Below are 56,425 nucleotides of genomic sequence, written 5' to 3' on the forward strand. Positions count from 1 at the left end.
CGCTCCTACGGAAAGCGGGACCGGCAACCGATACCGCAGGATATCCCGCCCGCCATCACGGTTTCATGCGCCATCGGTCACCGTGGCGACCGGTTCGTCGCGCGAGGCGCGCAGGAACCGGGCGCCCAGCAGGATCGCGGCGACCACCAGCCCGGCGATCAGCCCGATCCACATCCCGCGCGGCCCCCAGCCCAGCCACAGGCCGAGCCAGGCGCCCAGCGGCATGCCGATGCCCCAGTAGGCGCAGGCGGCCAGCAGCATCGGCACGCGGGTATCGCGCAGCCCGCGCAGGGCGCCGGCCGACAGCACCTGCACGCCGTCGGGGAACTGGAACGCCGCCGCGTACAGCAGCAGCGACGAGGCCAGCGCCGCCACCGCCGCGTCGCGGGTGTACAGCGCCACGATGTGGTCGTGCCCGAACAGCAGGATCGACCCGCCGGTGAGCTGCGTGGCCAGCACCAGCACGCCGCCGGCGAACGCCGCACGCCGCACGCCGCGGTTGCCGCGCCCCTGCCCCACCGCGTGGCCGACCCGCACCGTGGTCGCCTCGGCCAGCCCGAACGGCACCATGAAGCACAGGCCGGCGACGTTGATCGCGATCTGGTGCGCGGCCGCCGGCACGTCGCCCAGGCGCCCGATCAGCAGTGCGGTGACGATGAACAATCCGCCTTCCATCATCACCGTCACCCCGATCGGCAGGCCGGTGGCGAGCAGGTTGCCGATCGGCGCCCAGCGCGGCGGGTCCAGCCGCGCGAACGGCGCCAGCGGCGCGAACCGCTTCGACCGCGCCAGATACGCGGCGAACGCCAGCGCCTGCATCCACAGCATGATCGCCGAGGCGATGCCCAGCCCGCCCGCGCCCAGTTCCGGCAGGCCGAATTCGCCAAAGGTCAGCACCCAGCCCAGCGGCAGCAGCACCAGCAATCCGCCGAAGCCGAGCACCATCGTCGGCAGCGTCCAGTGCAGGCCGTCGCTCAGGTAGCGCATGCAGTAGTACAGCGTCAGCGCCGGCACGCCCCAGCGGATGCCGCGCAGGAAGTCGGCGGCGCCCGGCCGGATCTCCGGCGCGATGCCCATCGGTTCCAGCGCCAGCACCACCAGGCTCAGGAACACGAACAGCGCCGCGCCCAGGCCCGCGGCCAGCCACAGCGACTGCCGGAACAGCGGGCCGATCTCGTCCCGCCGCTGCGCGCCATCGAGCTGCGACACCGACGGCGGCAGCGCCATCAGCGTGCCCATCGGGATCATCATCGCCAGCCAGAACAGCGCGGTGCCCACCGACACCGAAGCCAGCGTGGTGGTGCCGTGGTGGCCGGCGAGCACGGCGTCGATGAAGCCGATCATGCCGGTGGACACATGCCCCACGACCAGCGGCGCGGCAAGCACCGCGGTGGTACGCACTTCGTCGCGCAGGCGTGCCGGCGGGGGAGGCATGACGGGCATGGGAACAGGGGCGGCGATGGCTGTGGCCGCGCATCGACACGGCGTCGGCGCTGGCGCCGGGCCACGGCGTGCGGCTATGGTACCGGCCCTCAGGGGACGCCCGCGCGCCGCCACCGGCGCCGGAGGACACGCCATGCCAGAACCAGAACAGGAAACGGGCGGCTCCGTGCCGCCTGCGCCACCGCCTTCCCGCCCACCGGCCGGCGGCCACTGCGGCAACTGCGGCTCGCCACTGCTGGGCGAATACTGCTACGCCTGCGGCCAATCGGTCTCCGGGCTGGTGCGCCACTTCTCCAGCATCGTCGGCGACTTCACCGATACCGTCCTCAACTGGGACTCGCGTCTGCCGCGCACGCTGTGGCCGCTGCTGGTGCGGCCGGGCTTCCTGACCCGCGAATACTTCTCCGGGCGCCGGGTGCGCTACGTCAGCCCGGTGCGGCTGTTCGTGACCCTGGCCGTCATCACCTTCTTCGTCGCCCAGCTGATGCTCAGCTTCGGCGACGGCATGGACTTCGACAAGGACAAGCCCACCGACGTCAGTTTCTCGCAGGTGCAGACGGTGGATGAGGTCGTCCGCCAGCGAGACGAGGCGCTGGCCGAACTGGCGCAGGCGCGCGGCGGCAGCAATGCCCAGGTCCCGGGACTGGGCGCCGGACTCGGCATCGCCGAGAAGGCAATCCGCAACAGCGCCGACGCCCGCATCCGGGTGCTGCAGCGGAAGGAGGCGAAGAAGGAAAAGAAGGCGGCCGCCTCCCCGTCTTCGCCGGGCCCGGCCGGAGCGGCCGCGGAAGCTGATGCGGCGGTGGATGCGGAGCGCGCCGGCGTCGCCACGCCCGACGACGGCAGTGCCATGCCCGGCGCGGGCAGCAGCGACGGGGCCGGCCGCGACGATTCGAATGCCGACAGCGGCGAAGACAACGCGTTGAGCTTCAACGGCAGGCCCTGGAACGCGAAGACCAACCCGCTGGTCGTGTCGTGGTGGCCGGACTTCGCCAACCGCTGGCTCAACGCGCAGGTCGGGCGCGGAAAGAAAAACATCGAGCGCATGCGCACCGACCAGGAGTTCTTCAAGGACGCTTATCTCGGCGCGATGCCCGCGACGCTGTTCGTGCTGTTGCCGCTGTTCGCGCTGATGCTGAAGATCGCCTACATCTTCAAGCGCCGGCTCTACATGGAGCACCTGCTGGTGGCGCTGCACAGCCACGCGTTCCTGTGCCTGACGCTGCTGCTGGTGTTCCTGGTGATGGCGCTGCAGCGCTGGCTGGCACCGGACCCGGGCGCGTTGCGCAGCCTGTTCATGTGGATCGAGATCCTGCTCTGGACGTGGATGCCGCTGTACCTGCTGCTGATGCAGAAGCGCGCCTACGGGCAGGGCTGGACGATGACGCTGCTCAAGTACTCCGTACTGGGCTTCTGCTACGTGATCCTGCTGAGCTTCGGCGCGGCGTTCGCCGCGATCTTCGCGCTGGTCAATGCGTAAAGGAGATCAGGGACGTCATCCCCGCCAGGGCGGCGATCCAGTCGGCATTGCGCAAGGGACTGGATTCCCGCCTGCGCGGGAATGACGATCAAGGGCCGGCTTTCGTAGCAGCGGCGGGAGCGGCGAACGCTTCCCTTCGTCCAGGGGACTGGGTCCCCGCCAGCGCGGGGATGGCGATCAAGATCGCGCTCACCCCATCACCGCCTCACCGATGCAGCTGCCCCCGCAACCACGCATCGCGCCCCTGCGCCGGTTGCGCCAGCAGCGCCTTGCGCAGGGCGTCGCGTTCGTGCGGCGGGGTGCGCTGGGCCAGGACCGCCAGGTCCGCGCGGCCTTCCGGTGACAGCCCTCGCAGGGCTTCGAGCAGTGCGTCGCGCTGCGCCGGCGGCACCTGCGAGACCAGCGCATGCAGCTTCGGGTAGTCGGCGCCCAGGGTCGGTCCGAGCAGCCAGCCGCGGCGCTCGCTGCCGTCGAGTGCGTCGTACTGCGCGCGCAGGTCCTGCTGCCGGTCCGGCGGCAATGCCGAGTAGGTCGCGGCGGCGGCGCGCAGGCGCTGGCGCTCAGCCTCCGGCAGCGCCTGCCAGGCCTGCCAGGCGTCGCGCTGTTCGCGCTGCAGCGCCGGGAGCTGTGCATCCCACTCGGCCACGCGCGCGGCCAAAGCCTCGCGCTGCGCCGGCGTCATTGCCGCCAGCGTCGCGGCGTGGCGCTGCAGTTCGGCGCGCGCCGGCGGCGGCAGTTGCTGCGCCTTCTCCAGCAGGCCCGGCGGCAGCGACTGCGCGCCGGCCGCCGCCGACAGCAGCAGTGCGAGTGCGGGGAAGAGCTGGCGGGCACGATCAGGGCGCATCTTCGGTCTCCGTCGGCTCGCTTTCATCCACGACGGCATCGGTCGCTGGCACGGTATCGGTATCGGGCGCGTCCTCCAGCTCCGGCACCTTGGCGCCGGCGGCGAGCCAGGCGTAGAAGCCGGGATCGCGCGCGGCGGGTTCGCGCGAGTCCCCGGCCGCGAGCAGTTCGAAGTCCGGGTGGGTGAGCAGCGCGGACTGCGGGTCGAGCGGCGCATCCGGCGCATCGGCGGGCGGCAGCGGGGCGACGTCGATTCCTTCCGGAAGATCGCCGCCGATGCCGGCCTTGAACCCCGGCAGGAAGGTGGCCGCGAACGCCAGCAGGCAGGCCGCGCCCACGGCGATCATCGCCGGTTGCCGCCAGCGCGCGGGCTCCTGCGCGTCGCCGGGACGCCCGCTGCGCGCGGCGGCCACCGGCGGGTCGAGCCGGCGCCCCTGCACCACCGCTTCGCGTATCCGGGCCAGCTGTCCCATGCGCTCGATCGACAGGTCGCGCACCGCATGGCGCGCGGCATCGCCCAGCATCCGCCAGCCCTGCATGTCGGGCTGGCCGTCCTCGCCGTGCGGCAGCGCGCGCTGCAGGGCCAGGCGATAGGTGGACCGCGACACGCCAAGCACCGCGGCGGCGTCCACCTCGGGCAGCCCGGCCACCAGGCGCAGCAGCAGCGCCGCGCGCGGCCCGCGCCCGATCCCGCCCAGGAAGCCGAACCCGCTGCCCCAGGACGGCGCGGCCGGCTGTTCGCGCAATTCGGGCGTGGCCAGCAGCAGGGTCCAGAACTGGCGCGGCCAGTCGGCAAAGGGGATTTTTGCCGCCGGCAGGCGGAACGCGCGCATGGCGGCGACCAGGGCCCGGTCGCCGGTGGCGGCGTCGCCTACCTGCAGCTGCGCGAACACCGCCCCGCGGCGTTCCACGCCACGCAGGAAAGCAGTCAGGGCAGCCGGCGCCGAAGCGGCTTCGTGGAGGGTGCGCGGCATCATCGGCTCTGTGTGATCGCCCCGCATGATAACGGCCGCACCCGGGCAGTTGCCCCTTGACTCCGGCGCAAAAATCGCTAGGCCCGCGGCCGCGGTCGAAATCGGTTGTGCACAGCGGTCATGGCGTCGTCACAAAGCTGCACCGTCTCCGATGCCCCTCCCCCGCGTGCACTTGGTTTCACGGGCAAGCCGTTGATTTCATTGAAGGAGTTGCGGTTGGCACTTTTTTGACCAAGTGGCCGATCGCAGCTGTTTTCCCGTGTACCCGCGCCCGAACGCGAGCGCGATGCACAGACTTATCCACATCTGGTGTGGATAAGGGGAAAACCCCAAGCGCCACGGCCACTTGCGGGCCATTGGTGGGAAATGACGGAACTGTTGCACGCAAACGCATGTGTTCCGTGACGGACTGCGCGATTGCGCGCCTCCGGCCCCGGACACCGGCGCGGGCCGCGGTCTCGCGACCCCGCACCGGCAGGCCCTAGACTTCCTCGATGCCCGCCGACACCCCCATCCTGCAGGTCGCCCTGCCCGTGCCGCTGCCGCGCCTGTTCGATTACCGCGCGCCGGCAGGCGTGGCGGCGCAGCCGGCGCACGTCGGCTGCCGGGTGCGGGTGCCGTTCGGGCCGCGCGAGCTGGTCGGCGTGGTGGCCGGCGTCGCCACCGCGGCCGCGGACGGACCGGAGTTGCGCGAGGCGCTGGCATTCCTGGATGACACACCGCTGCTGCGCGGCGAGCTGTTCGAGTCGCTGCGCTGGCTGGCGCGCTACACCCACGCGCCGCCGGGCGAAGCGCTGGCCACCGCCCTGCCCGCCGCGCTGCGCCGCGGCGAACCGCTGCCCGACACCCACGCCTGGGCCTGGCGGCTGACCGAAGCCGGCGCCACCGCCCTGCCCGGCCTGCGCAGCGGCAGCCGGCCGCGGCGGCTGGCCGGACTGCTGCATGAAGCCGCGCGCGACGAGGACGCGCTGGACGCGGCGATGGACGACTGGCGCACCGCGGCGCGCTCGCTGGCGAAGCGCGAACTGGCCGAACGCATCGCGATCCCCGCCTCGCAGCTGGCACCGACGCCGCAGCCCGGGCCGCAGCCGAACGACGAACAGGCCGCCGCGATCGAAACCGTCCACGCCGCCGATGGCTTCGCCGCCCTGCTGCTCGACGGCGTCACCGGCAGCGGCAAGACCGAGGTCTACCTGCAGGCGATCGCCGACTGCCTGGCGCGCGGCAGGCAGGTGCTGGTGCTGGTGCCCGAGATCGGCCTGACCCCGCAGCTGCTGTCGCGCTTCCGCGCGCGCCTGGGCGTGCCGGTGCACGCCACGCATTCGGGATTGAACGACGGCGAGCGCGCGCGTACCTGGGCCGCGGCGCTGCGCGGCGAGGCGCGGGTGGTCGTCGGCACGCGCTCGGCGGTGTTCACGCCGCTGCCCGAGGCCGGCCTGATCGTGGTCGACGAGGAACATGACGCCAGCTACAAACAGCACGACGGCATCCGCTACCACGCGCGCGACTTCGCGCTGGTGCGCGGCAAGGCGCTGGACGTGCCGGTGCTGCTGGGCAGCGCGACGCCGTCGCTGGAATCGCTGCACAACGCGCGCGCCGGCCGTTACGCGCACCTGCGCCTGAGCCGGCGCGCCGGCGAGGCGAAGCCGCCGCGGGTGCGGGTGCTGGACGTGCGCAAGCGGCCGCTCGATGCCGGGCTTTCGGCGGAACTGCTCGACGCGGCCGGCAAGGCGCTCGATGCCGGCGGCCAGGTGCTGGTGTTCAAGAACCGCCGCGGCTACGCGCCGGTGCTGCTGTGCCACGACTGCGGCTGGAGCGCGCAGTGCCAGCGCTGCGACGCACCGATGACCGTGCACGCCGGCGGTCGCCGCCTGCAGTGCCACCACTGCGGCGCGCGCCGCCCGGTACCGCTGGCCTGCCCCGACTGCGCGAGCCTGGCGCTGCAGCCGCAGGGCATCGGTACCGAGCGCATCGAGGAACTGCTGGCGCGGCGCTTCGACACCGTGCCGGTGCTGCGCATCGACCGCGGCAGCACCCGCGGCAAGGACGCGCTGGGCAAGCACCTGGACGCGTTCGGCGCGCAGGCCGGCGTGCTGATCGGCACCCAGATGCTGGCCAAGGGCCACGACCTGCCGAACCTCACGCTGGTCTGCGTGGTGGGGATCGACGAAGGCCTGTTCTCGGCCGACTTCCGCGCCGGCGAGAAGCTGGCGCAGCTGCTGATCCAGGTCGCCGGCCGCGCCGGCCGCGCCGACAAGCCCGGCGAGGTACTGCTGCAGACCCACCACCCGGAGCATCCGCTGCTGCAGACGCTGGTCCACGGCGGCTACCACGCGTTTGCCGACGGGGAGTTGATGCAGCGCGAGGCGGCCGGCTTTCCGCCGTTCGCGCACCTGGCGCTGCTGCGCGCGGAGGCGAAGCACGTCGATGCGCCCATGCAGTTCCTGCGCGCGGCGAAGGAACCGCTGCTGCCGTTCGCGGCAACGGGTTCGCAGGAAGAGGCCGCGGCAGGACTGGAATTGCACGGCCCGCTGCCCGCGCCAATGCCGCGGCGCGCAGGCATGCATCGCGCGCAGCTGCTGGTCTCGGCCGCGCAGCGGCGCACGCTGCACGGCGCGCTGGATGCGGTGGTGCCGGCGCTGCATGCGCTGCCCGAGGCGCGCAAGGTGCGCTGGTCGCTGGACGTGGATCCGGTGGATCTGTACTAGGGGCGTGATGTGCCACGCCACGCTTCGCCAGCCTGCGGTGGCAGGGAGGGGGTGGGAGGGGATGGTCACGGTTCGCGGTGATCCCGACAGCCCCCTCCCCTGCCTTCGCGGGGGGAGGGAGTGAAAAGCTCGCGGCTGAAGCCGCTCCTACAGGGACCGCGGGGGTTGGCCGGCTTGCGTCACTCCGCCGCCTTCTTTCGCGCCCGCTTCCGCGGCGCTGCCGTCTTCTTCGCGCGCACCGACAGCAGCTGTCCGTTCTTGCGCACTTCGAACAGCCCCGTCGCCTCGATCAGGTCGCTGAGCTTGCGATAGCCGTAGTTGCGCGAGTCGAACGAGCCCTGGTTGCTGATGTGGCTGCCCACCGCGCCCAGGTGCGACCAGCCGTCGTCGCCCTGCGCGGCATCGATCGCGTTGCGCAGGGTGCGGACCAGGGTGGCGTTGTCCTGCAGTTGCTGTTTGGTGCGCGCGCGGGTCGTGCTTGCGGCGGTGCCGGCCTGTTCCTGTTCGCCCAGCTTTTCCAGGTACAGGAACACCGAGCAGGCCTTGACGAAGGGTTCGGGCGTCTTCTCCTCGCCGAAGCCGTAGACCGCCACGCCGTCGTTGCGCAAGCGCATCACCAGCGGGGTGAAGTCGGCGTCGCTGGAAACGATCGCGAAGCCGTCGAGGTTGCGCGCGTACAGCAGGTCCATCGCGTCGATCACCATCGCCATGTCCGAGGCATTCTTGCCGGTGGAATAGGCGAACTGCTGGATCGGCCGGATCGCGTAGGTGTGCAGCACCTTCTCCCAGCCGTTGAGGTGCTGGCTCTTCCAGTTGCCGTAGGCGCGGCGCACGTTGGCCTCGCCGTGGCGCGCGACCTCGGCGAGGATCACGTCGATCTTCGATGCCGGCGCGTTGTCGGCGTCGATGAGCAGCGCGATGCGTTTTTCGTTGTCGGGCATGGACGGGTTCCGGGACGGGTTGCGGCAAAGCCTAGCGCACCCGGCACCCGGCCCGGCGCGAAGGCGGCGGCGACGCGGGAAATCCATGCGATCGCGGCACAACCCATGCACGTTTCTTACGCGGCAGCGGGCATCATGTACGCACTCCCCACGATCGCGAGGCGCCATGTACAGCGACAGGCATCCGGACGGAAACGCGCTCCCGCACGTGGTCGTCATCGGCGGCGGTTTCGCCGGCCTGTGGGCGACGCGCGCGCTGGCGAAGGCGCCGCTGCGCATCACCCTGGTCGACCGCGGCAACCACCACCTGTTCCAGCCGCTGCTGTACCAGGTCGCCACCGCGGGCCTGTCGGCGCCGGACATCGCCGCGCCGCTGCGCCACATCCTGCAGTGGCAGCGCAACGTGACCGTGCTGATGGAAACGGTCGCCGGCATCGACACCGCCGCGCACGAGGTGCGGCTCGAGCGCGGCGACGCCCTGCGCTACGACTACCTGCTGCTGGCCAGCGGCGCCACCCACGCCTACTTCGGCCACGACGAGTGGGCCGCGCACGCCCCGGGTCTGAAGACGCTCGACGATGCGCTGCACATCCGGCGCCGCATCCTGTCCGCGTTCGAACGGGCCGAGGCGGAAACCGATCCGGCCGCGAAGCGCGCACTGCTGACCTTCGCCATCGTCGGCGGCGGCCCGACCGGGGTGGAACTGGCCGGCACCCTGGCCGAGATCGCGCGGCACACGCTCAAGCGCGAGTTCCGCAACATCGAACCGCGCGATGCGCGCGTGCTGCTGCTCGAGGCCGGGCCGCGGGTGCTGTCGACGTTCCCTGAGTCGCTGTCGGAGAAGGCGCGGCGGCAGCTGCAGCGCCTTGGCGTGGAAGTGCGTACCGGCACGCCGGTCAATGCGATCGACGCCGACGGCGTGCTGCTCGGTGACGAACGCATCGCGGCCCGCACCGTACTGTGGGCCGCAGGCGTGGCGGCCTCCCCGCTGGCGCGCGCGCTGGGCGTGCCGCTGGACCGCGCCGGACGCGTGGCGGTGGAACCCGATCTTTCCGTTCCCGGCATGCCGGAGGTGTTCGTCGCCGGCGATCTGGCCTCGGTGCAGCAGGACGGCAAACCCGTGCCGGGCGTTGCGCCGGCGGCCAAGCAGATGGGCCGCCACGTCGCCGCCGCGATCCGCGCACGCATCGCCGGCAAGCCGGCAACGCCGTTCCGCTATCGCGACTACGGCAACCTGGCCACGATCGGCCGCATGGCCGCGGTGGTGCACCTGGGCAAGCTGAAACTGTCGGGCGCGCTGGCCTGGTGGTTCTGGCTCACCGCGCACATCTTCTTCCTGATCGGCTTCCGCAACCGGCTGGTGGTGATGCTCAACTGGACCTGGGCGTACTGGAGTTACCAGCGGGCGGCGCGGATCATTCTGGGCAGCCGTGATTCGTGATTGGAACAGCGCCTGAAACTGTCATCCCGAGCGCAGCGAGGGATCTGCTTGACCCACCGACAAGCAGATCCCTCGCTGCGCTCGGGATGACAGGATGACAAGTGACGCACATACGAGAACGGCCCGGTTTCCCGGGCCGCTTCGAATCACGAATCACCAATCACAGCCTTCAGGCCGCAAACAGCGCCTTCATCTTCTTCAGCGCGTTGGCCTCGACCTGGCGGATGCGTTCGGCGGAGACGCCGTATTCGTCGGCCAGCTCCTGCAGGGTGATCTTGTTGTCGTCGTCCAGCCAGCGGCGCTTGATGATGTCGCGCGAGCGGTCGTCCAGGCGGCTCATCCCCTCGCGCAGCAGGCGCAGCTGGTGGTCCTCGCTGTCCATGCGCTCGTAGGCCTCGGACGGATCCTCGTCACTGGTGCGCAGATAGGCGGCCGGCGACGGCGGAGCGTGGTCCTCGTCGTCGCTGGCGGGCGCGTCGAAGCCGATGTCGCGGCCCGACAGGCGCGACTCCATCTCCAGCACTTCGCGCTCGGACACGTTGAGGTCGGCGGCCACGGCGCGCACTTCCTCGGCGTTCAACCAGCCCAGGCGCTTCTTGCTCTTGCGCAGGTTGAAGAACAGCTTGCGCTGCGCTTTGGTCGTGGCGACCTTGACGATGCGCCAGTTCTTGAGGATGTACTCGTGCATCTCGGCGCGGATCCAGTGCACGGCGAAGCTGACCAGGCGCACGCCCACTTCCGGGTCGAAGCGCTTGACCGCCTTCATCAGGCCGATGTTGCCTTCCTGGATCAGGTCGCCGAGCGGCAGGCCGTAGCCGTTGTAGCCGCGCGCGACGTGCACCACGAAGCGCAGGTGCGAGTGCACCAGTTCGCGGGCGGCGTCGAGGTCCTCGTGGTCGCGGAAGCGGTGCGCGAGCGCCTGTTCGTCCTCGACGGAGAGCACCGGAATCTGGTGCACCGCGCCGATGTAGGCGTCCAGCGAGCCGAGCGCGCTGGGCACCGGCAGGTTGTTGGGGACGAGGGAATTGCTGAGCGTGATGGCGGTCATGGGCATTATTTTAGCAGTGTCCATATACGACTGCTAATGAAAGGAGAAGTTCCCAGCGTTCCATTCATGCAACGGTCGGCCGGATCTGGCGGGGGCTGCAGCCAGGGAAACGACGATCGCGGCGGCTGCGGGACAGAATGCCTGCCCGTCGGCGCCTCCCGGGCGCATGGGGTCCGGGTTCGACCGGCCCCCGGCGCCGGAGTTCCGGGCAAAAAAACCCCGGGCGGACCCGGGGCAAGGAAAAGAAGAAGCGCGGTCCGCGTCGCCGGTGGCCGCACCGGGAGAAGGCCCGGCCGGCCGGGGCGTGCGTCGCGCCGCCGGCGGGGCCGGCGACGCGGGCCACGCAGGCGCTACAGGTCGAAGCCGAAGCCGATGCCGGCCGAGCTGTCATCGCTGCTGAACGCACCGCCGATCGAGAACGACGCGCGATCGCCGATCTGCTTGGCGTAGCCCACCGACAGCGCGCTCTCGCCGTTCTGCCAGCCGGCACCCACCGCCACGCGGCCGCGCTCGCTGCGCCCGCCGGCGGCGTTCATCGCCATGTTCATCATCGCCGAGCTCATCGCCCCCATCCGGTCGATCCGCTTGTCCTGCTGGTTCAACCGGTTGCCGAGGTTGTCGCTGAGCTGCTGGAACTGGTCGTCCAGCGCGGTGAACTTCGTATCGGTGTAGGCGTTGGCCGAGGCCAGCGTCTTGGTCGCCGTGGTGTCGGTGTAGGCGTTGGCCGAGTCCAGCGTCTCCTGGTCGACCGCGGCCGGGGCCGGGGCCTGGGCCACCGGCACGGACTGGCCACTGGTGGACGGGCCGGTGGGCGACGACGTCCCGGTGGTGCCGGCATTGCGCGACGAACCCGATTGCGGCTCGGCGCCCGCCACGCGGTCGTCGACCTGGCTGGCGTTGCTGGCCGCGGTGGCGGGGGTCGCGCCCTCCGTGGCGTTCGAGGTACCGGCTTCCAGCGCTCCGAGGCGGCCGTCGATGCCGCTGATCGCGCCGTCCAGCGCACCCAGCGCGTCACCGACGTTGTAGTAGTTGCCACCCTGGATCAGGTAGGTCGGGCCGCTGAAGCCGTTCGCACCCATCGATGCACCGCCGCCGAGGAACTGCGCCATCGAATCGCCCATGCCGAACAGCTGCGCGCCGTTGACCGCCTCGGTGCTGGTCGCCGACAGCAGGCCGGGCGCGACGTTGGCGATGGTGGTGCCGCCTTCGCCAGCCAGGGTGAGCCTGGCCTTGTCCTCGTCGTCGTACTTCACCGCGCCGGCCAGGTCGGCGTCGACGTCCTCGAGCGCGGCGTTGAACTGGCCGAGGTTGACCGCGTCGGTGTCCTGCGTGCCGGCGGCGACGTTGGCGAGCTGGCGTTCGCCACCAACGCTGCCGATCGAAACGCTGTCCGCGCGGTCGGCAACCGACCCGGCGCCGAGCGCAACCGCATTGGCAGCGGTGGCCTGCGCGCGGGCGCCGAGCGCCGTGCCGTCCGTGGCGGCTTCCAGCACGCGGGCGTCATAGCCCGCGGCCGTCGCGCCCATCGAGCGTGCCTGTGCGTTGGACCCCATCGCCGAAGCCGTGGCCGCGAGCGCCTGTGCGTTGGCACCCAGCGCGCTGGCGTTGGCCGCGGTCGCCTTCGCGTTGCTGCCGAAGGCCGAGGCGCTGACCTTGGTCGCCTGGCTGCCGGCGCCGACGGCAGTGCTGCCGTTGGCATCGGCCAGCGCGTTGCTGCCCGCGGCCAGCGTGCCGTCGCCGTTGGCCACGGCGTCGTCGCTGCCGTCCTGCGCGCCGCTGGCGGCGAAGTAGTGGTTGGTCTCGCCCACCTCTCCGGCCAGTTCGTCCAGCTGCGCCTTGTTCACCGCGTCGTTCGCCTCGGTGCCCGCGGCGACGTTGGTGATCTGGCGCGTGCGCGGAAAGCCGCCCAGGTTGAGGCTGTCGCCGGCACCGACGGAAATCGCGAAATCCCGGTCCGCAACGGAACCGGCACCGAGCGCCACGCTGTGCTTGCCCTCTGCGACTGCCACCTGCCCCAGCGCCAGCGAGCCTTCGCCGCTGGCGGTGCTCCTGCCTCCGATGGCGGTGGCGCGGTCGGCCGAGGCCACCGCGGCATGGCCGATCGCGAGCGAGTACACGCCGAGCGCACGGGAGTTGCCGCCAATCGCGGTGCTCCAGTCCTCGCGTGCGAAGCTCGCCACGCCGATCGCCGTGGCCAGGTCACCCCAGGCTTGCCCGGAGGAGCCGATTGCGGTGCTGCCCGCGCCGGTCGCTTGCGCGGCGGCGCCGATGGCGCTGCTCTGGTCACCCGAAGCGACGGCGTAGCGCACCTCGAACTCGCCCGTTTCCATGTCGAAGGTTTCGACGCCGCTGCCCAGCGCCGTGCTGCCGATGCCGCTGGCCTGCGCGCCACCGCCGAACGCGGAACTGTAGTCGGCCGATGCGGTGCTGCCGTAACCGCTCGCCGTCGCGACCTGCCCCAGCGACAGCGCACCGCTGCCGAAGGACGAGGCACCCTGCCCGATGGCGTTGGCGCCATCGCCCGCGGCGGTGGCGTATTCGCCTTCCACGTAGGCACCGGCACTGCTCTCGTCGCCGTCGGTGGCCTTGAAGAAGTAGTCGGTGTTGTCCGCGGTCTTGGCCACCTCCTGCAGCTGGGCGAGGTTCACCGCATCGGTGTCCTCGGTGCCCGCGGCAACGTGGGTGATCTGCCGCTCCTCGGCGAAGCCGTCGATGTTGGGACCGGCGCCGACCGAGACCGAGTTCGCCCGGTCGGCAACGGCGCCCGCACCGAGGGCGACGCTGTTGTCGCCCATGGCCTTGGCGTAGAAGCCCACCGCCAGCGAGTTCTCGCCGTCGGCAAAGGACGAACCGCCGAGCGCCGTCGACCAGCGCGCGTTGGCGAACGCCGACTCGCCCACCGCGGTGGCGTTGGCTTCGGTCGCGAAGCTGTTCCAGCCCAGTGCCGTGGACTGGATGCCGGTGGCCTGCGACGCCGACCCGAAGGCCGACGCACGCACGCCCGAGGCGACCGTCGCGACGTGGCCCAGGTTCGGACCGGCCGGGCGGCTGCCGCCGACCGCGGTGCTCTGGTCGCCGGTGGCCTGGGCGCTGTCGCCAACGGCCACCGCGCTTTCGCCTTCGGCGTTGGCGCGCGAGCCGAGCCCGGTCGCCCACAGGCCACTGGCGCTGGCGTTGGCGCCGAGCGCGGTGGTCAGGTCGCCGGTGGCCTGCGCACCCGCGCCGAACGCGGCCGCGCCGACGCCGGTCGCGGCGGTGGTACCTTCGATGGTGACGTCGCGCAGCAGCTCGGGGTCGTAATAGGTGTAATGCAGCTCGCCGCCCGCGGCGATGGACGAATCGCCGGCCGCCAGCGCGTTGAAGCCCAGCGCGGTGGCGTTGTCGGCCACTGCGTTGGCGCCGCCGCCGAACGCCGAGGCGCCGTTGCCGGTGGCGTTGGAGGCCTCGCCCGCCGCGACCGCGTTGTCGCCTTCGACGTACGCGCCGGCATCGCTGTCGTCGCTGCCGCTGGCCTGGAAGTACTTGCTGGTTTCACCGGCCGTGTCGGCCACTTCGTTGAGCTGGGCGAGGTTGACCGCGTCGGTGTCCTGCGTACCCGCCGCCACGTTGGTGACCTGCCGCTCCTCGCCGGCGCTACCCACCGACACGGTGTTCTCGCGGTCGGCGAGCGAGTAGGCGCCCAGCGCCACCGAGTTGGTCGCGGTGACGTCGGCCTGCGCGCCCAGCGCGGTGCTGCGCTCCACCCGCGCCTTGGCCCAACGGCCGAAGGCGCTGGCGTTCTCGCCCTGGGTGCCGGCGAACTGGCCGACGGCGGTGTTGGATTCGTCGTAGGCGGTGGCGTTGGCGCCGATCGCCACGCTGCGCGGCCCCATCGCCTTGGCGTCGCCGCCGATCGCGACCGACAGCGTCTCGTAGGCGCGCGCCTGGCTGCCGATGGCGATGGCCTTGTTGTCGCGCGCGGTGGCCGAGCCGCCGATCGCGATCGACTGCCGGCCGCTGGCCTCGGCGGTACCGCCGATCGCCACGGCCTTGTAGTCGGTCGCGCGCGCGGCGGTGCCCAGCGCGGTGGACTCCTTGCCGGTGGCCTCGGTCGACCAGATCTGGTGCTCACCGGTGGTGCCGTCGATCACTTCCATCTGCCCGCCGACCGCGACCGCGCTCTGGCCGACGGCCTGGCTGCCGACGCCGTAGGCCACGCTCCACTTGTCCGCCGCCACGGCGCCATAGCCGCTGGCGGTGGCCAGCTCGCCCAGCGCCATCGCGCTGCCGCCATAGGCGGTGGCGCCGAAGCCGATCGCGCTGGCCGCCTCGCCCGCCGCGGTGGCGTTGGCGCCCTCGACGTACGCGCCGACGCCATCTTCGTCCGGGTCGTCGCTGGCCTTGAAGAAGTAGTCGGTGTTGTCGGCGGTCTTGGCTACTTCCTGCAGCTGGGCGAGGTTGACCGCGTCGGTGTCCTCGGTGCCGGCGGCGACGTTCGCGAGCTGGCGTTCGTGGCCCGCGCCGCCAATCGACACCGTGCCGGCGCGATCGGCCAGCGAACCGGCACCGAGCGCGATGCTGTCCGCGCCCTCCACGCGACTGCCGACGCCGAGTGCGACGCCGCGGTCGGCAGCCACCGCCGAGCCGGTGCCGATGGCGACGCCGTGCTCGGCCGTTACGCTGGTCGCGTAGCCCAGGGCGATGCCGTAGTTGCCTTCGACCACGCTGCGGCTGCCGATGGCGGTGGCGTAGTCGGCGTCGACCGCGCTGATCGCGCCCAGCGCCATGGCCATGTGGCCTTCCGCGACCGCGCCAGCGCCCAGCGCCGAGGTCAGCGCGCCGTTGGCATACGCGGCCGGACCGAAGGCGCTCGCGCCCAGGCCCACCGCCGTGGTGCCGGTGAGGTAGCCGCTCGGGAATGCGCCGCCGCTCTGGAACAGCACCACGTCACCGGGGCTGCCGACGGCGACCGAGTAGTCACCGCTGGTATTGCTGCCGTAGCCGTAAGCCGACGAACCGACGCCGTCCACCTGCGCGTAGCCGCCGGTGGCGGTGCCCAGGTCGCCGGCGCTGCTGCGGTAGCCCGCGGCTGTGGACTGGATGCCGGTGGCCGCCGCCTCGACGCCGATGGCGCTGGCGTATTCGCCGCTGGCCTGCGCACCGGCGCCGGCGGCGATGGTCCAGGTGCCGGTCGCGCTGGCGCCCGCGCCCAGCGCGGTGGCGTCCTCGCCCGATGCAAGCGTGCCGGATTCGACGACGTTGCCGCCCGCGTCTTCGGTGGTGCGCGTGCCGCCCATGGCCACGCTCGATTCGCCGCTGGCCTCGGCGCCGCGACCGTAGGCCGAAGCGTCGATGCCACTGGCGGTGGCCCCATAACCGGTGGCGGTGGCGAACTCGGCCATCGCGCTTGCGCCGCTGCCGTAAGCCGAAGCGCCTTCGCCGATCGCGTTGGCCGCCTCGCCGGCCGCCGTGGCGTTGTCGCCTTCGACGTACGCGCCGACGCCATCTTCGTCCGGATCGTCGCTGGCCTTGAAGAAGTGGTCGGTGTTGTCGGCGACCTTGGCCACCTCGTCCAGCTGCGCCTTGTTCACCGCGTCGGTGTCCTCGGTGCCGGCGGCGACATGGGTGATCTGGCGGTCGATGGGGGCGATGTCGATCGGGATCTGGCCGTCGTGGATACGTGCGGGCGAACCCACCGAAATGCTGTTGTCGCGGTCGGCATAGGAACCTTCGCCCAGCGCCACGGCGTTGGTCACACCCGGCGCGACCTCGCTGCTGGCACCAAGCGCCAGGCTGCCGCCGCTGTCGGGGAAGACGATGCTGTTCCCGCCCAGGGCGACGCTGCCGTCACCGCCGGCGGCGGCCAGGGCGCCGAGCGCGATGCTGCTGTCACCCTGTGCGATGGCGTTCTCGCCCACTGCGGTGCTGCGCGGGCCGCGCGCCTGCGACCAGTTGCCGACCGCGGTGCTGAACACGCCGTAGGCGCGCGCCCTGCCGCCAATGGCCACGCTCTCGTCGCCGCGCGCGGTGGCGGCCTGGCCGAGCGCGGTCGCGCTCTGGCCGCTGGCCTCGGCCACCACGCCCAGCGCGGTGCTGCCGTACTGCGTGGCGCGGGCGGCGGTGCCGACGGCGGTCGACTCCTGGCCGGAGGCTTCCGTCGACCAGATCTCCTCCTCCCAGGTGTCGCCGTTGATCACCACCATCTGCCCGCCGATGGCGGTCGCGCTCTGGCCGGTGGCCTGGCTGCCGACGCCGTAGGCGCTGCTCCACTTCTCCGTCGCCACCGCGTTGTAGCCGCTGGCGGTGGCGAATTTGCCGACCGCGACCGCGCCGCTGCCCAGCGCCGACGCGCCCGTTTCGAATGCGCTGCTGCTGGCGCCGATGGCGGTGGTGTAGTCGCCGTCGGCCAGCGCGTCCTTGCCCAGCGATGTGCTGTCCTCGCCCAGGGCCGCGCTCTGGAAGCCATTGGTGGTGCTGCCCTGGCCGCTGGCGATGCTCAGCGCGCCGGTGGCGGTGGAATTACCACCGCTGGCCTGCGCGCCGGCGCCGACCGCGGTCGAGCCCTCGCCGTCGGCGCGGGTCAGCACGAATCCGTCGCCGCCATCGTCGAGGTAATAGGCGCCGCCGAGCGCCGTGCTGTTGGCTTGCATGGCCCGCGCGCCTGCGCCCAGCGCCGTGGCGGCCCGCCCATCGGCAATGGCTTCGATGCCCAGCGCCGTGCTCTGGGCGCCCACCGCAACCGCATTGCTGCCCAGCGCGCTGGCGTTGTCGCCCAGGGCCGTGGCGCCCGGTCCGACCGCGACGCTGGAACCGCCCTCGGCGGTGCTGGCGATGCCAACCGCGACGCTGAAGGCACCGCTGGCATACGACGCCGCGCCCAGCGCGGTGGCGTTGTCGGCGCTGGCCAGGGCGAAGTTGCCGACCGCGGTGGTGGCGAATCCGGTCGCGCGCGCCACCGGACCCAGTGCCGCGCCGTAGTCGCCGCTGGCCTTGGCACCGGCGCCGACCGCGACGCTCTGGGCGCCCGTTGCCGCGGTGTATTCCCAGCCGGCGAAGGTGTTGAACGCGCCGCCAATCGCAACGCTGGAGCCGCCCTCGGCCCTGGCCTTGGCGCCCATCGCGACCGCGCCGAGATCGCTGGCATTGCTTTCGCTGCCGACGGCGACCGCCCACTGGTTGCTGGCGTTGGCCTGCTGCCCGGTCGCCACCGAGCGATAGCCGCTGGCGACGCTGTTGGCGCCGCTGGCGACGGCGTTCTCGCCTTCGGCCAGCGCGTCTTCGCTGCCGTCGGCCGCGCCGTTGGCGGCGAAGAAGTGGTCGGCGTCCCCGGCGGCACGCCGCGGGGGCAGCTTGCCGCCGGCGCCGGGGAGCGGCTCGACACCCGCGGTGGCGCAGTCGGCATCGCGCCCGGCCCGGCGATCGCCGTCCGCGCTGCGGCAGATGTCGTCCTGCGCTGGCGCGGGCACCGTGGACAGTGTCGCGGGCGGAGCGGGCGACGCGGAAGTCTGGGCCAGGGCGGGCTGCGACAGGACCAGCAGCAGTGCGGCATAGAGGGGCGTACGGATCATCGTGTCTTCCTCGGAACAGGACGTCAGGGGCCTGCGGGGGCAGGCGGGCTGGAACGCAACGACAGCCACCGGACGCTGCCCCGGCGGCTGCCGCGCTGTCATTCCAGTTCCATGACGATCTTGTTTCCGGAAGATTTCCCGATCCGGTTCAGTGACTTACGGGACGGCCGGCGGCTCCGGCGGCAGCGGTGCCAGCAGCTCCGGCGGGATCGGCCGTTCGCCCGCCAGCTCCCGCGCGCGGACCAGCGCCGCCTCCCACTGCTCGCGCAGGCCGAGCCGGGCGTACAGCTCGACCTGCAGCAGGGCCAGCGCGAAGTCCTGCTCGGCCCAGGGCGCGGCGCGCCCGGCCAGGCCGCCGGCTTCGGCCGTCTGTCCGCGTGCCAGTCGCCAGTGCGCGTGGGCGACGACGGCTTCGGCGACTTCCTTCGGGATGGCGCGCTGCTCTGCGCGGACGAGCGCGGCCCGGTAGGCCGGTTCGCCATCCGCGCCGGCGCGGATGGCGCGGCGCAGCAGCTGTGCGACGCCGTCGCCGGACAGGTCGCCGCCGGTCGTGGCGTCGCCGGCCAGCGGCAGCCCGAGGTCGTCGGCGGCCTGGTCGCGGCGCAGCTCCAGCCAGGCGCGCAGGCGCGGGCGGCGTTCGGGCGGCCAGTCGTCCAGCGCGGCATCGGCGATGCGCATCACCGCGCGCGGGTCGCCGGCCTGGCGCGCCAGTTCCATGCGCAGGTAGTCGCGGCGCTTGTAGTCGCCCGGCACCACCTGCGCGGCTTCGGGCATCGCCAGCAGCTTGCCGGCCTCGGCCAGCCGGCCGACCGCGATCAGTGCCTCGGCGCGGCCGAGCAGCACATTGGCGCGCTGGGCCGGGTCGCGGATCCGCGGCAGCAGCGCCCAGCCGCGGTCGCTCTCGGCCAGCGCGGCCTCGGGCTTGAGCAACTGCAGGTGCGCGGTGAGCAGCATGCCGCTGATCCCGGCCAGCTCGTTGACCGCGCCCATCGATTCGAAGTCGCGCGCGGCCTTCTCGAAATAACCCACCGCCTGCGCCGGGCGCTCGCGGTCCATCTCCAGGTTGCCCAGGTTGGCGTCCACCCGCGCCACGGCCAGCGCGTCGCCGCCGCGCAGCAGCTGCACGCGTGCGCGGCCGAGGTCGGCCAGCGCCTGGTCGAAACGGCCCTGCGAGGAGCGCGTCACGCCGCGGCCGGTCAGCGCGCCGCCCAGCTCGACCGGCGTGCCGCGCCGTTCGAGCAGGTCGATCGCGGCGTCGTAGCTGCGCTCGGCTTCGGCGTAGCGGTCCAGGCGGATCAGCATCGCGCCGCGCGAATTGAGCAGGCGCGCGCGGAACATCGGGTCCGCGCGCGCGGCGTCGCCGGCCAGCAGCTCGTCGAGGGTGGCCAGCCCGCGCTGGTACTGGCCGGCGCGGAAATCCACCTGCGCCAGGCGATAGCGCAGCTGCGGGCGCGCGCGCTGCAGCTCCGGGGCCTCGTTGAGGATGCGGCGCGCGGTGTCGAGCTCGTTGGCCAGCATCGCCGAGCGGGCGCGCTGCAGGCGCTCGGCCAGCCCGGGTTCGGGCTCGTCGCTGGCGACGGCATCGCCGCCGAGCGCGGCCAGCAACCGGTCGCCGGCAACGCGCGCGGCGTCGAGCAGGTCCCCGCCCTGCGCCTTGCCGCGCTGCACGAGACCGTGGCGGTCGGTCGCGCGCAGTTGCACGCGCCAGTGGCCGCCGTCGCGGCTGGCCTGGCTCTCCACGATCCAGTCCACGCGTGCGGCCTCGCGCAGCTGCCGCATGTTGGGCGCCGGCCCGGCCTCGCCGGCGTCGCGCAGCAGGCTGAGCGTGGTGTCGCTCGACAGCGCCGGCAGGCCGCCGCGGCGGATGCGGTCGGCGAGGTAGTCCATCAGTCCGAGCCGTGCCCAGGCCACGTCGCCCGGGCCCTCGACGCGCGTGGGCAGCACCATGATGGCGCGCTGCGCCTGCGCGTCGGCCGCGGCCGGTGCGGCGGGCGGCTCCGCGCGCCGCTGCCAGGCGAAGACCGCAACCGACGCGACCAGCACGAGCACGGCCGCGACCGGCAACGCGCGTCGGCCGCGTCCCTTGCGCGAAGCCACGGGCACCGCAGGGAGCCGGGCATCCGGCGCCGGCACGGGTTCGTCGGCCACGGGCGGCGGCGTCTGCAGCGGCGCCGGGGCCAGCGTCGGAACGACTACCGGCGGCGCGGCCGCGGGCATGTCGGGTTCGACGGTGGTTTCGGCCACCCAGCGGTAGCCGAACCGCGGCACCGTGCGGATCGCCCGCTGCTCCTGGCCGTCGTCGCCGATCGCGCGCCGGCTGCGCAGGATGATCTGCGCCAGCTGCGCATCGGAAACGTCGTCGCGCGAGAACACCGCGCGCGCCAGCTCGTCGCGGTCCACCGCGCGATCGCGGTGCTCGATCAGGTGCACCAGGCATTCGAACACGCGCGCCGGCAGCGCCACCGCCGCGCCCCCGTGCAGCAGCTCGCGCTTGGCCAGGTCCAGCACGTGGCTCCCGAAGCGATAACGCGCGTTGGTCATGGGATCGGGAGGGGGAACAGGGCCTGCGCACGCATGGGGCGAACATCATCCCTCATTCGCGCGGCGGGCACAGCGCGGGGCGTTCAGCAAGGGACGGGGACTCGGGACTCGGGACTCGGGACTCGGGACTCGGGACTCGGGACTCGGGACTCGGGACTCGGGACTCGGGAAGAGCATGCGGCGCCTGTTCTTCGTTGTCATCCCGAGCGCAGCGAGGGATCTGCTTGGACAGCCAACAAGCAGATCCCTCGCTGCGCTCGGGATGACAGAATTCGACCGGGACGACAATTCGACCGGTCACCATCCGGCCAGTGACAGTCCGGCTGTTGCAGTTCGGTCGTTGCAGTTCGGTCGTTGCAGTCCGGCCGTTGCCGTTCGGCCCAACGCGGTGGTGGCGCGGCCCTACCGCTTCCCGCTTCCCGATTCCCCATTCCCGGCCCTGCCCACCCGCACCATGCGGTCGAGCAGACCGTCGAGGATCGAGGCCGGATCGGCGCTGCGCCCGGTGTGCACCGGCGAGACCTGGATGATCGAGCTGCGGCGCGCGGTCAGCCAGTGGAAGCGCGCGCGCGGCGGCAGGGCGCCGATCGGGCCGCTGCCGGGGCCGCCGCGGCAGATGGTCGCAATCGCCTCCAGGTGCGCGCGCAGGGTGTCGAGGTCGACGTGCGGGTCGAGCGCACGCACGCGCGCGGGGTCGAGTTCGATCCCGGCTTCGAGCAGCCCCGTCGACTGGCACGAGACGATCACGCCGACGTTGACGAACTCCTCGCGCTCGACCCGCGGCACGGCGCGGATCACCGCGTAGTCATAGATCGCCGTGGGCACGGATCGCCTCCTCGACGAATGCGTCGCGTGCGCGCAGCCGGGCGCGGAAGTGGTCGACGTAGGCTCGCCGGTGCGCGGCGACGTCGGCGAACGCCGGTTCACCGGTCAGCCAGGCGTCGGGCACCTGCGCGACGATGCGTTCGATGTCGCCGTCGCCGATGCGCGCGGCCAGCGCCGCGTCGGCTTCGCGCAGCCGCGTGGCCAGCGGCAGCAGCACGTGGTCGGCGATGCACTTGAACGGCGAGGCCGCAGCCTGCGCGGCACCGGTCCAGTCGTGGTGGAAGTACAGCGCCGCGCCGTGGTCGATCAGGTACAGCGCGCGGTGCCAGGTCAGCAGGTTGGTGTTGCGCGGCGTGCGGTCGACGTTGGCGACGAAGGCGTCGAACCAGACGATCGACGAGGTCAGCAGCGGATCGGGGCGGTCGACCAGCGGGTCGAAGTTCATCGAGCCGGGCAGGTAGTCGAGCGCGACGTTGAGTCCGCCGCTGGCGCGGATCAGGTCCTGGATCTCGGGATCGGGTTCGGTGCGGGCCAGGTCCGGGTCGAGATCGGCCAGCACGATCTCCGGCACAGGCAGGCCGAGCAGGCGCGCGAGTTCGCCGGCGATGACTTCGGCGACCAGCGCCTTGGCGCCCTGCCCCGCGCCGCGGAACTTCATCACGTACATGCCGTCGTCGTCGGCCTCGACCACGGCCGGCAGCGAGCCGCCCTCGCGCAGCGGGGTGACGTAGCGGGTGGCGGTGATCGTCCTCACGCGACTTCAAGCTGCGCGCGCGGCGGCAGCGACCAGTCGACCGGCGCCTGTCCGCTGCGCGACAGGTAATCGTTGGTCGCGGAAAAATGCCCGCAGCCGAGGAAGCCGCGGTGCGCGGACAGCGGCGAGGGATGCGTGGTGCGCAGCACGCGGTGCCGGCGCGGGTCGATCACCGCGCCCTTTTTCTGCGCATAGCTGCCCCAGAGCAGGAACACCAGGCCCTCGCGCTCGCGGCCCAGCGTTTCCACGACGTGGTCGGTGAAGCCCTCCCAGCCTTTGCCCTGGTGCGAGCCGGCGCGGCCTTCCTCCACGGTGAGCACCGAGTTGAGCAGCAGCACGCCGCGCTGCGCCCACGGCATCAGGTAGCCGTGGTCGGGACGCGCGATGCCCAGGTCGCGCTGGATCTCCTTGAACATGTTGTCCAGCGACGGCGGCACCGGCACGCCGGGCAGTACCGAGAAGCACAGCCCATGCGCCTGGCCGCGGCCGTGGTACGGGTCCTGGCCGAGGATGACCACTTTCACCGCGTCGAACGGCGTGGCGTCGAACGCGGCGAAGATCTGCCGCGCCGGCGGGAAGATCCGCGCGCCGGCGGCATGGCGCTCGCGCAGGAAAGCCGACAGCGCCCGCATGTCCTCGCGCTGCAGGTAGTCGCCGATGCGCGCCTTCCAGGACGGTTCGAGCTTGATGCGGTCGTCGGGCATGGGAATCGGGAATCGGGAATCGGGAATCGGGAATCGGGAATCGGGAATCGGGAATCGGGAATCGGGAATCGGGAATCGGGAATCGGGAATCGGGAATCGGGAATCGGGAATCGGGAATCGGGAATCGGGAATCGGGAAGAGCATGCGGCACCTGTTCTTTATTGTCATCCCGAGCGCAGCGAGGGATCTTGCCGGTTGGTTGCCCAAGCAGATCCCTCGCCGCGCTCGGGATGACAAATTCGAATGGGATGACTGCTGTTCGGCCGTTGACTGTTCGGCCGTTGACTGCTCGCTGTTGACGGGTCGGCCGACGCGGTGGCGGCGCGAACGACGCCGCTCTATCGATTCCCGAGTCCCGGGTCCCGGGTCCCGTCATGCAACCCCGCCAGCCGCAGCTGGAACAGCACCTTGGTCACCAGCAGCCGCTCCTCGATCGGCTTGAGCACCAGGTCGTTGGCGCCCTCGCGCAGCAGCGCGGACTGGTTGTCGGGGTTGGCGTCGCCGGTCATCACCAGTACCGGCAGGCGGCGCTTGCCGTAGCCGAACTCGTGGCGGATCGCGTGCAGCAGGTCGTGCCCGTCGAGGTCGCCCTTGAGGTACACGTCGGTCAGCGCCAGGTCGACGCCGGGCGCATCGTCGTTGCCGGCGTGTGCGCGCAGGAACTCCAGCGCGTCCTCCACGCTGGACACGTGGGTCACCCGCATCTGCTGGGCCTGCAGCATGCGCGTGGTGGCGATGGCGACGGTGCGGCTGTCCTCGACGTACAGCACGTGCGCGTCGGGAATCGGCTGCGGATGCACGTAGCCGCGAATGAACGCAGCCAGCGCCTGGTGGCCGTCGGCCTTGTCGAAATAGTCGGTGACGTCCTCGGAAAAGCTGCGCGCCTCCAGTCGCGACTGCGCGTCGCCCGAGACCACGATCACCGGCACGTAGCGCTGGCCCGCGGCCGCGCGCACCGTGCGCGCCAGTTGCAGGCCGTCGCCGTCGGGCAATACCAGCGAGGTGGTGACCAGGTCCACTTCGGCCGCCTGCAGCGCCTGCCCGGCCTCGGCCAGGCCGCTGCAGCCGACGACGTCCACGTGCGCCAGCTCCTTGCGCAGCACGTCGCCGATCAGGCGCCGCACCAGCTTCGAGCCGTCGACGACCATGATCCGCGGCGCGTCGCTGGCGACGTGGCGCAGGTCGTGGCTGCGCTTGTTCATGTGTCGGTCGGCCGCGTCTGGCGTAGGTAGTGGCCGGTGACGACGCCGGCGCCGAGCCAGCCCAGCACCGTGGCGCCGGCCAGCACCGCCAGCGCGACCGGCGGGTTGAAGCCGGTCAGTTCGAAGCGGCTGCCGTAGCTGGCCGCCAGCTGCGCCAGCGGTTCGCGCAGCGCGTGGCCGGCGGCGGCGAGCAGGCCGATCGCCAGCGCGCCGGCGCCGATGCCGTACCACGCGCCCAGGTACAGGAACGGGCGGCGGATGAAGCCGTCGGTGGCGCCGAGCAGCTGCAGCACGGCGATTTCCTCGCGCCGCGACTGGATGTCCAGGCGCACCGTGTTGCCCACGACCAGCAGCGCGCCGAGACCGAGCAGGAACGCCAGCACCCACGCCACGCGCCCGCCGAAGCGCAGCCAGCCGTCCAGGCGCTCGCGCCACTGGCTGTCGTGCTGCACCAGTTCGGCCTCGGGCAGCTGCGCCAGGCCCGATGCCAGCATCGCCTCGTCGCCGCTCGGGGTGAGGATGACGACCCACGGCAGCGGGTTGTCGCCGGCGGCGTCGATCGCCTCGGCCGGGATGCCCTTCTCGCGCAGCGACTGCAGGCCCTGCGCTGGCGTGCGCAGGGTGACCTTGCCCACGCCATGGCGCGCGCGCAGTTCCTCGGCCAGCGCCTTCGCGCGCGCCTCGCCGACGTCCTGCTTGAGGAACACGCTGATCTCGCGCGACTGCTGCACGCTGCCGGAAAAACGGTCGACGTTGCCCAGCACCAGCCACAGCCCCAGCGGCAGCGCCAGCGCCACCGCCATCACGCCGATCGTCAGTGCGGTCGCCCACGGCTTGCCGAGCACGCGGCCGAGGCTGGCGACCAGGCTGTAGACGTGGTGGTCGAACCAGGTGCCGACGCCCGAGTGCTGCGCACGCCGCGCCGCATGCGCAGGCCGGACCTCCGCGTCGCCGGCCGGGGCGGTCGTGGGCTCATTCATCGGCCAGGTCCTCCGGCGAGATGTCGTCGGCCAGGGTGCCGTGGTCGAGCACCAGCACGCGCTTCTTCATGCGCTTGACCAGGCCCAGGTCGTGGCTGGCGACGAGGACGCTGGTGCCGCGCTCCGGCAAGGAGGCGAACAGCGCCATGATCTCGGCGGCCAGCGTCGGGTCGAGGTTGCCGGTGGGTTCGTCGGCCACCAGCAGGCGCGGCTCGCCGACCACGGCGCGGGCGATGCCGATGCGCTGCTGCTCGCCGGCCGACAGCTGGGTGGGCAGCGCGCGCTCGCGGTCGCCCAGGCCCAGGCGCTCAAGCACGCTGCGCACGCGGCGGCCGATCTCGCCGCGCTTCATCCCGCGCAGGATCAGCGGCAGGGCAACGTTGTCGAACACGCTGCGATCGGTGAGCAGGCGGTGGTCCTGGAACACCACGCCCACCTCGCGCCGGTGCAGCGCCACGCGCCGGCCGCGCACCTTCATCAGGTTGCGCTCGCCGAACAGCACCGCGCCGCGGCTGGGCCGCTCGGACAGGTGGATCAGCTTGAGCAGCGTGCTCTTGCCCGCGCCCGAGTGGCCGGTGACGAACAGCATCTCGCCGGCGCCGACCTCGAAGCTCACCTCCGCCAGCGCGGCGCGGCCGCCCGGGTACTGCTTGCTGACGTTGTCGAAGCGCAGGACGCTCATTGAAAGGCCGGGAATGGGAGTCGGGAATGCAGAACCGGAAGGCTAAAGCTTCCCGGCCCGATCTGCCATCGTCATTCCGGGCCTTGCGGATCAGGTTGCGCCAGGACGCAACCCGCGCGCGGGATGCCGGGAAACGGAAGCAATCCCGGCCCTTCCGGGTCCCGGGCTCCGAGTTCCGGGTCCCGGCTCCTCAGTGCTGCGTCCGCGGCCCCCGCGTGACCAGCTTCTTCAGGCCGCTGCCGATGCGCGAGATCAGCGAGGACGGCTTGTCGGTCGCGGTCGATGCGGCCTGCGGCGCCGGCTTGCCGGACGCGCGTGCGGGCCGGGCCTTGATTTCGCGCGGGCCGGATGCCGGGCGGGCGCCGGTGCCGTTGGGGTTGCTCGCACCGTTCGCGGCGGGCTTGCCGCCGGCACCGTTTGCGCCGGCCGCCTGCGGCGGGTTCGCCTCGGCGCCCTCGATGCTGCGGCCGCGCCTGCGGCGACGGCGCTTGCGCGGCGGGCGCGCGGGTTCTTCGCCAACGCCGACCGGCGCTTCGGCCGCGCGTGCGGCCTGCGGCCGGGCCGGCGCGGCTGCGGCGGCGTCGCCGGCTTCTTCCTTCCTGCGGCGCGGCGGCCTCGGGCCGCGTTCGCCGCGGCTTTCGCCGCCGGCGCCACGCCCGCCGCCGCCACTGCCGCGGCCGCCTGACGCCTTGCGCGGGCCACCGCGGCGCGCGTCCTCGGCGACGCGCTGCTCGCGCGCCTCGCGAAAGATCTCGCTGACGCTCTCGCCCTCGGCGGCCTGCGCTTCCACGCCTTCGCGCGGCTTGCGCGGCAGCGCGACCAGCAGGTCCTCGGTGACCGGCTCGGACGGGATCTTCTGGTCGATGTAGGCCTCGATGTCCGGCAGGCCCATCGCGTAGCGTTCGCAGGCGAAGCTGATCGCGTCGCCCTCGGCGCCCAGCCGCGCGGTGCGGCCGATGCGGTGCACGTAATCCTCGGCGTCGAACGGCAGGTCGTAGTTGTAGACGTACTGCACGCCGTCGATGTGCAGGCCGCGCGCGGCCACGTCGGTGGCCACCAGGATCTCGAGCTGGCCGGCCTGGAACTTCTTCAACAGCGACTCGCGCTTCTTCTGCGGCACGTCGCCGGAGAGCACGCCGACGCGGTAGCCGGCGCGCTCCAGCGCGCGCGCGACGCGTTCGACGAACACCTTGGTGTTGACGAAGATCATCGTCCGCGCGCCCTCGCTGCGCGACAGCAGGCCCAGCAGCAGCGGCAGCTTTTCCTCGTCGGCCGGGTAGTACAGCTTCTGGCGCACGCGCGCGGCGGTGATCGTCTCGGTTTCGACGACGATCTTCTCCGGCTCGTTCATGTGCTCGTAGGCCAGCTCCAGCACGCGGTGGCTGAGCGTGGCCGAGTACAGCAGCGTCTGGCGCTCGGTGCGCGCCGGCATGCGCCGCAGCAGGAAGCGGATGTCCTTGATGAAGCCCAGGTCGAACATGCGGTCGGCCTCGTCCAGCACGCACACCTCGCAGGCGTGCAGGCTGACCACCTTGTGCTGCTTGACGTAGTCGATCAGGCGGCCGGGCGTGGCGATGATGACGTCAGCGCCTTCCTGCAGCATCTGGCGCTGCTTGTCGTAGTCGACGCCGCCGTAGACCAGTGCGAACTTCAGGCCCAGCTCGGAGCCGAACTTCACCGCGTCCTTGTGGATCTGGATCGCAAGCTCCCGGGTTGGCGCCAGGATCAGCGCGCGCGGGTCCTCGGGCTTGCGGTCGGCGAGCGCGGGCTTGGTCAGCAGGCGGTTCACCACCGTGACCAGGAAGGCCAGGGTCTTGCCGGTGCCGGTCTGGGCCTGGCCGGCGACGTCGCCGCCCGGCAGCGCGACCGGCAGGGTCAGCGCCTGGATCGGCGTGCAGCGGGTGAAGCCTGCGGATTCGAGCCCGGCCAGCAGCGCCGGATGCAGCTCAAAGGAAGAGAAGGTGATGTCGGTAAGGGGCTTGTCGCTCATGCGTTCATATAGGTCCGCGCGGCGGTGCGCGCTTGCGTGGAATGCGGTGGCCGCGCAGACTGCCGGCACCGGAAGGAAAGTCGAATCGCGGCCCGGAGCGGACCCCGCGCGGGTCCCGGAAACTCCCTGGAGCGCCTTGGAACGCCCTTGGAATTGGTCGCGAATCGCCCCAGTTTAGCAGTTAACCGCCGCCGCCATGGCCCCCGGGCCCGGCCGCGGCCAAGATTTGGTCCCATTCAGGAGAACTCCGTGAGCGACAAGGTCATCCACGCCACCGACGCCGATTTCGACAGCACCGTCCTGCAGTCGTCCGAACCCGTGCTGGTCGATTTCTGGGCCGAATGGTGCGGCCCCTGCAAGATGATCGCCCCGGCGCTCGACGAACTGGCCGAGACCTACGACGGCAAGGTCCGGATCGCCAAGGTCAACGTCGACCAGAACCGCGGCACGGCGATGAAGTACCACGTGCGCTCGATCCCGATGCTGCTGCTGTTCAAGGACGGCCAGGTCCAGGCGACCCAGATCGGCGCCGTGGGCAAGGCGCAGCTGGCGCAGATGATCGACAAGGCGCTCTGAATCGACTTTCCGGCCACTGAAGGTTGGCGGTGGGGAGTGGCCGTGGCCGCTTCGCCCGCCTGAACCGCACCGTGTCGGCCCCGTGGCCCGTGCCGACACCGCTTGCCGCAGCGCCCGCGCGGTGCTAGTTTCACCAATGACCCGGCGTGATTCTTGCCTGCTCCAGGCCCGCCGCACCCGTCTGAAGACCCCACTCTACCCATCCCGCCCGCCCTCTGCGGGCGCTCGCAGCTAGCGAGGAATTCGCACTTGTCCGACAACACCCCCGATTCCGGCGACACCGCCGAGAAGCGCGTGCGCAAGCCGCGCGTGACCAAGGCCGCCAAGGCCGCAAAGACCGGGGAAGCCGCGGCCGCGCCGCCGGCTCCCGCCGCACCCGCGGCCCCGCCCGCCGCGCCCGAACCCGCCGCGCAGCCGCAGGCCGCCTCCGGCGACTCGCAGCAGTCGCAGCAGAACGACGCCGGCGAGCCGCGCCAGCAGGGCGGCAACAACGCCGGCAACCGCCAGGGCAACAACAACCGCCGCGACCGCTTCCGCAACCGCCGCGACCGCAGCCGCGGCCGCGACGACGGCCTGCCGCGCGACGACAACGCCGCCGACCAGGGCCAGCGCCTGCCGCCGCCGAGCATCCCCGAGGGCTTCCCGCAGTATTCGCTGGGCGACCTCAAGCGGATGCCGGCGCAGAAGCTGCTCGACATCGCCGACCAGCTCGGCATCTCCGAAAGCGTCGCCCGCGCGCGCAAGCAGGACGTGATCTTCGCCCTGCTCAAGGTGCTCACCCGCACCAGCGAGGGCGTGCAGGCCGACGGCGTGCTGGAGATCCTGCCCGACGGCTTCGGCTTCCTGCGCGCGGCCGAAGCCAGCTACCTGGCCGGCCCGGACGACACCTACATCTCGCCCAGCCAGATCCGCCGCTTCAACCTGCGCACCGGCGACCACCTCTCCGGCCGCATCCGCTGGCCCAAGGACGGCGAGCGCTACTTCGCGCTGAACGTGGTCGACACCATCAACGGCGAGCCGCTGGAAGCGTCGAAGAACAAGGTCCTGTTCGAAAACCTGACCCCGCTGTTCCCGCGCCGGCGCTTCAAGCTCGAGCGCGGCGACGGTTCGTCCGAGGACATCGCCGGCCGCATCCTCGACCTGATGGCCCCGCAGGGCAAGGGCCAGCGCGCCCTGATCGTGTCGCCGCCGAAGGCGGGCAAGACGATCATGATGCAGCAGATCGCCACCGCCATCACCACCAACCATCCCGACGTGCACATGATCGTGCTGCTCATCGACGAGCGGCCCGAGGAAGTCACCGAGATGCAGCGCACCGTGCGCGGCGAAGTGATCAGTTCCACCTTCGACGAGCCGGCCGCGCGCCACGTGCAGGTCGCCGAGATGGTGATCGAGCGCGCCAAGCGCCTGGTCGAGCACAAGAAGGACGTGGTCATCTTGCTCGACTCGATCACCCGTCTGGCCCGCGCCTACAACAACGTGGTGCCCAGCTCCGGCAAGGTGCTGACCGGCGGCGTCGATGCCAACGCCATGCACCGCCCGAAGCGCTTCTTCGGCGCCGCGCGCAACGTCGAGGAAGGCGGCTCGCTGACCATCATCGCCACCGCGCTGGTGGACACCGGCAGCGCGATGGACAAGGTGATCTACGAGGAGTTCAAGGGCACGGGCAACTCCGAGATCCACCTCGACCGCCGCATCACCGAGAAGCGCGTGTACCCGGCGATCAACGTCAACCAGTCGGGCACCCGCCGCGAGGACCTGCTGATCGAGCCGGAACTGCTGCAGAAGATCTGGATCCTGCGCAAGCTGCTGCACCCAATGGACGAGATCGCGGCGATGGAATTCCTGCTCGACAAGATGAAGAGCACGAAGTCCAACGACGAGTTCTTTGCGTCGATGAAGCGCTGAGGCGGGGGTTCCCCCGCCCCAATGTGGTAGGAGCGGCTTCAGCCGCGAGCTTTTGAATGACACCGCGACTTTGGGAAAAAGCTCGCGGCTGAAGCCGCTCCTACAGGAATCGAAGGCCCCGCTCCGGCGGGGCTTTTGCATTGCCGGCGGGCCTCAGCCGATCCGCTCGAACGAGAACAGCCGCGCCAGCGGATGCCGGCGCCGCTCGATCCGCGCCCGCAACAGGCCGGCACCGAGCATGCTGTAGGTGATCCCGTTGCCGCCGTAGGCCATGGCGAAGTGCACGCGCGGGCCGTGCTGCGGGTGCGGGCCGAAGAACGGCAGGCCGTCCACGGTCTCGGCGAAGGTGCCGGCCCAGGCGAAGGTCGGCTGCAGCGGCAGCTCCGGGAACAGCTTCTGTACTTTCTTCATCAATACGTGCGCCTTGCGGTCCACCCGCCCGTCGCGCCGCGCGGGAATGTCGATCGCGTCGTCCTCGCCGCCGATCAGCAGGCGGCCGTCGTCGGTGGCGCGCAGGTACAGGTACGGGCGTGCGGTCTCCCACAGCATCGTGTCGCGCAGCGGGCCGAGCACGGCGGCGTCGACCGGATCGGTGACGAAGGCGTAGCTGCTGCGGTTGCGCGCCACGCGCTGCCGCAGCCACTGCTGGCTGGCGTAGCCGGCGGCGAGGACGAGGTGCTTCGCGCGCACGAGGTGGCCTTCCACGGTGCGCAGCGCCACGCTCCGGGGCGCGACCTCGATCGTCTCGACGCGGTTGCGGTCGAACACGCCCACGCCCTGCCGCTGCAGCCGTGCGAACAGGCCGTAGGCCATGCGGTAGGGATCGACCGCGGCCGCGGGCCGGTTGAGGATGGCGGCTGGCGCCTCGAACCCGTAGCGCGCGCGCACCGCGCCGGCAGGCAGCCATTCGACGTCCAGACCGTGGCGCAGGCGCAATGCGCACTCCGCCTCCATGTCGCGGACATCGCGGCGCCGGCTGGCGAAGTACAGGCTGTCCATGCGCCTGAACCCGGTTCCGCGCAGTTGCCCGGCCAGCCGCCCGAGCATCGGGATCGCCTCGGCGCAGGAACGATAGGCAAGCACCGCCGCCTCCTCGCCAAGGCGCCTGGCCAGTTCGACCATCGGGGTGTCGATCTCGTACTGCAGCAGCGCCGTGCTCGCCGCGGTGCTGCCCCAGGCGATGTCGCGCTGCTCCAGCACCGCCACGTCATGACCGTGCCGCGCGAGCTCGTCGGCAATGAGCGCACCGGTGATGCCGCCGCCGAGCACGGCGACATCGCAGCGCAGGTCGCCCTGCAGGGGCGGGAATGCGCGCAGCAGGCCGTTGCGCACCGCCCACCACGGATAACCGCTCTTGAGATCCATGCCGCCGCGTTCTTCTGAAAACCGCATGGCGCCATCTTCCGCGTGGCGACGGCGTGAGCGCGTGTTGCGGGCACCGGGGCGCCGCGAGGGCGCGGCGCAGGAAATGCAGGAACGGAAAGCCGCGCGATGCGCGGCTTTCCCGCGGGCTTCAGCCCTGCAGCGACGTCAGCAGGACCAGGCCGGTACCCACCATCTGGACCGCTCCATCGGCAAGCGCGTCGGTGGTGTCGGCGTCGTCCAGCCAGGGCGCGCGCCGGGACGGTCCGGGCAGGTACGCCACCCATTGGCCGTAATCGGTCTTCCCTTCGCCGAGACTGAAGCTGACGGGGACGCGTACCGACCAGAACGGCTGGCCGGCCAGCTTTCCGGTGGTGGGGGGCACGAAGGTCCAGCGCCGCGCCGCATTGGCCGCCGCGTCACCCAGCCTCTTGCGGAACTGCTTCATCTGCGGCTTGCTGGAATACACGGTGAGGTTGACGCGCTCGACGACGACATCCTCGACCTTGCCGTCACGCCCGATCTTGAGCACGAGGTAGGCCGTGCCCTGGGCGCCGGCGACGACGAGGTCGTGGGGATACCGCGGCGGAGACATGTTCCTGTGCCGGATCCCGTCCGTTTCCTGCGCGTCGCCCTCGCCGAAGGAGGACCCGACGATGGACACCTGGAAACTGTCGTCACCCACGGGCTTGGCCAGCATCCGCAGGCTCATCTTCGCTCGCGCCGGCACCGCCTTGCCGTCGACCAGCACCGGCTTGAAGCGCCAGTCCGGCACCCACTTCGCGATGCTCGAAAGCACGTAGGCGGGCACCTTGTCCTCGTGGTCGATCGCGTAGCCGGTCACCTTGCCCTCGGCATCAACGCTGATCTGGCCGGTCAGCACCATGCTGGCCTCGGCCTGCTTGATCACGCGCTGGGGCGTCGCCATGGCCACGGCGGCCGTCGCCAGCAGCAAGATGGCGAACAGTCCCTTCGGAATCCAGGTTCCCTTCATCGGTCGATCTCCACTCCTGTTGGAAACGGCAGGTTAGCGAGGCAGGTCGCGCCGGCGCAAATCCGCACACGGCCGCCAAACGGCGACGATGCATAATCGGCGCGGAGGTGCGCATGCACGGAAGTGGTCTCGAACTGGCGCTGGTGTTCCTGCTGGCCGCGGTCATCGCGGTGCCTGTGTTCAAGAAGCTCGGCCTGGGCGCGGTGCTGGCGTATCTGGCGGCGGGGGTGGTGCTGGGGCCGGACGGACTCGGACTGGTGCGCGACACCGACCGCATCCTCGACGCGGCCGAGATCGGCGTGGTGATGCTGCTGTTCGTGATCGGGCTGGAGCTGTCGCCGGCGCGGCTGCGGGTGATGCGGCGGCCGGTGTTCGTCTCCGGCGGGCTGCAGGTGCTGCTCAGCGCGCTGGCGCTGGGCGCGATCGCCTACGCCGCGCACCTGCACTGGAAGAGCGCGCTGGTGGTGGGACTGGGCCTGGCGCTGTCCTCCACCGCGGTCGGCCTGCAGCTGCTGGGCGAACGCAAGGAGCTGACCACCGACTACGGCCGGCTGGCGTTCGCGATCCTGTTGTTCCAGGACCTCGCGGCGATCCCGCTGCTGGCGGCGATCCCGCTGCTGGGCGGCGCCAAGGATCAGACCCTGACCTGGGCGATCGCGCTGCAGGCGCTGGGCGCGGTTGCGCTGGTGGTGGTCGGCGGACGCTATCTGCTGCGCTACGTGTTCCGCGTGGTCGCGCGCACGCGAATGCCGGAGGTGTTCACCGCCACCGCGCTGTTCGCGGTGCTGGGGTCGGCGTGGTTCATGCAGGGCGCGGGCCTGAGCGCGGGCCTGGGCGCGTTCATCGCCGGCGTGCTTCTGGCCGACTCGGAGTTCCGGCACGAGCTCGAATCGCAGATCCAGCCGTTCGAAGGCCTGCTGCTGGGGCTGTTCTTCATCGCCGTGGGCATGGGCATCGACCTCGACCGCGTGGTTGCCGAGCCGCTGCTGATCGCCGGCGGCGTGCTGGCGCTGCTGCTGGTGAAGTTCTCGATCCTGTTCGTCGTCGGCCGGCTGTGGCCGGGGCGGCTGCCGCCGCGCGAGGCGATGGCGCTGGGCGGGGTGCTGTGGCTGGGCGGCGAGTTCGCGTTCGTGGTGTTCAACGAGGCCATGCGCGTGCGCCTGATCGACTCGGTGGCGCACGACCGGCTGGTGGCGATGGTGGGCGTGTCGATGGCGCTGACGCCGCTGCTGCTGATCGGCATCACCCGGCTGCTGCGGGAAATGCCGGCGCGCGCGGCCTCGGCGCCGCGGCCGGACTTCGACGACATCGCCGACCACCAGCCCAAGGTGCTGGTCGCGGGCATGGGCCGCTTCGGCCAGATCGTCGCGCGGCTGCTGGTGGCGCAGCGGATCCCGTTCGTCGCGCTGGAGCACAACCTGGACACGGTCGAGGGCCTGCGCCGGCTCGGCAACGAGCTGTACTACGGCGACCCGACGCGGCCGGACCTGCTGCGCGCGGCCGGCGGCGAGCGCATTCAGGTGTTCGTGATGGCGATGGACAACCCGGAGACCAACACCAAGGCGGTGCGCCTGGTGCGGCGCATGTATCCCAACGCCAAGGTCTTCGCCCGCGCGCGCGACCGCCAGCACGCGTGGCGGCTGATGGACCTGGGCGCGACGGTGTTCCGCGAGCTGTTCGGTTCGAGCCTGAAGATGGGCGAGGAAGTACTGGTCGCGCTGGGCATGCCGCCGGAGCAGGCCGGCGAGCACGCCGGGCGCTTCCGCGAGCACGACAACAACCTGCTGCGCGCGCAGCACCTGGTCTACGACGACGACGTCGCCCTGCGCCAGACCTCGCGCGAGTCACGGGTGGAGCTGATGCAGCTGTTCGCCGCCGATTCCAGCGGCTCGGACGATCCGGAACAGGTGCCGTCGCCGCAGCCGCACAAGTCGGGCGGCTGACCGGCCGACACACGCGTGGGAGCGGCTGAAGCCGCTCCTGCAGGCATGCGCTAGCTGCGATCGCGCAGGAACCGCGCCATCGACACCCCCGACTGCAGCGGCGCGAACTCGGCAGCGACGTCGACGAAGCCGCGCATCACCGCGATCTCGCGTGGGGTGCGGTTGAGCGCGTCGCGCAGGTCCGGGTCGCAGCCGGCGCGCAGCAGGCGCTGGGTCATGCGCAGCTGGCCGTGCAGCGCGGCCAGGTGCAGCGGACCGAAGCCGCGCGGGTCCTGCGCGTCGAGGCTGACCTCTTCGTCGAGCAGGTGGTCGAGGCCGGCCATCACCACGTCCTCGTCGCAGGCGGTGCCCGGTTCGGCGCGCGCGCCCAGCAGCAGCAGCAGCGGGGTCACGCCGCTGGCAGCCGCGGTGTCGGCATCGGCGCCGGCCAGCAGCAGGGTGTCGAACAGGGCCAGCAGGCGCGCGCGGTCGCGGCAGGTGAAGCCGTACAGCGCCGCGCAGTGCAGCGGGGTCAGGCCCTGCGCGTCGGCGGCCTGCACGTTGGCGCCGGCGGTGAGCAGGCGGGCGCACAGGTCGGGCAGGCCGAGCGCGGCGGCCAGCATCAGCACGGTGACGTCGCCGGGCAGGCGCTGTTCGAGCGTGGCGCCGGCGGCGAGCAGGCGTTCGACGATCTCGCCCTGGCGCATGCTCACCGCCGCCGACAGCGGGGTCGCGCCGGTGTGCGCGGCCTGCTGCGGGTCGGCGCCGCGGTCGAGCAGCAGGTCGACGGTGCCGGTGTGGCCGCCGCCGGCCGCGCGCAGCAGTGCACTGCAGCCCTGCGTGTCGACCGTATCCACCGGCAGCCCGAGGTCGAGCAGGCGCCGCACGGCGTCGGTATCGCCGACGATGGCGGCGGCGGGCACGTCGGTGTCGCGCAGCGCGCGCCCCGGCAGCGGCCAGCCGCGCCAGTCGAGCCAGTCGGCCAGGTCGCGGCGGCCGCCCGACAGCGCCACGCCCAGCGGAGTCTGGCCGTCTGCGGCGCGCACCGCCGGCGAGGCGCCCTTGCGCACCAGCAGTTTCAGCGCGGACTCGCGCGCGAGCGCCGCGCACAGGTGCAGCGCGGTCATGCCGTGGGCGTCGCGCGCGTCGAGATCGACGCCGCAGTCGACCAGCCGTTCGATCAGGCGCATCCAGCCCAGGCGCACGGCGAGTGCCAGCGGCGGATCGCCGTCGGGCGAGGCGGCGAAGGGGTCGGCGCCGCGGTCGAGCAGGTCCAGCGCGCACTGCTCCAGCGCGCGCCCGGCCTGGTCGCCGGCCGCGCAGGCACCGAGGAAACGCGCCAGGCCGCCGGCGCCCGCGGGCGAGGCGCCACGGCGCAGCAGCAGCTGCAGCGCCGGCAGCGCCGCGTGGCCGCGCGCGAGCAGCGCGAACACGGGCGTGTCGCCGTCGCCATCGCGCGCGTCCGGATCGGCGCCGCGGTCGAGCAGCCATTCGATGCGCGGCAGCGAGAGAGGCGCCTCGTCGTCGAGCAGCAGGCCGCCCAGCTCGCGCGGCGAGAGCAGCGACAGCAGCCGCTCGTGGCCCTCGAAACGGTCCTCCGCCAGCGCGTCGCGCAGCAGCGCCAGCGGCGCGCGATCCGGCAGCGGGGTATCGCCGGCATCGGCGGACACCGTGGACGGCAGCGGGTAATCGGGATCGAGCACGGCCACCAGCGACCAGCGCCCGGCCGCGGCGGCGTGGTCGATCGCGCGCTTGCCGTCGGCGTCGGTGCGGCCGGCATCGACGCCGAGTTCCAGCAGCCGCCGCACCAGCGCCGAGGACACCACCTCCGCGCGGCAGGCCAGCAGCAGGGCGTCGCGGCCCTCGCCGTCGACGGCGGTGGCATCCGCGCGCGCGGCGACCAGCGCTTCCAGCGCGGCCAGGTGGCCCCCGCGCGCGGCTTCGAGCAGCGGCGTGCGGCCGGCGGCGTCGCGCGCGTTGGCATCGGCGCCGGCGTCGACCAGCACCGTGACGATCTCGGCGTGGCCGGCGAAAGCGGCCTGGTGCAGTGCGCCGCGGCCTTCGCGGTCGCGAGCGTCCGCCTTGGCCTTGTGCTTGAGCAGCAGGGCGACGCCGGCCGGATCATCCTCGTCGCCGCCGGCGGCGGCGAGCAGCGCCGGCGTCGCCTCGGCGGGCTCCGGATGGGCGCCACGTTCGAGCAGGAAGCGCGCCAGCCGCCAGTTGCCGGCGGCGCAGGCCACGCCCAGCGGGGTCAGGCCGTCGTGGTTGAGCGCGGTCATCTCCGCGGCGGCGTCGCGCAGCAGCGCGGCCACGCCCGGGTCGGAGCTGCGCGCGGCGTGGTGCAGCGGGGTATTGCCGTCGGCGTCGGTCGCGCGGGAGTCGGCGCCGTTGGCGAGCAGGGTCATCACCGCTTCGGGGCGGCCGTGCCAGCTGTCCCGGGTCGCTGCCAGCAGCGGGGTCATGCCGTGGTGGGCGGCGTTGACGTCGACGCCGCGTTCGATCAGCGCGCGCAACAGGCGCAGGTCCGGCAGCACCGCGGCCAGCACCGGCAGGCTGCGCTGGTCGCGCTCGCCCTCGGCCGGCAGTGCGTGCGGGTCGGCGCCGGCGTCGAGCAGTTCCAGCGCGCGTTCGACGCGGCCGCGGCGCGCGGCGTCATGCAGCTGCGCCGACAGGTCGCCTTCGAATTCCGCCGGCTGCGCGGCCTCGATGCCGTCGACGCGGCCTTCCATCTCCACCACCGGCATCGGCGCCGGCAGCTGTTCCGGCGCCGGCATCCGCTGCAGGGCGACGTGCAGCGCCGGCCAGGCCAGCACCGCCAGCGCCGCCAGCGCCCAGTGCGCGCCCGTCGGCAGCAGGCCCGGCCACGCCTGCAGCAGCACCATCGCCAGCAGCACGGCCACGCCGGCAGCCGCGGCCACGCCGCGCCAGCCGCTGGTGTCGGCGTCGCCAAGCGACTGCCAATGGCGCGCCAGCGGCCCGCCCTCGTGCTCGACCGCCCGCCACAGCGGCCAGGTCCGCCACAGCCCGATCACGCAGATGCCGGCCACCGTGCTCAGCGCCAGCGCCGCGCCCAGGCCGCCGCTTTCGCGCAGCGCCGACAGCGGCCAGGCCACCAGCGCGGCGGCGACCAGCAGTCCGCCGCCCCACAGGCCGGCCAGCGCCAGCGCATCGGACTGCAGGCGCTTGCGGTCCGGCGCCGCGTCGCCGCGTTGCCAGCGCAGGCCCAGCGCGAAGGCCGGCTGCGCCAGCCAGCCCCCCAGCACCGCGGCCACGCCGCCGAACCCGGTCGCGGCCGCCAGCAGCACGCCCGTGGCCAGCGCGATCACCGCACGACGGCGCTGCAGCATGGCGGCCAGCTCAGGCATCAGTCCCCCAGTCATCGCTCATCGGGTCGGGCGCCAGCGACGGCGGCAGCTGCAGGTGGAAGCCACGGGCGGCGAGGTTTTCGCGCACCGTCGCCGGATCCTCGCGGGCCAGCCTGCGGTCCCCGGTCAGGGCCACGTCGAGCACGAACTGCAGCGGCTCCAGCTGCGCGCGCAGCGATTCGGGCAGGCGCCCGAAGTCTTCGCGCGCAGCCAGGTAGACGTAGGTATCGGCCTTGCGCAGGCTCTTGTAGACGTAGGCGTGCATCAGGCCGGGGATCGGGACAGCGGGAATGGACGAAAAATCACCGCAAAAGCTTACCCGCTTTTGGGTTTTACGATTCCCGATTCCCCATTCCCGATTCCCGTCTCTCAGTGATACCCCGAATCCGCCTCCACCTTGCCGCGGAAGATCGAGTACGACCACCACGTGTAGCCTAGGATCGCCGGCAGCAGGATGACGATGCCGACCAGCAGGAACACCTGCGTCGACGGCGGCGAGGCCGCGTCCCAGATCGACAGCGACGGCGGCACGATGTTGGGCCAGATGCCCAGCACCAGCCCGGCGAAGCCCAGCGCGAAGAAGCACAGCGTGAGCACGAACGGCGCCGCGTCGCGGCCTTCATGCATCGCCGCGCGCCACAGCGCGAACGCGTTGGCCAGCGCCAGCAGCGGCACCGGCGCCAGCCACCAGAAATTGCCGCTTTCGAACCAGCGCGCCATGATCCGCGAGTCCAGAAACGGCAGCCACGCGCTCACCAGCCCCATGAACGCCACCACCACCAGCACCAGCGGCCGGGTCAGCGTGCGCGCGGTCTTCTGCGTCGCCCCGGCGGTCTTCATGATCAGCCAGCACGAGCCCAGCAGCGCGTAGCCGAACACCACCGCCACGCCGGTGAGCATCGAGAACGGGCTGAACCAGCCGAACGCCCCGCCCAGGTACTTGCCGTCGGTCAGCGGCATGCCCTCGACCAGCGCGCCAAGGATCACGCCCTGCATGGCCGCGGCCAGGATCGAGCCGAGCCCGAACGCCGCGCCCCAGAACCGCTTCGCGCGCGTGGCCTTGAAGCGGAACTCGAACGCCACCCCACGGAAGATCAGCGCGATCAGCATCAGCAGCACCGGCAGGTACAGCGCCGACAGCACCAGCCCGTAGGCTTTCGGGAAGGCCGCCAGCAGCGCGGTGCCGCCGAGCACCAGCCAGGTTTCGTTGCCGTCCCAGATGGGCGCGGCGGTGTTCATCATGTGGTCGAGCTGTGCCTCGTCCTCGGCGAACGGCGCGAGGATCCCGAGCCCGAGCACGAAGCCGTCGAGCAGCACGTACATCAGCACACCGAAGCCGATCACGCCGAACCAGACCACCGGCAGCACGAGTTCGAGGGTCATGGCGCACCTCCCTGCGAGGCGGCCGCATCGCCTTCGCCGTCGCCCACCGACAGCGGCCGCGCGGCGGTCTTGTCGCCGCCGGCGTGCTCGGGCGGGGTTTCGTCGGGATGCGGGCCGCGACGGATCATCTTCAGCAGGTACCAGATGCCGGCGCCGAAGATCACCGCGTATGCGCTTGCGTAGATGAGCAGCGACGACATCACCGCCGCGGCAGTGAGGTTGGGACTGACCGCCTCGCTGGTGCGCAGCAGCCCGTAGACCACGTAGGGCTGGCGGCCGATCTCGACCACGTACCAGCCCGCGAGCAGCGCGACGAAACCGGCCGGGCTGAGCAGCCGCCAGCCCTGCCACAGCCAGCGCGCGCGGCCGGATTCGTCGAACATCCAGCCGCGCCACCACGCCCACAGCGAGGCCAGCACCAGCAGCAGCATCAGCACGCCCAGCCCGACCATCACCCGGAACGCCCAGAACACCGGCGCCACGGGCGGGCGCTCGTCGGCGGGCACCGCGGTCAGCGGCTGGATCGTGCCATCCCAGCTGTGGGTCAGGATCACGCTGCCCAGCCGCGGCACCGCGATCTCGTAACGGTTGCGTTCGCCGTCCTGGTCGGGCAGCGCGAACAGCACCAGCGGCACGCCCTTGCCGGCCTCGCCTTCGTGCCAGTGCGCCTCCATCGCCGCCAGCTTTACCGGCTGGTGCTTGCCCACGTTCAACCCGTGCAGGTCGCCGGCCAGGATCTGCAGCGGCACCGCGATCGCCGCGAACGCCACCGCCATCTTCAACCCGCGCTTGCCGGCCGCGAAGTGGTCGCCACGCACCAGGTACCACGCGCTGACCCCGCCGATCACGAAGCAGGTGGTGATGAACGCCGCCAGCACCATGTGCGCGAGCCGGTACGGGAACGACGGGTTGAAGATCACCGCCCACCAGCTGGTCGGCTCGAACATGCCGTCGACGATCGCGTAGCCCTGCGGCGTCTGCATCCAGCTGTTGGCCGAGATGATCCAGAACGTGGACAACAGCGTGCCCAGCGCCACCATGCAGGTGGAGAAGAAATGCACCTTGTGCGAGACGCGCTTCCAGCCGAACAGCATCACGCCCAGGAACGTGGCCTCGAGGAAGAACGCGGTGAGCACCTCGTAGCTCAGCAATGGCCCGAGGATGTTGCCGGCCCGCTCGCTGAGCACTGCCCAGTTGGTGCCGAACTGGAAGCTCATGACGATCCCCGTCACCACGCCCATGCCGAACGACACCGCGAAGATCTTCAGCCAGAAGAAGTACAGGTCGCGCCACAGCGATTCGCGCGTGCGCAGCCAGCGCCATTCGACGAAGGCCAGCCAGTGTGCGAGGCCGATGGTGAACGCGGGAAACAGGATGTGGAACGAGATCACGAAGCCGAACTGGATCCGTGACAGCAGGAGTGCATCCACGTTGCGCCACTCCGCGGCGTGGGGGAATCGCCGCCGCGCGTATTGTGCGCCGGTGCCACAGGGGACGCAAAAGCCCGAACCCCCTCGTTTCGTGCAGGAGCGGCTTCAGCCGCGAGCTTTTGTTTCCTGCCGGACAACGGGAAGTTTCCCGTTCGGCACGAACATTTCGCAGCCGAAGCTGCTCCCACGGGTCCCGGGAAGACCCATGACCCGTGGCCCATGCGCGGCGCGCGGCGCCTGCTAGGCTTTGCGGGATTTTCCCGCGGAACACACAGATGCGTCCCCTGCTCTCCTGCCTTGCCCTGCTCCCGCTCGCCGGCGCGTTCGCCGGCGCCGTCCACGCGCAGCCCGCGCAGCCGCTGACGCTGGAACAGGTGATGGCCGATCCGGACTGGATCGGTTCGGGCGTCGACCGCGCGTGGTGGTCGTGGGACGGCGCGCACGCCTACTACCTGCGCAAGCGCGACGGCAGCGACATCCGCGATACGTATTCGCAGGCGGTCGGGTCGGCCCCCGCGCAGGCCGCGCGGCTGGACGGCGCGGCGCTGGCCGGCATCGACGGCGCGCGCCAGGTCGTCGACCCGACGCGCGCGCGCATGGCCTTCGTGCGCAACGGCGACATCTTCGTGCGCGACCTGTCCAGCGGCGCACTGACCCAGCTCACCCGCACCGACGCCGCCGAATCGCGCCCGCAGTGGGGCAGCGACGGCGCGCTGGTCTGGCGCGCCGGCAACGACTGGTTCCGCTGGACCGCCGCGAACGGCACCGCGCAGGCGACGCTGCTCAAGGCCGACGACGATCCGGACAAGGCCTCCGACCCGGAAGGCCTGCGCGCCCGCCAGTTCGACATGTTGCGCACCCTGCGCGACGACCGCGCGCGCCGCGACGCGGTACGCGAGCAGAACGAACAGTGGCGCCGCGCCGATCCCACCCGCGCACCCGCGCCTGCATACCTGGGCAAGGACGTCGACATCGTCGACAGCGCGCTCTCGCCCAACGGCCGCTGGCTCATCGCGGTGACGCAGGAGAAGGACGCCGACGGCGGCCAGGCCGGCAAGCTGCCGAACTACGCCACCGAATCGGGCTACGAGGAGTTCGAGGAAGCGCGCACCCGCGTCGGCCACAACGCGCCGCTGGCACAGAAGGTGTGGCTGGTCGACGTCGCCAACGCCGGCGTGCGCGAGCTGGCGTACGACGCGCTGCCCGGCATCGCCGACGACCCGCTTGCGGCGCTGCGCAAGGCCGCGGGCAAGGATCCGCTGAAGGGCAACCGCGACGTACGCATCGAAACCGACGCCGACGGCAGCGGCCCGGCCATCCACTGGAGCAGCGATGGCCACAACGTCGCGATGCTGGTGCGCGCGGTCGACAACAAGGACCGCTGGATCGCCACCGTCGACCTCGCCAACGCGCAGCTGCAGTCGCGCCACCACCTGCACGACGACGCCTGGATCAACTGGAGCTTCAACGATTTCGGATGGATGCCCGACAACCGCACGCTGTGGCTGCTGTCGGAGCAATCGGGTTATTCGCACCTGTACCTGGCCGACGGCAACGGCAAGGCGCGTGCGCTGACCTCGGGCGAGTGGGAGGTCTCGCAGCCGGCGCTGTCGCCGGACGGGCGCACGTTCTACTTCACCTGCAACCGCCAGTGGCCGGGCGACTACGAGGTCTGCAGCGTACCGGCCGCGGGCGGCGAGGTGCGCGAGCTGACCGCGCTCGACGGCGTCGAAGGCTTCGAACTCTCGCCGCGCGGCGACCGCCTGCTGGTCGCGCACTCGCGCAGCTACCTGCCGACCCAGCTGGCCGTGGCCAATGCCGACGGCAGCGGCCTGCGCGAACTCACCGACACCCGCAAGCCGGCGTTCAAGGCGATCGACTGGATCGAGCCCGAATACGTGCAGGTGCCGTCGAAACACGGCGCCGGCACCATCTGGGGCAAGTACTACGGGCCCAAGCAGATGGAGCCGGGCCGCAGGCATCCGGTGGTGATGTTCGTGCACGGCGCCGGCTACCTGCAGAACGTCAGCGCGCGCTACCCGACCTACTTCCGCGAGCAGATGTTCCACAACCTGCTGGTGCAGCAGGGCTACATCGTGCTCGACCTCGACTACCGCGCCAGCGAAGGCTACGGCCGCGACTGGCGCACCGCGATCTACCGGCAGATGGGCTATCCGGAGCTCGAGGACTACCGCGACGGGCTGGACTGGATCGTCGACAACAAACAGGGCGACCGCGACCACGCCGGCATCTACGGCGGCAGCTACGGCGGCTTCATGACCTTCATGGCGCTGTTCCGCGCGCCGGGCGTGTTCAAGGCCGGCGCCGCGCTGCGCCCGGTGTCGGACTGGTCGCAGTACAACCACGAGTACACGTCCAACATCCTCAACACCCCGGACATCGACCCCACGGCCTATGCGAAGTCCTCGCCGATCGAGTACGCCGACGGCCTGCAGGACCACCTGCTGATCGCGCACGGCATGATCGACGACAACGTGTTCTTCAAGGACTCGGTGATGATGACCCAGCGCCTGATCGAACTGCACAAGGACAAGTGGTCGATCGCCCCGTATCCGATGGAACGCCACGGCTTCGTGCATCCGGACGCGTGGTACGACGAGTACCGGCGGATCTTCGAGCTGTTCGAGGCAACGCTGAAATAGGCATGTCGACGAATTCCGCAATCGCGGCGTCGGGGCTTGCGACGACGCTCGCCATCGCCGTGACCGCCGGCGTGGCCTACGCCTTGCCTGCCGATCGCACGCACGTCACGGCACCGACGGTGTTCGCGCCAGGCGTGGTCTCGGGACCGGCGCACGATTCGGCACCGGCGTTCACGCCCGATGGCGCAACGCTCTACTTCCAGCGCAGCAGCAGCGAAGGCGCCACGATCCTGGAGACGCATCGCGAGGGCGAGGGCTGGTCACAGCCGCGGGTAGCGCCGTTTTCCGGCACGTGGAGCGACCTGGAACCATCGCTGTCACCGGACGGGCGCTTCCTGGTGTTCATCTCGAACCGCCCCGCACAGCCCGGCGGCGCGCTGCTGGACGGCGACTACAACGGCCAGCACCACGCCGGCCACGGCGGCAACCTGTGGCGGGTCGACCGCGAAGGCGACGGCTGGGGCACGCCGTGGCGGCTGCCCGACGCGGTCAACGGCAGCAACGCCACCTTCGCCACCAGCGTGGTGGCCGACGGCAGCGTCCATTTCATGCATCCGTCCGGTGACACCGGCAAGTTCCACCTGTACCGCTCGCAGTATCGCGACGGTACCTACATGGCACCCGAACCGCTGCCCTTCAGCAGCAGCGACGCGTTCAGCGACGTCGACCCCGCGGTCGCGGCGGACGAGTCGTTCATGGTGTTCGGCTCGGGCCGTGAACCGGCCCGCGGCATGGACCTGTTCATCGTCCTGCGCGAGGGCGGTCACTGGGGTACGCCGCAGCACATGGGCGACGTGGTGAACGCCGCAGGCTCGGACGCCGAACCGCGCCTGGGCCCGGACGGCTGCACGCTGTACTTCAGCAGCGAACGCACCGTGCCGATCCACTATCCGCGCGACCCCGCCCAGGCCGCACGCGACCTGGATCGCATCCAGTCCTGGGACAACGGCCAGTACAACATCTGGCGCACTTCGCTTGCGCCGTGGGTCCCCGCCTGCCGCGGCGCCGCTCCGCGCTGACGCGCGCAGCGGCGGGTCACACGCTCGCCAGCCGAATCTTCTCGGGCCGGTACAGGTCGTCCTCGACGTGCACGAAGCGCCGGACCGTTTCCAGCGGCATGCCGTACACGTGCAGCGAGACCGCAGTTTCGCGGTTGCCGGCGTTGCGGCAGGCATGCAGGTCGTGCGGCGGCAGCAGGCCGATCACGCTGCCGTCGACCAGCGCGTGGTGGCCGCTCGGCCGCAGCGCCGTCAACGCGCGGTTGCGCCGGGCGATGTCGTAGTCGACCACCTCCAGCTGTCCGCGCAACACCGCCTCCACGCCCCAGGTATCGGCGTGGTCGTGCACGGAACTGCCCTGGCCGGGGCCCCAGGTGATCGCCAGCACCTGGTAGCCGTGCCGCGGCGAACGGTACAACTCGCGCCGCACATGGCCGGCCGGGTCCGGCTGCAGGAGTTCGGGTGGCAGCGCACCGGCCATCGGCAGCAGCCCCTGCATCCCGGAAACGAGGTTCGCGACGATCCGGCGCGGCTCGCGTGCGCGCATTGCCGCGTCGGCGAGGACGATCACGTCCTCCAGCAGGGGAAACGAAGCGACGCGCAGCGCGCCGGCTGGTTCGGTCGTCATGGCAGTGGTCCCCGTGAAAGTCGCTGCGACGATAGCCCGCGCTTGCGTTCGCAGTGCCCTAACGATTCGTTACGCGGGCGTTATGGAGCACGCCACCCATGGAACGCAGCGCGCGTGTGCATGGGATGCCCGGCGTTGACGCGCGATCCATGCGGCCAACTCCCCCGATCCGGCTCGCGGTACCTACCAGCCTGCGGCCCTTCACCCGCGCCGCCCTCGCAGCCGTCGACGGCGCCCGCTTCGTGGGAGGCGACCGGCGCGGCGCGAACGATGCGTCGACAACACGTTCAGGCGGCCTGCCCAAAGCTGGCGCCGACCGGAAACAGGAATCCACGATGACTGCACGACGCAACATCACACACGCGTTCGCGGCCGCGCTCACCGCCACGCTGGCAATCGCGGGCTGCACGCCCGCGGCCGGGGATGCCACGCAAGCCGCCAATGCGGACGCCGCGCCCGCGGCGGCCCCGCAACCGGTCACCGCCGCGCCAACGCAGCCGCCGACCACCAACGTCGAGTCGGCCGGCACCATCGCCGTGGACGGAGCGCTGACGCCCGAAACGCTGGACAGCGGCAACGCCTGGGCCGGGCAGCCCCCGGCGAACACCGGCATGGCGGAAATCCGCGAACGGCTGCGCCGCCTGCACGAAGATACGCAGGCGGAAATGGCGCGCATCGATGCCAACTCGCCCGGCGACGCGGCTCCCGCACCCGACGCCCCGGCAGCGCCTGCCGGGCTGCCACCGCTGCCGCCGGCCAACGTGACCATCACCGGCACCACCCTGGTGGTGAAGGATCCGGTGCTGGCGCGCGACGCGGTCAGCCAGGTCCGCAACGCGTTCGTGCTGGCCTCGGGCTGCCGGACGATCGATGGCATCCACGCCACGCCGGGCAAGGCGACCGGGCCGTTCAACACCAACGCGCAGGGGCGGCTGGTCTCGGGCAGCTTCACCGAGCTGTGGAAGGTGTCCGGCTGCGGCGCCAGCCGGCTGGTCGACCTGCTGCTGCGACCCACGCCGGACGGCGGCGTCGACATCGCCACCAGCGTGCGCCGCGACTGACCGCGATCAATTGGCGCGGCGGGGCCGCCGCCTACAATGCGGCCCATGGAAGACATCGACCGCGTCCGCGACTACCTCACCGGCCTGCAGGACCGCATCTGCACGGCGATCGAACACGCCGACGGCAGTGCGCGCTTCGTCGAGGACAGCTGGGCACGAGACGAAGGCGGCGGCGGCCGCACCCGCGTCCTGCGCGAGGGCACGGTGTTCGAGCAGGCCGGGATCGGCTTCTCCGACGTCTCCGGCACGAAGCTGCCGCCCTCGGCGACCGCCGCGCGGCCGGAACTGGCCGGCGCCTCCTGGCGCGCGGTGGGCGTGTCGCTGGTGTTCCACCCGCGCAATCCGCACGTGCCGACCACGCACGCCAACGTGCGCCATTTCCGTGCGGTGCGCGACGGCGAAACCGTGGCCTGGTGGTTCGGCGGCGGCTTCGACCTGACCCCGTTCTATCCGGTCGACGCCGACGTGCTGCACTGGCACCGCACCGCGCGCGACCTGTGCGCGCCGTTCGGCGACGACCGCTACGCCGCACACAAGCGCTGGTGCGACGACTACTTTTTCCTCAAGCACCGCGGCGAGACGCGCGGCGTGGGCGGGCTGTTCTTCGACGACCTGCACACGGACTTCGACAGCGACTTCGGCTATCTGCGCGCGGTCGGCGACGGCTTCCTCGACGCCTACCTGCCGATCGTCGAGCGCCGCCGCGACGCGGCGTACGGCGAGCGCGAGCGTGCGTTCCAGCTCTATCGCCGCGGTCGCTACGTCGAGTTCAACCTGCTCTGGGACCGCGGCACCCTGTTCGGCATCCAGTCGGGCGGCCGCAGCGAATCGATCCTGATGAGCCTGCCGCCGCTGGTGCGCTGGGAGTACGGCTACCAGCCGGGCCCCGACAGCCCGGAGGCGCGCCTGCAGGACTACCTGCGCCCGCGCGACTGGCTGACCGAACTGTCCGACTGACGCGGCTCACCGCCGACCGGTCACCACGCTGATCTTGCCGTCCTTCTCCAGCACCGCCAGGCGCACGTCGCCAACGGCCACGCAGTCGGCGTTGCGCATCGCCTCCTGCAGGTCGTCGATGCTGAGGTTGGAACGGTCCAGCGCTTCGCCGTAGATGTGGCCGTTGCGCGCCAGCACCACCGGCCGTCCCTCCACCAGCCGTTCGATCGCCTGGCTGCGCGAGGTCACCCGCCCCACCAGCATGTTCCAGCCCAGCAGCGTGAACACCAGGATGATCCCGCCGCCCAGCGACTGGTCGCCGGCGATCATCGAGCCTTGCATCGCGTCGCCCAGCAGCACCAGCACCAGCAGGTCGAAGGGCGTGAACTGGCCGACGGTGCGCTTGCCCGACAGCCGCAGCAGGAACAGCAGCACGAAGTACACGACCGTGCCGCGCAGGACGATCTCCCACCACGGGATCGAAAGTTCGAACAGTTCGGACATGGCGCCTCCTCCGGTATCGGCGGCACCGTAGCCGGCGCAAGGGGAAGGCGGCGTCACGCTCCCGCTGCAACGCCGGGCGGGGCATGGCGGGGATTCTTCCCTCAACCGTCGGAAAAGGCGCGCTGGAGACGGACGAGGCGTCGGGTGCGCCCCCCTGGAGGCCGCGCCTCCTCAATTTCGCCTCCAAGGGCCTGCGCACCCGGCACTCCGATCTTCGCGGCGATCCACAAGCGCCGGCCCAGGCGCTTCGCTTTTGCCTTTGGGCGAGCCTGCGATCCGACGGCCCGGCCATGCCGGGCCCGTCAGATAACGGCGAGCTGTGCGGGCAGATACCAGACGCCCAACGAGCCATACGAACAGGCATAAAAAAGGTTCTTCTCCCAACGGAGGGGACCGGGGACCGACCGGAAAGAGGCTGCAGGCGGTGTCAGGCCTGTCATCCCGAGCGCAGCGAGGGATGACGGGCCGTTTTGGTGCAGAGGTCGTTTGTCGGGAACCGGGACCTAGTCCCCCCAGTTGGGAAAAGAACCATAAAAAAGCCCCGCAGGCAGGGGGGGCCGGCGGGGCTCGAGGGAACGGGACCTGGGGAGTGGTCTTCGTTCCCGGGGATCACTCCAGGGGAGGGAGAGATCAGTGACGGACGTTGCATCCGTCACGGGCTATATGACCACCCGGCGCATGGATAGTTCGTGAAGCCCGGGGTTAAGTTTCTGTTGGATTCAGCCGGCGTTTACCCCGTTCAGAAAACCCGGGAAACCCGCGCGTTTCCAGCCTCAATGGGCCTCGTCCCAGTTGGCCCCGACCCCGCTGTCGACCACCAGTGGAACACGCAGTTCCGCTGCCGCGCACATCAGCCGCGACGCCTCGGCCAGCAGGGTGTCGATGAAGCCTTCATCGGCCTCGAACACCAGCTCGTCGTGCACCTGCAGGATCATCTTCGCCCGGTCCGCGTGCGGTGCCAGACAGGCGTCGACGGCCACCATCGCGCGCTTGATGATGTCGGCCGCGGTGCCCTGCATCGGCGCGTTGATCGCGGCGCGCTCGGCGCCGGCGCGCTGGCCCTGGGTGCCCTTGCCGATGTACTCCAGGTACAGGCGGCGGCCGAACACGGTTTCGACGTAGCCGCGCTCGCGCGCCTCGTTGCGGGTGCGCTCCATGAAGTCGCGCACGCCCGGGTAGCGCGAGAAGTACAGCGCGATGTAGTCCTGCGCCTCGCCGCGCGAAATGCCGAGGTTGCGCGCCAGGCCGAACGCGCTCATGCCGTACATCAGGCCGAAGTTGATCGCCTTGGCCGCGCGGCGCTCGTTGGTCGTCACCTCGTCCAGCTTGCGGCCGAACACTTCCGCCGCGGTGGCACGGTGGATGTCGGCGCCGGAGGCGAACGCCGACAGCAGGCCGGCGTCCTCCGACAGGTGCGCCATGATCCGCAGCTCGATCTGCGAGTAGTCGCAGGCCAGCAGCTTGCGCCCCGGCGGCGCCACGAACGCCTTGCGGATGCGGCGGCCGTCGTCGCTGCGGATCGGGATGTTCTGCAGGTTGGGGTCGCTGGACGCCAGCCGCCCGGTCGCCGCGCCCGCCTGGTGGTAGCTGGTGTGCACGCGGCCGGTGTCGGGGTTGATCATCTCCGGCAGCTTGTCGGTGTAGGTGCTGCGCAGCTTCGCCAGCGCGCGGTAGTCGAGGATCACCCGCGGTAGTTCGTGCTGGTCGGCGATCGCTTCCAGCGCCTCCTCGTTCGTCGACGGCTGGCCCTTGGGCGTCTTCAGTACCGCCGGCAGCTTCAGTTCGTCGAACAGCAGCGCCTGCAGCTGCTTGGGCGAGTCGAGGTTGAACGTGCGCCCGGCCAGCTCGGTGGCGCGCTGCTGCGCGGCCAGCATGCGCCGGGACAGGTCGGCGCTCTGCCGGCGCAGCTCCTCGGCGTCGACCATCACGCCGTTGGCCTCCACCCGCGCCAGCACCGGGACCAGCGGCATCTCGATGTCGCGGTAGACCGATTCCAGGCCGGGCTCGGCCGCCAGCTTGGGCGCCTGCAGCCGGTGCAGGCGCATTGTCACGTCGGCGTCCTCGGCCGCGTAGCGGGTGGCATCGTCGAGCGCGACCTGCGAGAACAGGATCTTCTTGCTGCCCTTGCCCGCCACGTCCTCGTATTTCATCGTCGCGTAGCCGAGCAGGCGCGCGGCCTGCGAGTCCATGTCGTGACGGCTGCGGCCCGAATCGAGCACGAAGCTTTCCAGCATCGTGTCGTCGGCGTAGCCGGCCACCTCCACGCCGTGGCGGCGCAGCACGTGCAGGTCGTACTTGCCGTGCTGGCCGAGCTTCTTCCTGGCCGGATCGGCGAACAGCGGTGCCAGCGCGGCCAGCACCGCGGCGCGGTCGAGCTGCGCCGGCACGCCGGGATAGTCGTGCGCCAGCGGGATGTAGCAGGCGGTGCCCGCTTCGACGCAGAAACTCATGCCGACCAGGTTGGCGCGCATCGCGTCGAGCGAGTCGGTCTCGGTGTCGAAGGCGAACTCGTCGGCGGCGCGCAGGCGCGCGACCCAGGCGTCGAGCTGCGCCTGTTCGAGCACCATTTCGTACTCGCCCGGCGCGGACAGCGCGGGATCCAGCGTCGTCTCCGGCTGCGGCGCGGTGACGAACGCGGCGCCGCGCGCGGGCTTGCCGGCGCGTGCGGTCGGCGCCGGCGCGGCCGCGCCGCCGTCGAGCTCGCGCAGGGCCTGGTTCATGGCGTAGCGGGTGAACAGCGCGCGCAGGGTGTCCGCGTCACGCTCGCGCAGCGCCAGCGTTTCCGGGCCGCCGTCGAGCGCGACGTCGGTCCGGATCGTCACCAGCTCGCGGTTGAGCGGCAGGCGGTCGAGCGCCTCGCGCAGGTTGTCGCCGATCTTGCCCTTGATCCCGGGCGCGGCGGCGATCACGCCGTCGAGCGTGCCGTGCTCGCCCAGCCACTTGGCCGCCGTCTTGGGCCCGCACTTGGCCACGCCGGCGACGTTGTCGACGGTGTCGCCCATCAGCGCCAGCAGGTCGACGATCTGGTCGGCGCGCACGCCGAACTTCGCCGCCACCGCCTCGTCCGAATCCATGCGGCTGCCGCTCATGGTGTTGACCAGCACCACGCTGCCGGCGCCGTCGTCCGCGCGCACCAGCTGGGCGAAGTCCTTGTCGCCGGTGGAAATGGTGACGTCCATGCCCGCATCCGCGGCCTGCACGGCCAGCGTGCCGATCACATCGTCCGCTTCCACGCCGGGCACCCGCAGGATCGGGATACCCAGCGCCTGCACGATTTCCATCATCGGCTCGACCTGCGCGCGCAGGTCGTCGGGCATCGGCGCGCGCGTGGCCTTGTACTCCGGGTACATCTCGTCGCGGAAGGTCTTGCCCGGCGCGTCGACCACGAAGGCGATGTGCTCGGGCTGTTCCTTCAGGTGCGCGCGCAGCATGTTGACCACGCCGAACAGCGCGCCGGTGGGCTCGCCGGCGGCGTTGCTCAGCGGCGGCAGCGCGTGGAAGGCGCGGTAGAGGTAGGAGGAGCCGTCGATCAGGACCAGTCGTGTCATGCCTCGATTCTACGCGTGCGTTACGCGCCGCCGGCGCTGGCACAATGGCCCGCCGCCGCCATGCCGCGGCCCGTCCCCCGGAGGCCCCGATGCTGCGCTGGTTCGAGTCCCGGCTCGCCCCCTTCCCCGCCGATCCGCCCACGCAGCCGCCCGCCAGCCTGTACGCGTTCTGCCGCCACTTCACCCGCGGCGCGGAGCGGTGGCTGCTGCTGATGGCGGCCAGCACCGGCCTGATCGCACTGGCGGAAGTGGCGCTGTACGCCTACGTCGGCAACCTGGTCGACCGCATGACCGCGCTGGGCGTGGGCGGTTTTCTGGCGCAGGAAGGCCCGCGGCTGGCGTGGATGGCCGCGCTGGTGCTGGTCGGGCTGCCGGCGCTGGTGCTGTTCAACTCGCTGGTGCAGCACCAGACCCTGCTCGGCAACTTCCCGATGCGGATCCGCTGGAACGTGCACCGCTACCTGCTGCGGCAGTCGATGGGCTACTTCCAGGACGAGTTCGCCGGGCGCATCGCGACCAAGCTGATGCAGACCTCGCTCGCCGTGCGCGAGACGGTGGTCAAGCTGCTGGACATCGGCAACTACGTGCTGGTGTATTTCGGCGGCACGCTGGTGGTCGCGGCCAGCGCGGACTGGCGGCTGATGCTGCCGTTCGCCGGCTGGCTGCTGGGCTACGCGCTGCTGATGCGCTGGTTCGTGCCGCGCATGGGCCGGGTGTCGCAGGAGCAGGCCGACGCGCGCTCGACCATGACCGGCCGCATCGTCGACAGCTACACCAACATCGCCACGGTCAAGCTGTTCTCGCACTCGCGGCGCGAGCAGGCCTATGCACGCGAGGCGATGGACGGCTTCCTCGGCACCGCCTACCGGCAGATGCGCCTGGCCACGCGCACCTACAGCCTGCTGTACGCGCTGAACATGGCGCTGCTGGCGTCGGTGGCGGCGTTGGGCATCTGGCTGTGGCAGCAGGGCCACGCCAGTACCGGCGCGGTCGCGGTGGCCGCGGCGCTGGCGCTGCGCATGCTGGGCCTGTCGCACTGGATCATGTGGGAGCTGTCGGCGCTGTTCGAGAACATCGGCACCGTGCACGACGGCATCAATTCGATCTCGCTGCCGCCCACGGTCGACGACGCACCGGGCGCGCCGGCGCTGCCGGCGGTGCGCGGCGACGTCCGCTTCGACAACGTCGCCTTCCACTACGGCAAGGGCAGCGGCGTGATCGAACACCTCGACCTGCACATCGCGCCGGGCGAGAAGATCGGCGTGGTCGGGCGCTCCGGCGCCGGCAAGTCGACGCTGGTGAACCTGCTGCTGCGCTTCCACGACGTCGAGGCCGGGCGCATCACCGTGGACGGCATCGACGTGGCCAGCGTGCAGCAGGACTCGCTGCGCGCGCAGGCCGGGGTGGTTACCCAGGACACCTCGCTGCTGCACCGCTCGGTGCGCGAGAACATCCTGTACGGGCGCCCCGACGCGGGCGAGGAAGAAATGCGGGAAGCGGCGCGGCAGGCGAACGCCGACGGTTTCATCGACGAACTGGTCGACTCCCACGGCCGGCGCGGCTACGACGCGCAGGTCGGCGAGCGCGGGGTGAAACTGTCCGGCGGCCAGCGCCAGCGCATCGCGATCGCCCGCGTGCTGCTCAAGAACGCGCCGATCCTGGTGCTCGACGAGGCGACCTCGGCGCTGGATTCGGAGGTCGAGGCGGTGATCCAGGAAAACCTGTACCGGCTGATGCGCGGCAAGACCGTGATCGCCATCGCCCACCGGCTCTCGACCATCGCCGCGATGGACCGGCTGGTGGTGATGGACGCCGGCCGCATCGTCGAACAGGGCACGCACGAGCAGTTGTTGGCGCGCGCAGGCCTGTACGCGCAGCTGTGGCAGCGCCAGTCCGGCGGCTTCCTGGAGCTGGAGGCCGAGGCAGGCGAAGCCTGAACACGCCCCACTCCGACGCATCGCGCATACTGGCCGCAACTCCCCCGAGGAAGCCGCCATGCGCCTTGCCGCCCTCCTGATCGCGACCGGCCTGCTGGCCGCCTGCGCCAGCCAGCCGTTCGACCCGGCCGCCGACATCCCGCCCGACGCGGTGCCCACCACCCGCACCGAGGCCAACGGCGACGTCATCACCGAGTACCGCGTCGCCGGCCAGCTGCGCGTGGTCAGGGTCGAGCCCTCGCGCGGCCCGGCGTACTACCTCTACGACCGTGACGGCGACGGCCTGCCGGACAAGGAAGGCGACAACCCGCCGCAGACGTATTTCAAGCTGTTCGAGTGGAATTGATCGCCTGAACACCGCGCCGCGCGCGCCGCGGCCTGCCTGTACGCGTCCGTCACGACCGCGCACGGCACATTCGGCGGCGCAATGACCAGGCACATGCGCCTGCCGCCGCGCCTCCGCCACCAGGGAAGGTCCCCACACGCATGACAGATCCCCGCGATTCCACGAATGCCGCCACCGCCGTCGCCGACGCGCGCCGGCCGCAGCGCGTGGACGCGGTGGACTTCGGGGCTGCGCGCTGCCGCAACTGCGGCGCCGCGCTGCACGCGCCGTATTGCGGCCAGTGCGGGCAGGAGCGCGCGCAGCGCATCGGCCTGCGCGACCTGCGCAAGGAGGCGTGGATCCGCTGGCGCTGGTTCGACACGCTGTCCGCGCGGACCGCCCTGCGCCTGCTCACCGGCCCGGGCCGGGTGGCGCGCGAATACGTGCTGGGCGCGCGCAGCCGCCACTTCCACCCGCTCAAGCTGCTGCTGGTGGCCGTGGGCCTGCTGCTGCTCGCGCTGGCGCGCACGAACTACCTGCAGTCGCAGCACGAAGAAGACGTGACCCGCGCGATGGCCCTGGCCGCCGCCTACGGCAAGTGGAGCTTCTCGCTCGGGATCGCCGCGATCCTTGCCGCCTCGCTGGCGGTGTTTCCGCGGCGGCTGGGCTACAACCCGGTCGAACACCTGGTGCTGGCCGCCTACTGCCACGCGGTGGTCCTGCTGCTGGTGGTGCTCAACATGCTGCCGTTGCTGTTCGACCCGCAGCCGGGCTTCGTCGCCGCGCACAAGCTGGCGTCGAGCTACTACATGTTCGTGGTCAAGGCCGCGGTCGTGGGCGTGGCGTTCGCCCAGTTCTTCATGCTCGACCTGCGCCGCGACTGGTGGCGGCTGGCGCTGGCGGTCGCGCTGTTCGTGTTCGTCAACTGGGCGCTCGGCCGCGCCTATGCCCATACGCTGTCCTGGTACATCACCAACCACGCCTGACTTCGTCCCCAAGGAAAGGAGAATCCCCATGCGCCATTCCTCGCCAATGCCCGCCGCACTGCCCGCAGCGGTGCTGCTCGCCCTGTCGCTGGCCGCCTGCACGCAGGCCGATGCGCCGAAGACGCCCGCCGAAGTGGCCAAGGCCGAGCACCAGAAACGCGTCGCCGACGAAATCGCGATGACCCTGCAGGCCTGCTCCTACGAGGGCGAGCAGTTGCGCGTGGACCCGGCGCGGCTCGACGGCAAGGCGCCGGCGAACTGCGACCAGATGGTCGACCGGATCATGGACTACACCGGCCTGCCGAAGAACTTCGTCGTCACCGCCGGCCCGGTGCCGAACGCGCTGGCGGTGATCATGCTGGACAAGCAGCGCGTGCCGCAGCGGGTGATCGCGTTCAACCCGGAATTCATTTCGAACGTCACGTCCGCCACCGGCGGCGACCCCTGGGCGCCGATCAGCATCATGGCGCACGAGATCGGCCACCACCTGTCCGGCCACACCATCACCGCCGGCGGCAGCCGCCCGGAAATCGAGCTGGAGGCCGACAAGTTCAGCGGCTACGTGCTGTACAAGATGGGCGCGCCGCTGGCCGATTCGACCAAGGCGATTCTGGCGATGGGCTCGCCGACCGAGCAGCCCACGCATCCGGCGCGCGACCGCCGCGCGGCCGCGATCACCCAGGGCTGGCAGGAGGCCTGCCGCCAGGCCGGAACCACCGACTGCAGCAGCGGCAGCGGCACCGCGGACGCCTCCGGCTCCGCGCCGCCGCCGCCGCGCATGGTGAAGGTGTCGCTGCCGGCGCCGGCAGCCAATGCGATCCCGTTCAAGTACGGCCGCTTCGTGGTCGACGAGACCGGCAAGCTCGACGCCGACAAGCTCGGCGAGCTCGACAAGAAGCTGTACGACCTGGCGAACACACAGGGCCTCGAACTCGCCCTGCTGGTGGTCAACGACCTGCACGGCATGACAGCGGAGGAATACGCCTGGGCGATGATGCGGCAGCTGCGCATCGGCAAGCTCGACCTCGGCAACGGCGGCGTGTTCGTGCTGGCGCCGAACCAGCACACGGCCGGCGTCGCCATGGCGCCCGGCGTGGCCAAGCAGCTCGAATTCCACCAGACGGCCAAGCAGCTGCAGGACTGGCTGGATTTCGCCTGGACGCCCGAGCGCTGCATGGGCGCGGACGGCTGCGGCAGCGCGACCGAGCTGCTGATGACGACCATGGACCGGGCGATGAAGTGGGCCGGCGAGGTCAAGTGGGAAATCCGCTTCCAGAACATCGAGGACGTGATCGCGTACAGCAACGAGCGCCGCGCCGAACGCAAGCAGGGCCGCAAGTGGGACGACAAGCTCGACCAGACGCTGGGTTCGCTGGTGCGCTTCTCCGGCACCGTCACCGAACTCGACCCCGAGCCCGAGTTCAACCGGGTCAACGAGGCCACGATCAAGGACGGACGCTGGCGTGCGGTGCTGGTCAAGACCGACCAGGACCGCGAGGTCACGCTGTACATGCAGCCGCAGACACCGGGCGTGATGCCCAGTGGCCCGCTGCAGGTCGGCAAGCAGTACACCTTCACCGGCGAGCTCAAGTCGAACGGGCAGTTCACCACCGACCAGGGCGTGCTGCAGGGCAACCCGGGACTGTGGCTGTTCAGCTACGACGCGCTGCAGTAGCGAGGCACGGTCCGGCGGCGCACGCACTGCGTCGCCGGACCACCGCGAATCCTGTAGGAGATTCTATGTATCCCCGCAACCCGCCAGCCGGGGTTGGTACTGGGTCTGGTGCCTGATCAGC

Annotated in this window: 37 protein-coding genes; 14 read left to right on the plus strand and 23 right to left on the minus strand. The window is 71.4% G+C overall.

Annotated features, from left to right (window positions below; all coding sequences use genetic code 11):
• Positions 1-63: 63 nt before the first annotated feature.
• Positions 64-1,443 (minus strand): MATE family efflux transporter, encoded by a 1,380-nt coding sequence (locus tag ABD679_RS01870; protein WP_425561829.1) that lies wholly within the window; start codon positions 1,441-1,443, stop codon positions 64-66.
• A gap of 133 nt (positions 1,444-1,576) precedes the next feature.
• Here ABD679_RS01870 and ABD679_RS01875 point away from each other — a divergent pair, with 133 nt between their 5' ends.
• Entirely contained in the window at positions 1,577-2,923 is a 1,347-nt protein-coding gene (locus ABD679_RS01875) for a DUF3667 domain-containing protein (protein WP_344758246.1), read from the plus strand.
• Positions 2,924-3,128: 205 nt separating this feature from the next.
• Here the strand turns inward: ABD679_RS01875 and ABD679_RS01880 are convergent, their stop codons facing one another.
• Positions 3,129-3,767 (minus strand): DUF3106 domain-containing protein, encoded by a 639-nt coding sequence (locus ABD679_RS01880; RefSeq protein ID WP_344758247.1) that lies wholly within the window; start codon positions 3,765-3,767, stop codon positions 3,129-3,131.
• Positions 3,757-4,740 carry an RNA polymerase sigma factor sigma-70 region 4 domain-containing protein gene (locus ABD679_RS01885; protein ID WP_344758248.1) on the minus strand — a complete coding sequence of 328 codons (984 nt, stop codon included), beginning with the start codon at positions 4,738-4,740 and terminating at the stop codon, positions 3,757-3,759. The genes ABD679_RS01880 and ABD679_RS01885 overlap by 11 nt, the downstream gene beginning before the upstream one ends.
• 494 nt (positions 4,741-5,234) lie before the next feature.
• On the opposite strand from ABD679_RS01885, the gene ABD679_RS01890 reads away from it, so the two are divergent.
• Positions 5,235-7,448: a primosomal protein N' gene (locus tag ABD679_RS01890; protein ID WP_344758249.1), complete on the plus strand. Its 2,214-nt coding sequence runs from the start codon at positions 5,235-5,237 to the stop codon at positions 7,446-7,448.
• A 179-nt stretch (positions 7,449-7,627) separates the two neighbouring features.
• Here ABD679_RS01890 and ABD679_RS01895 read toward each other — a convergent pair whose 3' ends face one another.
• Entirely contained in the window at positions 7,628-8,389 is a 762-nt protein-coding gene (locus ABD679_RS01895) for an NYN domain-containing protein (protein WP_344758250.1), read from the minus strand.
• Positions 8,390-8,555: 166 nt separating this feature from the next.
• Here ABD679_RS01895 and ABD679_RS01900 point away from each other — a divergent pair, with 166 nt between their 5' ends.
• On the plus strand, positions 8,556-9,830 hold the full coding sequence (locus tag ABD679_RS01900; protein WP_344758251.1) for an NAD(P)/FAD-dependent oxidoreductase: 1,275 nt from the start codon (positions 8,556-8,558) through the stop codon (positions 9,828-9,830).
• A 169-nt stretch (positions 9,831-9,999) separates the two neighbouring features.
• Here ABD679_RS01900 and rpoH read toward each other — a convergent pair whose 3' ends face one another.
• From rpoH to rhlB, 10 genes are all read right to left on the minus strand, one after another.
• Complete coding sequence (gene rpoH / locus ABD679_RS01905) at positions 10,000-10,878, minus strand: RNA polymerase sigma factor RpoH (RefSeq protein ID WP_344758252.1); 879 nt, start codon at positions 10,876-10,878, stop codon at positions 10,000-10,002.
• A 350-nt stretch (positions 10,879-11,228) separates the two neighbouring features.
• Complete coding sequence (locus tag ABD679_RS01910) at positions 11,229-18,425, minus strand: YadA-like family protein (protein ID WP_344758253.1); 7,197 nt, start codon at positions 18,423-18,425, stop codon at positions 11,229-11,231.
• 156 nt (positions 18,426-18,581) lie between these two features.
• Positions 18,582-20,966: a winged helix-turn-helix domain-containing protein gene (locus ABD679_RS01915; RefSeq protein ID WP_344758254.1), complete on the minus strand. Its 2,385-nt coding sequence runs from the start codon at positions 20,964-20,966 to the stop codon at positions 18,582-18,584.
• A gap of 402 nt (positions 20,967-21,368) precedes the next feature.
• Complete coding sequence (locus ABD679_RS01920; RefSeq protein WP_344758255.1) at positions 21,369-21,791, minus strand: DUF3037 domain-containing protein; 423 nt, start codon at positions 21,789-21,791, stop codon at positions 21,369-21,371.
• A complete protein-coding gene (locus ABD679_RS01925) occupies positions 21,772-22,545 on the minus strand; it encodes a HipA family kinase (protein ID WP_344758256.1) in 774 nt (257 codons plus the stop codon). The genes ABD679_RS01920 and ABD679_RS01925 overlap by 20 nt, the downstream gene beginning before the upstream one ends.
• On the minus strand, positions 22,542-23,249 hold the full coding sequence (gene ung, locus ABD679_RS01930) for a uracil-DNA glycosylase (protein WP_425561830.1): 708 nt from the start codon (positions 23,247-23,249) through the stop codon (positions 22,542-22,544). The genes ABD679_RS01925 and ung overlap by 4 nt, the downstream gene beginning before the upstream one ends.
• Positions 23,250-23,587: 338 nt before the next feature.
• Entirely contained in the window at positions 23,588-24,451 is an 864-nt protein-coding gene (locus ABD679_RS01935; protein ID WP_344758257.1) for a response regulator, read from the minus strand.
• Positions 24,448-25,431 carry a permease-like cell division protein FtsX gene (gene ftsX / locus ABD679_RS01940; protein ID WP_344758258.1) on the minus strand — a complete coding sequence of 328 codons (984 nt, stop codon included), beginning with the start codon at positions 25,429-25,431 and terminating at the stop codon, positions 24,448-24,450. Before ftsX ends, ABD679_RS01935 begins: the two co-directional genes overlap by 4 nt.
• On the minus strand, positions 25,424-26,113 hold the full coding sequence (gene ftsE / locus ABD679_RS01945; protein ID WP_344758259.1) for a cell division ATP-binding protein FtsE: 690 nt from the start codon (positions 26,111-26,113) through the stop codon (positions 25,424-25,426). The genes ftsX and ftsE overlap by 8 nt, the downstream gene beginning before the upstream one ends.
• 190 nt (positions 26,114-26,303) lie before the next feature.
• Complete coding sequence (gene rhlB, locus ABD679_RS01950) at positions 26,304-28,103, minus strand: ATP-dependent RNA helicase RhlB (RefSeq protein ID WP_344758260.1); 1,800 nt, start codon at positions 28,101-28,103, stop codon at positions 26,304-26,306.
• A gap of 249 nt (positions 28,104-28,352) precedes the next feature.
• On the opposite strand from rhlB, the gene trxA reads away from it, so the two are divergent.
• Both trxA and rho read left to right on the plus strand, forming a co-directional pair.
• Positions 28,353-28,679, plus strand: coding sequence for a thioredoxin TrxA (gene trxA / locus ABD679_RS01955; RefSeq protein WP_344758261.1), 327 nt, complete (start codon positions 28,353-28,355; stop codon positions 28,677-28,679).
• Positions 28,680-28,928: 249 nt separating this feature from the next.
• Entirely contained in the window at positions 28,929-30,587 is a 1,659-nt protein-coding gene (rho, locus tag ABD679_RS01960; protein WP_344758262.1) for a transcription termination factor Rho, read from the plus strand.
• Between the two features lie 153 nt (positions 30,588-30,740).
• On the opposite strand, the gene ABD679_RS01965 is transcribed toward rho, so the two are convergent.
• Together ABD679_RS01965 and ABD679_RS01970 are read right to left on the minus strand one after the other, a co-directional pair.
• Positions 30,741-31,952: an NAD(P)/FAD-dependent oxidoreductase gene (locus ABD679_RS01965; protein ID WP_344758282.1), complete on the minus strand. Its 1,212-nt coding sequence runs from the start codon at positions 31,950-31,952 to the stop codon at positions 30,741-30,743.
• Positions 31,953-32,100: 148 nt separating this feature from the next.
• Positions 32,101-32,943 (minus strand): energy transducer TonB, encoded by an 843-nt coding sequence (locus ABD679_RS01970; RefSeq protein WP_344758263.1) that lies wholly within the window; start codon positions 32,941-32,943, stop codon positions 32,101-32,103.
• Between the two features lie 113 nt (positions 32,944-33,056).
• On the opposite strand from ABD679_RS01970, the gene ABD679_RS01975 reads away from it, so the two are divergent.
• Positions 33,057-34,886, plus strand: a complete 1,830-nt coding sequence (locus tag ABD679_RS01975; protein ID WP_344758264.1) for a monovalent cation:proton antiporter-2 (CPA2) family protein — start codon at positions 33,057-33,059, stop codon at positions 34,884-34,886.
• Positions 34,887-34,936: 50 nt separating this feature from the next.
• Here ABD679_RS01975 and ABD679_RS01980 read toward each other — a convergent pair whose 3' ends face one another.
• The 4 genes from ABD679_RS01980 to ABD679_RS01995 all read right to left on the minus strand — a co-directional run bounded on the left by ABD679_RS01980 (position 34,937) and on the right by ABD679_RS01995 (position 41,043).
• Positions 34,937-38,230, minus strand: a complete 3,294-nt coding sequence (locus ABD679_RS01980; RefSeq protein ID WP_344758265.1) for an ankyrin repeat domain-containing protein — start codon at positions 38,228-38,230, stop codon at positions 34,937-34,939.
• Positions 38,223-38,495: a YcgL domain-containing protein gene (locus ABD679_RS01985; protein ID WP_344758266.1), complete on the minus strand. Its 273-nt coding sequence runs from the start codon at positions 38,493-38,495 to the stop codon at positions 38,223-38,225. Before ABD679_RS01985 ends, ABD679_RS01980 begins: the two co-directional genes overlap by 8 nt.
• Before the next feature lie 104 nt (positions 38,496-38,599).
• The gene (gene cydB / locus ABD679_RS01990; protein ID WP_344758267.1) at positions 38,600-39,613 is read right to left on the minus strand and encodes a cytochrome d ubiquinol oxidase subunit II; all 1,014 of its coding nucleotides are present in this window, start codon (positions 39,611-39,613) and stop codon (positions 38,600-38,602) included.
• Positions 39,610-41,043 carry a cytochrome ubiquinol oxidase subunit I gene (locus ABD679_RS01995; RefSeq protein ID WP_344758268.1) on the minus strand — a complete coding sequence of 478 codons (1,434 nt, stop codon included), beginning with the start codon at positions 41,041-41,043 and terminating at the stop codon, positions 39,610-39,612. The genes cydB and ABD679_RS01995 overlap by 4 nt, the downstream gene beginning before the upstream one ends.
• A 275-nt stretch (positions 41,044-41,318) precedes the next feature.
• Between ABD679_RS01995 and ABD679_RS02000 the strand changes: the two genes are divergently transcribed.
• Positions 41,319-43,706, plus strand: coding sequence for a S9 family peptidase (locus tag ABD679_RS02000; protein ID WP_344758269.1), 2,388 nt, complete (start codon positions 41,319-41,321; stop codon positions 43,704-43,706).
• A gap of 2 nt (positions 43,707-43,708) precedes the next feature.
• The gene (locus tag ABD679_RS02005) at positions 43,709-44,725 is read left to right on the plus strand and encodes a TolB-like translocation protein (protein WP_344758270.1); all 1,017 of its coding nucleotides are present in this window, start codon (positions 43,709-43,711) and stop codon (positions 44,723-44,725) included.
• A 16-nt stretch (positions 44,726-44,741) separates the two neighbouring features.
• Here ABD679_RS02005 and ABD679_RS02010 read toward each other — a convergent pair whose 3' ends face one another.
• Positions 44,742-45,332, minus strand: a complete 591-nt coding sequence (locus ABD679_RS02010; RefSeq protein ID WP_344758271.1) for a cysteine dioxygenase family protein — start codon at positions 45,330-45,332, stop codon at positions 44,742-44,744.
• Between the two features lie 335 nt (positions 45,333-45,667).
• On the opposite strand from ABD679_RS02010, the gene ABD679_RS02015 reads away from it, so the two are divergent.
• Positions 45,668-46,393, plus strand: coding sequence for a hypothetical protein (locus ABD679_RS02015; RefSeq protein ID WP_344758272.1), 726 nt, complete (start codon positions 45,668-45,670; stop codon positions 46,391-46,393).
• A 45-nt stretch (positions 46,394-46,438) separates the two neighbouring features.
• Entirely contained in the window at positions 46,439-47,350 is a 912-nt protein-coding gene (gene hemF / locus ABD679_RS02020; protein ID WP_344758273.1) for an oxygen-dependent coproporphyrinogen oxidase, read from the plus strand.
• A 6-nt stretch (positions 47,351-47,356) separates the two neighbouring features.
• On the opposite strand, the gene ABD679_RS02025 is transcribed toward hemF, so the two are convergent.
• Entirely contained in the window at positions 47,357-47,833 is a 477-nt protein-coding gene (locus ABD679_RS02025) for a DUF421 domain-containing protein (RefSeq protein WP_344758274.1), read from the minus strand.
• A 773-nt stretch (positions 47,834-48,606) separates the two neighbouring features.
• Positions 48,607-51,381: a DNA polymerase I gene (gene polA / locus ABD679_RS02030; protein WP_344758275.1), complete on the minus strand. Its 2,775-nt coding sequence runs from the start codon at positions 51,379-51,381 to the stop codon at positions 48,607-48,609.
• 89 nt (positions 51,382-51,470) lie between these two features.
• On the opposite strand from polA, the gene ABD679_RS02035 reads away from it, so the two are divergent.
• The 4 genes from ABD679_RS02035 (at position 51,471) to ABD679_RS02050 (ending at position 56,304) form a co-directional block, all read left to right on the plus strand.
• Positions 51,471-53,318, plus strand: a complete 1,848-nt coding sequence (locus ABD679_RS02035; protein ID WP_344758276.1) for an ABC transporter ATP-binding protein — start codon at positions 51,471-51,473, stop codon at positions 53,316-53,318.
• Between the two features lie 58 nt (positions 53,319-53,376).
• Complete coding sequence (locus ABD679_RS02040) at positions 53,377-53,664, plus strand: DUF2782 domain-containing protein (RefSeq protein ID WP_344758277.1); 288 nt, start codon at positions 53,377-53,379, stop codon at positions 53,662-53,664.
• A gap of 140 nt (positions 53,665-53,804) precedes the next feature.
• Positions 53,805-54,629, plus strand: coding sequence for a DUF3667 domain-containing protein (locus tag ABD679_RS02045; protein ID WP_344758278.1), 825 nt, complete (start codon positions 53,805-53,807; stop codon positions 54,627-54,629).
• Positions 54,630-54,657: 28 nt separating this feature from the next.
• Positions 54,658-56,304, plus strand: a complete 1,647-nt coding sequence (locus ABD679_RS02050; RefSeq protein ID WP_344758279.1) for a TPM domain-containing protein — start codon at positions 54,658-54,660, stop codon at positions 56,302-56,304.
• Positions 56,305-56,425 lie beyond the last annotated feature (121 nt).

The organism is Luteimonas lutimaris (assembly GCF_039537065.1).
Classification (GTDB): domain Bacteria; phylum Pseudomonadota; class Gammaproteobacteria; order Xanthomonadales; family Xanthomonadaceae; genus Luteimonas; species Luteimonas lutimaris.

Coding starts and splice junctions, on each gene's coding strand:
- ABD679_RS01870 (WP_425561829.1), bottom strand. CDS start 1,443: ATGCCCGTCATGCCTCCCCCGCCGGCACGCCTGCGCGACGAAGTGCGT.
- ABD679_RS01875 (WP_344758246.1), top strand. CDS start 1,577: ATGCCAGAACCAGAACAGGAAACGGGCGGCTCCGTGCCGCCTGCGCCA.
- ABD679_RS01880 (WP_344758247.1), bottom strand. CDS start 3,767: ATGCGCCCTGATCGTGCCCGCCAGCTCTTCCCCGCACTCGCACTGCTG.
- ABD679_RS01885 (WP_344758248.1), bottom strand. CDS start 4,740: ATGCCGCGCACCCTCCACGAAGCCGCTTCGGCGCCGGCTGCCCTGACT.
- ABD679_RS01890 (WP_344758249.1), top strand. CDS start 5,235: ATGCCCGCCGACACCCCCATCCTGCAGGTCGCCCTGCCCGTGCCGCTG.
- ABD679_RS01895 (WP_344758250.1), bottom strand. CDS start 8,389: ATGCCCGACAACGAAAAACGCATCGCGCTGCTCATCGACGCCGACAAC.
- ABD679_RS01900 (WP_344758251.1), top strand. CDS start 8,556: ATGTACAGCGACAGGCATCCGGACGGAAACGCGCTCCCGCACGTGGTC.
- rpoH (WP_344758252.1), bottom strand. CDS start 10,878: ATGACCGCCATCACGCTCAGCAATTCCCTCGTCCCCAACAACCTGCCG.
- ABD679_RS01910 (WP_344758253.1), bottom strand. CDS start 18,425: ATGATCCGTACGCCCCTCTATGCCGCACTGCTGCTGGTCCTGTCGCAG.
- ABD679_RS01915 (WP_344758254.1), bottom strand. CDS start 20,966: ATGACCAACGCGCGTTATCGCTTCGGGAGCCACGTGCTGGACCTGGCC.
- ung (WP_425561830.1), bottom strand. CDS start 23,249: ATGCCCGACGACCGCATCAAGCTCGAACCGTCCTGGAAGGCGCGCATC.
- ABD679_RS01935 (WP_344758257.1), bottom strand. CDS start 24,451: ATGAACAAGCGCAGCCACGACCTGCGCCACGTCGCCAGCGACGCGCCG.
- ftsX (WP_344758258.1), bottom strand. CDS start 25,431: ATGAATGAGCCCACGACCGCCCCGGCCGGCGACGCGGAGGTCCGGCCT.
- ftsE (WP_344758259.1), bottom strand. CDS start 26,113: ATGAGCGTCCTGCGCTTCGACAACGTCAGCAAGCAGTACCCGGGCGGC.
- rhlB (WP_344758260.1), bottom strand. CDS start 28,103: ATGAGCGACAAGCCCCTTACCGACATCACCTTCTCTTCCTTTGAGCTG.
- ABD679_RS01965 (WP_344758282.1), bottom strand. CDS start 31,952: ATGGATCTCAAGAGCGGTTATCCGTGGTGGGCGGTGCGCAACGGCCTG.
- ABD679_RS01970 (WP_344758263.1), bottom strand. CDS start 32,943: ATGAAGGGAACCTGGATTCCGAAGGGACTGTTCGCCATCTTGCTGCTG.
- ABD679_RS01975 (WP_344758264.1), top strand. CDS start 33,057: ATGCACGGAAGTGGTCTCGAACTGGCGCTGGTGTTCCTGCTGGCCGCG.
- ABD679_RS01980 (WP_344758265.1), bottom strand. CDS start 38,230: ATGCCTGAGCTGGCCGCCATGCTGCAGCGCCGTCGTGCGGTGATCGCG.
- ABD679_RS01985 (WP_344758266.1), bottom strand. CDS start 38,495: ATGCACGCCTACGTCTACAAGAGCCTGCGCAAGGCCGATACCTACGTC.
- cydB (WP_344758267.1), bottom strand. CDS start 39,613: ATGACCCTCGAACTCGTGCTGCCGGTGGTCTGGTTCGGCGTGATCGGC.
- ABD679_RS02000 (WP_344758269.1), top strand. CDS start 41,319: ATGCGTCCCCTGCTCTCCTGCCTTGCCCTGCTCCCGCTCGCCGGCGCG.
- ABD679_RS02005 (WP_344758270.1), top strand. CDS start 43,709: ATGTCGACGAATTCCGCAATCGCGGCGTCGGGGCTTGCGACGACGCTC.
- ABD679_RS02010 (WP_344758271.1), bottom strand. CDS start 45,332: ATGACGACCGAACCAGCCGGCGCGCTGCGCGTCGCTTCGTTTCCCCTG.
- ABD679_RS02015 (WP_344758272.1), top strand. CDS start 45,668: ATGACTGCACGACGCAACATCACACACGCGTTCGCGGCCGCGCTCACC.
- hemF (WP_344758273.1), top strand. CDS start 46,439: ATGGAAGACATCGACCGCGTCCGCGACTACCTCACCGGCCTGCAGGAC.
- ABD679_RS02025 (WP_344758274.1), bottom strand. CDS start 47,833: ATGTCCGAACTGTTCGAACTTTCGATCCCGTGGTGGGAGATCGTCCTG.
- polA (WP_344758275.1), bottom strand. CDS start 51,381: ATGACACGACTGGTCCTGATCGACGGCTCCTCCTACCTCTACCGCGCC.
- ABD679_RS02035 (WP_344758276.1), top strand. CDS start 51,471: ATGCTGCGCTGGTTCGAGTCCCGGCTCGCCCCCTTCCCCGCCGATCCG.
- ABD679_RS02040 (WP_344758277.1), top strand. CDS start 53,377: ATGCGCCTTGCCGCCCTCCTGATCGCGACCGGCCTGCTGGCCGCCTGC.
- ABD679_RS02045 (WP_344758278.1), top strand. CDS start 53,805: ATGACAGATCCCCGCGATTCCACGAATGCCGCCACCGCCGTCGCCGAC.
- ABD679_RS02050 (WP_344758279.1), top strand. CDS start 54,658: ATGCGCCATTCCTCGCCAATGCCCGCCGCACTGCCCGCAGCGGTGCTG.